The organism is Bradyrhizobium sp. JR4.1 (assembly GCF_040548605.1).
GTDB classification, from domain to species: Bacteria; Pseudomonadota; Alphaproteobacteria; order Rhizobiales; family Xanthobacteraceae; genus Bradyrhizobium; species Bradyrhizobium canariense.
The window spans coordinates 170586-227476 of sequence record NZ_JBEPRY010000012.1; the positions used below are offsets into that span (position 1 = coordinate 170586).

The following is a 56891-nucleotide window of genomic DNA, read 5'->3' on the forward strand; positions in this document are numbered from 1 at the left end:
CTCAGGACCAACAGGATCGGAATCAAGCGGCCATCGCCGTACGACAATGCCACCGGATAAGCGAGCAGCGAGAGCAAGAGTGCCAGCAAGCAGCCGCGAGCCAGGCTCAACGTCCACGCGGCGTGGAATTGATCCTCACTAGGATCCTTGTGGTGAATGAGCGCCGATGCCAGGGACAGTTCCGTCATCGACGTCAGAACAGCAATGATGGCCGTCGCGACGGCAACCAGGCCGAAATCTTCCGGCGTGAGCATTCTCGCCAATATGAGCGTGTTCAGCAAGCCGAGACTGGCAACCACCAGCCGGCTCACGCCGATCCAGGCGGCTCCGATGGCGATTGAATTTTTCGACAAAGGGAGCGCCGTACGCGCACCAATAGCGACCATTTTCAATGCTCGTTCATTGACAGATGGTTTCCAGTGCGCGCTCGAAGATGTCAGGCGCAACCTCGAAATCGAATGGACTGGGCCCAAACGCTCCCCGCGGGCGTGTTCCCTTGCTGTCTCCCACGATGTAAGAATAGTGCGCGCCGGCCGACGTAGCGATCGTGTAGTAATAGGGATGCACGTGGTCTGAGGGGATCAGCTCCAGGACTTTCGTTCCAGGCGAGCAGAATACGAGATTGGTCAGCCCCGCACCGTGTGGGCCAACGACAATCGCGCATTCCGAGAAAAACGCCGCTTCATCCTCAACGTCATCAAAATCGTAGATCTGGAAGCCGAACTTTCTCAGTGCAGGCATCAGCTCTTGTTCGTTGGCAACCTTCCTTTGTCCTTTGCGCGGAACGTATACGCGCCTGTCGTGACGAAGCGGCGACTTGGCGACCGGCAAGCGGAAGAACTCCGTAAGCCATGGTGCATAATTCCGTCGCAAGCCTGGAAACGAAGTGCCGATCACGAGATCGGCCTGGATGTCCTCCTGGCCTGCCCACACGCACTTGTGCACTGGAATTCCAAGCCGGCGAACGAGTTTGGCTGCCGTTTCGGACGCAGGCTTGGGCAAATAGACATAGTCGACATCCTCGAGCGACAGGCCACTTTTCTGGAATAGCGCCAAGCGTCCCAGGCAATCGAGCAGGAAGTGCCCATAGTTCCCTCCGGCGAAATCACTCGCTAGCGAGAGACAGGTGCCGCTTAGCGGCAGCGGCGTCCCATAGGCAACTGATCGCGGATGGCGCGAGAACGACGATCCGTACCAAGTGCTCTCGTAGAGCAGCGATCCATCCTCCGTCACGAGCCAGCCGTCGGGACCGAGGATGCGGGCCTTGTCCAGGCGGAGAACGCCCAGCTCGGGCATTCTGTTGTCAACGCTTTCACCGAAACCTGCGTCGCGGCTGCCGAATCGAACCGGTGCCTTCCGGGTCAGGACCTGTTCCTCGACGGCAGTGACCCACGTATGCGGATGTTCACTTCGCCACGTGCGATGATCACAAAGCCGGCTCGGGCTGCCGCGCAATGTACCACGGAGGATTTGCCTGACGGCGCGAACTTTTGAGTTCATGGACAACTACCAATGCAAGAGACACTGACCGTGACAGGCAAGCCCGCATGACGGCTCACCTGCCACAGCCAAGCAAAATTCAGACCGACCTTCGGATAGCGTGCCGAGCGCAATCAGCGGTACTCGGCTTGATTCAGATCACACGGAGCTGTGCTCACGCTGCATGTGCACCCCTCCGATCAGCGGTGCACATGCAGCGACAGTAGACGGCAAGATCTGGCTTTTTTTGGTTGGATCACCGTGGTGTCGCAAGCAACTGGGACTTCTTTGGGGCCGACCTCGCCCGCGACTTCGGCCGTCAGTTTGCTGCCCAGCAGATAGTTCCCTTCACGCGGCACGGCCGGCAGCGCAAACTCGATCACGCTGACGCCATTTTCCCCTTCCTTGCGAGAGTCCTGTTGCAGCGGCTTCTTTGCCGATGCGACCATAGCGCCGGTTATTTCGTCGAAGACGTACGCGTGAAGCGTTCGATTTGTCGGATAGTCGTCCGGAATCTTGATCGGAATTTCGATCTTGAGCGGATCGGTCGTGCCCAGCGACAATACCCCCGCGTTCGGCTTCTTATCCGCTACTACGTTCGTAACGTTGAGGAATGTCGGCTTGGGCATGTCGTTGAGCGCTACCCTATATCCAAAATCATTCGGATCCGGTGTCACGTCGCTCGGACCGCATTTTCGGCTTCCCCGTTCGGAGGGCGTGAACTGGCAGACGCGAACGTAGTCGATCTTGAACGCCTGCGGGAAAGCCGCATCATCGATCCCGTGCCGGCCGGCCCAGGCTGCTCCGCCGACAGCAAAATTGAGATCGATGTGCGCCGGTGGTCCCAGTTGGCCATCCTTCCTGAGCCACTGGTACATGCGCGTGTAGACGAGACGGCCATCCCAGAAGAACGAAATGCGGTCAGGAGCCCAAACGAAGCCGGCAATATGCCAGTCCTTGTTCAGATCCTCCTTGCTGACCATGTCCTGAAACCTGAGCACGAAGGAGCTGTCCACATACGTGTAGGACTGCGGCGTCCACTTATCTTTAGTCATGGCATTCGAGTGCAGCATGTTCGGCTTGTCTTCCACACCATTGATGACGTACTCGAAAATGTCGATCTCCGGCGGATGCCAGAACTTTCCATCGATATCGTAATCGGCTTCGAGCCAGAATGCCGGCCACGATCCCCGCGCATTCGGAAGAAAGACCCGCGCTTCATAGTAGCCGTAGTAGAATGTCTGATGGCTCCGGATCATCCCGGAATCGAACGTGTCCGCCCCCTCATTCTTTTTTGCAGTCAGATTCAGCGTACCTTCGGACACCACGTGGTTGTCGCGGTAGCGCTGCTTTTCATCGTTGAAATGATCCATCGTTTCGTTGTTGTAGATGTATCGGGTCGCCCATTTGGTTCGATCAAGCTTGTCGCCGTTGAACTCATCCGAAAACACCAGCTCCCAGCCAGCGCACCAGGCCGGCGTTGCGGATCCGAATGCAACGACTATCGAGGCGACACAAAGGACTTGCCTGCGCACGGCTGCGAACATCAACGAGATCCTTTCGGTACGGCTGTTAGCCGGCTGAGAAACGCTGTGCCGGCTCAATGCGCAAAGACTTTGGCAATGGTGACGCTGCCACGTCGCGAGCCGGCACACGCAAGCGCACGGCCCTGCGGCTTTTTCGCAAGTAGACGTGCAACTTGCGATCGTTTTGGGGCGGTGACTTGTCGAACAATCAAGAACATTTGACTGTTCCCCGATCAGGTTCCCTCCTTGAGTGCCGTCGAGTGCTTGATTGATCGGCCGGACTGCCGGTTCGCGGCGCGGTCAAGCCGGCTTCGAATCTGTCCCGTCATCTTCACTTCAAGCAGGCGATGGCTGATCGTTGCAACGACAAGCGACGGCGGAAGCGAGGCCAGGAGAAAAAACAGTTGCGATCCGCTCCCCAATGCATCGACCATGCCCGTTCGATACATGATCAGCTTGACCCCGGCCATGACGATCGGCGGCCAGAGATAGAAACTGAAGCTGATCGTTCCAAGCCACTGCATCATTTGCCAACGCAGCATTCTTCCGAACAGGCCGTTCCCTCGGGACATGCCAAGCAGGAAAATAGTCCCGAAGACGCCACCAAGAACAACAAATGGAAAAGCAGAGATCCAGTCATGGAATGGCAAATATGCCGGCGTGACAAAGCCAACGTAGTCTGTTGCACTGGCAAGCTCGAGGCCTCTCCAGACAGTCAGGAACAGCACGAAGAAGATCGCCGGGTACTTCGCCAGCGATTGCAACGACGTCGACGATAGGTACTTCTCCGCAATGAGCACGCCACCAATCATCAGGAGCGCGCGGGGATAGTACACGAGCAAGACCAGCGAACTGACGGCTAACGTCAGCGCCAGCGGCCGACTGACGCCGCTGACTAGGAAAACGACGGCACATACTCCATAGAACAGGAATTCGTATCCGAGCGACCACGCCGCGGGATTGATCTGGATGATGTCAATAAATGGCGGCGGCGCCAACAGATTTGCACCAACCAACAGCAGACTTGGACCCTTTCCTGAAAGCCAGCCAGAAATCGCGATGGCGATCACGGTCGTCCAGAGCACAGGAAGAATCCTCGCATAGCGATCAAGAATAAAGGTCACGACCGAGGATGCTCGATAAAGGCTTGGCAGAATCACGATTCCACTGATGCCGAAGAAGAACTCGACACCGAATTTTCCGGACTGCAGCGCTTCACCCAACAGCCCTCTGGCAAACAGATCGAACGTGGGTAATCCGGAATGAACGACGTGATAGACGAATACCATGAGGCAAAACAAACCTCTGGCACCATGAACGTAAGGGTTAATTCTTGCGCTCGCGTTGTGTTCCATGTGGGAAGTCGCTACAGGCTCTAGTATAGAGGGTGAACAGCCTCACGAGAGAGACCAAGGTGGATCGCGATCGTTACCCTGTGCCCAGACGCACCCACCAACCGAGGCGCCACGAAACAGTAATCGACGAGTCCCAACATGGTGAGCCTCGACACATTCCCAGCCAGAACCTCGTCTAACAAGCGCGCTGCAGCAGCGTCAAGCGACGAGACCAATAGCGTCATTTTCGCGCACATCGCCTTCATTCTGTGCATTTGCATGCAGCGCTTCGGACTCCTCATTGGAACCGGACAGATCTTCTTTTCGCTGTTCGGATTCTTCGCGCTCGTCGCGTGGGGATGGTGGGTTGGTCTGGTGAGCATTCGCGGGCCGCAGACTCTCGCATTCGGACTCGTCGTCGTCTGGTTTCTCTTCAGCGCGGTCGCCGCAGCCGAATCTCCCGATCGCGGTGTGGAGATCAGCTCGGCATCGCTTGCGATGGTTCTTGTCACGAATTCGATCTTCCTGTTCGGACCCTCGACGAGATTCTCCAACGAGGCGGTCCTTCCCGTCTTCCTGTTCTATGTTCGCCTGTGCGCCGTTCTGGCAATCGTCCAGATCGTTCTTCAATTCGGCGGAATACGGATCTTCTCGTTCAAGGATACAATCCCGGCGCTCGATCCCGTCCTCGTCGAGTCCGCCTACAATCAAAATGCGGTGGAATTTTATGGCTCGCTGAATCGGCGCGCGAACGGGTTTTTCCCGATGGAGCCGGGAGCGCTGTCCCAATTGCTCGCTATAGGAGTTGTCGTCGATGTGTTCATTTTGCGGCGACTTGCCTATCTTCCGTTATACGCCATCTCGTACGTGCTCACCCGGTCCGGATCAGGCCTCCTGGTGCTCGTCGTGTCCCTGAGTGTCTATCCCCTGATTGCTCCGCTCAAATCACTACGGGTTATCGCCATCGGGGCGGCCGTTGCCTTGATGATCGGTACAACGTACCTCATTGCACCGGAGCCTTTTGATCCCATCGTTAGTAGGCTTGATGAATTCAGTTCAACCAAGTCGAGCGGCTATGCCCGCTACGTCGCACAACTGCAGACCTGGGACTATCTCTTTCAGACCGACAGAGTGCTTATCGGCTCCGGGCCCGGCGGATTGGAACGGTCGCCCGCCTACTTCGGCGGCAGCGGAAATCCCGTTCTCAAGCTCGTTGCGGACTACGGAATTGTCGGGCTACTGATTTTCCTGTTCTATCTCGTCCTCTCCATATTCAGAAAAGACAACTCGATGCTCGCATTGACAATGCTGGCCTGCTATCAGCTCGGCGGCGGCAACCTCGCCATGGCTCCATTCCTGATCTTGATGGCAATGCTGTGCGTATGGTCGCAATCGCCAGGCGCTGCCCTGAGGTCGATCCGTCCTCAGGCTCTCTGACCGAAGTGTCCCAGCCAGCCCCATCATCGAATGATGCGGAATCGACCGAGCAACGCACGCAACCATTTCGGCCGCTGGGCGGGCACGTACCGCAAACTCACCAGGGCACGACGAAAGTACCGCGGACTGATGAGGATGCAGAAGATCCACGCCAGCAGCGATATACGCTGCGACCTTGAGAAGCCTTGTGGCGACGCAGCCGCTCCAAGGGCATCGACAGCGATGCTCAATGAACTATCCGCCGCGATTGGATGAAGGTCCGGCCGCAGCTTGAACGACGCTATCCGCAAGCAAAGAAATATCAAATTACTCTTAAGCGCATCGGGCGCAACCGGCAGCTTCTCCGTGCGTGCGATCTCGGAAAAGAATCCGTACCGCCTCTGCGTGAGGTCGATCTCTCTGGCAAAGCGGGTATCGTCTAGTTGAAGGAACGCCCCGTGATTGAGGCCGTGCACCCGATAATATGCTAATGGTTTGGTGATCGTCACGATCTCGCCACAGGCGGGAGCGGCCGCCAACAGATAACTGTCGGGAGCCCGATCAACGAAGTCGGACTCAAAATCGAAAATACGCTCGACAAACCATTTCGGGTAGGCATTTCCAGACCCGGGCGGGGTCGGATAAGCGCCGGTGGTTGCCATCCACTTGCGGACGTCCTCCGAGGTTGGACAGGAGAAGTACTGCGGCAGGAGGTTTCCGGTCGGCTGCCCCTCGGCATCGATCACGCGCATCTGAAACTGATATTTGCTCGCGGCTTTGGACCAAACGGATACGATCTCCGTCATCACATCAGGGTGCAAGGCATCGTCCGAATCGAGAAATATGACGATATCGCCGGACGACCTGCGAAAGCCATTCACGCAGGACATCATTTGCCCGGCGTTCGCCTGGCTGATGATTGTGACTTCGTCTGCAAATTCGTTGATCTCGTGGAGTGAATGGTCCGTCGACCCGTCATCGACGACGATCACCTCGACGTTTGGCCATCGTATATCCAGCGCGCTGCGGATCGCGGATCCCACGTAAGCTGCGTAATTGTGGTTCGGAATGACGACCGAGAGGCGCGGCAGGATCGCCAGCTCGACTTCCGACAACACAGCGTGTCCTGGTCTCTTCAACATTCGCCGCCTAGAATACTCGCGTTGTAAGTACGTCGCATGACGGCCGAGAGAACATCACACTCAACGGACGTCAGACACCAATCCAGGAAGGTGCAGCCTTTAGCACGTGTTTTCAAGCGCAAGGAAGAGGCAAGTTCCTCGCCCGCAATTCCACGGAACTATTTTACCCGTCATTCTGTTGCCGCAACTGCAATTCTATCCTGCCGCCGATAACCGCGGCTTCCAACCATCATGGATGTGCAGAGCAGTGAAGATGCATGATAACCTATCTAGGCACTTAGACGGTTATTTGGCGATCTCTGTGGTGATCGCTTCATCGCTCGTCGCAACGACAGCCGATGCTCAAATTTCAGGCTTCGGTCGCACGTCTCCTCCGATGTATGGCGGCTCCGGCATTTCCACTCGGCCTTCGAGTTCGGTTCGGCCGATGGAAGGTACGTTCGCTCCAAATCACACGACAGTAGACGGAAAGCTTTGCATATCAGTCAATCCGTTGACGCACCCCCAAGCCAACAACCCCAAGATCATCGAGCAGATTGTGCTGGTTCAAAACATTTGCGGTCAATCGATCCGGGTTCGGGTTTGCTACGCGGGAAGTTCCGATTGCATGGACGTGCCACTCGCAGGATACCAGAAGCTGCAAAGGCTGTTGGGGATCGCGGCCGGATCAACGAATTTTCAATTTGAGTATCGCGAGCTCTATTGAGCTGCTGAACCAAACGAGCAACCCGGTTGAACGCGAAATGATACCTTCACAAGACATCTACGATCATACCCGTGGCGAACACATCCTCCCATCTACTCGCGTTGCCGATCGAACCAGTGCCACCGCATTCAGGATCACCTAAATGGAACCGATGACGCTGAGCATGTCACACCCGCTAACGATGTTGTTCTCGCCGCATGAGCCACGCATGCTTGATCTGCAGAAGCAACAACGCTCGCCGGCGGGGGCACCACACGTCAAGCGATCTCGGTTTTGGCGGGCACAATTTTTGCACCGGCGGGCCGTGCAGCTCTCTGATGCGCGCGCTCGATTACCGGGGAGCCTTGACCGAAGTTCATCGCAGTTAACTCGGCACCTTCACTCACATTGACCCTCGCGCACATGTCCAATCTCACCCAGGCTATTGTATTTGGAGGCGCAGGCTTCATCGGTACACATCTGATGACGCGGATGCTCGCTTCCGGGCGCTACAACCGGATCGTTTCGGTGGATATCGGGAAGCCTAGGGCGCACGTCGAAGGCGTCGAATATGTCCATCATGATGTCCGTGAGCCAATCGACCCGAAGCTGGGTGGCGGGGTGCCTGCCGACATCTTCAACCTGGCTGCGATCCATGTCACCCCGGGTCATCCGGACGGAGACTATTATTATACAAACGTGCTGGGGGCGGTGCACGTCTGCCGATTTGCGAAAGACACTGGCAGCCGGAACATCATTTTTACCAGTTCGATATCGGTCTACGGTCCGACGGAAACCCCACTTACCGAAGATGCGACGCCAGTCCCTGTCAGTGCCTATGGACGCTCCAAACTCTCGGCCGAAGCGATCCATCGTCTATGGCAGTCCGAACACCCGGACAGGCGGCTGACCATCGTACGTCCCGCCGTCATCTATGGCCGCTACGAGCGAGGCAATTTCACGCGATTGTCGAGGCTTCTCGAAAGGCGGGCCTTCATCTATCCCGGCCGAACCGACACTATCAAGTCGTGCGGCTACGTGAAGGACCTCGTCTCGTCGATGCTCTTCATGGCGTCTCGCAACGACAGTCTGTCGATCTACAATTTCTGCTATGAGCACCGTTACACCATCAGCCAGATTTGCTCCGCCTTCTCTCAAGCTGCCGAATACCCCAAGCCGACGATAACGATTCCGGTATGGCTGATGGATCTCGCCGTGCTTCCATTCGAGGTGCTGCAGGCCGTCGGCATCAAGACCGGCATCAATCGTGACCGGATCAAGAAGTTGTGGTTTTCTACGAACATTCTGCCGAAGCATCTGATCGCAAGCGGGTTCAAATTCGACTACGACCTGGCAAGCTCGCTTGTCGATTGGCATCGGGAATCCTCGACCAAGGATTTTGATTGAGGTCTCGTTGGCTTAATTTTTAAGTGCCCGGCCGATCAGAGATTCACCGGTGGAACTCCAAAGCCGACCCTCGCCACTACAGCGGATGCTCCGAAGCCCCCCGGCTCGTTCGCACTCCGGCATCTCGTGCTCGGACGTAACTCCGGACCGGATCCCTTGCCTCTGGGAGTTGCTCGATCCTCATGCTTGTCCGTCACACTGAGGCCGATATTGCATTGCAGAATTCGATGCTGGTCGCGCGTAATCCACCGCGGCGCCAGGCGGGTCGAGCTGTCTGCCCAGATCATGGGCAACCCTTGATCTTCTCAGGCGGCGTAAATCGTTAGTTTTGAAGGTCCCTTTTTTTGGCAGAGTTGGCGGAGAGGCATTGTGACGATTTTGCGGCGATCGGCACCGACGTTGGCCCGGCAGCGTTGCCGAAACCTGTCTGACCAAACAGCGTGTCGGACGATCCAAGTAGGTGTTTCGCCGGAGCCTCGATGGCATTGGTCGACCCTCGAGCGCCGCGATCTCGATCACCACATCCGGCGTGTCGAGTTCTGCCAAGGCATGACTTCTAAGCGGCACTTTACCATTCAAGAATCAGCGCGGCGGCAAGGCAGCCTGTTGCCGCATTCACAGAGATTTAGGTAGGCGGGCGGGATGCTTCAGAAGATCACATCTCGAGAGATCGAAACCACCGCGCCGGAGGCTCCATCGCTGGAGCAGACCATCTCCTCCGTGCTTGCGCTGGTGAGCCGGCAGTATCCTGTGATGATTTTCACGCTGCTCCTGTGCATCGGTCTTGCCGGCATCTACGTGTTCACGGCACCGAAGCGATATACCGGAACGGCGATCCTGATGATCGACAGCCGTAAGATGCAGGGCCTGCAGACACAAGCGCCCGCGAGCGGCGGAGATAACCCGATCGACTCGGCGATGGTCGACAGTCAGGTCGAACTTCTCAAGTCCGAAGCGATCGCCACCAAAGTCATCAAGGACTTAAAACTTGTGGGGTCGGCAGACTTCATGAGCGATGGTGGCGGATTGCTCAGCAGCATCAGTGGCGCGATTACCGGAATATTCTCCGAATCGACCCCGCCCACGGAAGAGCAAATACTGCGCGCAGCACTCTCTCGCTTTGCGAGCGGCCTCAGCATCAAGCGCGTCGGCGTGACTTATGTTATCGAGATCTCCTTTCAGGCATTATCGCAGGAGCTGGCAGCGCGGATCGCCAACGCAGTTGCCGACGGCTATATCTTGGACTCGTTAGAATCGAAATATCAGTCATCGAGACGGGCGGCGGTCTGGCTGCAGGACCGATTGAAGGAATTGCGGTCGCAGGCATCTTCTGCCGAACGCACTGTTGCGGATTTCAAGGCCAAGAACAACATCATCGACGCCGGCGGGCGACTGCTCACCGAGCAGCAACTCGCTGAAATCAATACTTCGCTGACGGCTGCGCGTAGCCAGCGTGCGGAGGCACAAGCTAAGCTCGAACGCATCACCGCGATATTGAATGCGGACAGCGACGATTCTAAGGTCATTCTGAATGACCTCGCGACTGTGAGCGAGACGATGGCCAACCCGGTCATCACCAAATTGCGCCAGACCTATCTCGAGTACGCGGCCAAGCAGGCCGATTGGTCGAACCGATATGGACCAACACATCTGGCGGTCGTCAATTTGCGCAACCAGATGCGGGAACTCCGACGCTCGATCATTGACGAATTGCGGCGCACCGCCGAGGTCTACAAGAGTGACCTTGAAATTGCCAAGGCGCGCGAAGAGTCCAGCCAGAAGAGCTTGAACGATACGATAGCGATCTCGAATAATACAGGTCAGGCCCAAATCGTCCTCAGAGATCTGGAAAGCAACGCTCAGAGCGCTCGCGCATTGTCTGACAACTTCCTGCAACTCTACATGGTCTCGGTTCAGCAGCAGTCGTTTCCCATTACCGAAGCGAGGGTGATCAGCCAGGCCGCGTCGACTCTGCCCAACAAGACGTCGCCAAGAACGACACTCATCCTACTTGCGGCGATCGTGGCTGGGTCGATTCTCGCAGCTCTCGTTGCAATCCTGCTTGACATGATGGATCGCGTCTTCCGTACCGTTTCGCAGGTCGAGCAATTCGTGGATACCCGCTGTCTCGCTTCGATTCCGGTGATAGAGCGGGGCGCCGTCAAAGCGAATTCCGCTCAATCCGGCAAAGCGGCCTGGCGATTCGGCAAACGCGACAAGCCCAATCTGCAGCAGGCACCCACGAACTACGGAAGATCCGGCACGACGTTGCCACTCCACGGATCCGCGCCCGGGTTCAGCCACCAGCAGTCCCACCGCGACCGTCTGCTTTCGACCGAAGAGAGCGTCGGGCGGCACGTGATCAATGCCCCGTTTTCACGCTTCGCAGAGGGATTTCGGTCGATTAAGCTAGCCAGCGATTTTGCGAATTTCGGTGCAGGCTCCAGCAAGGTCCTGGGGATTACCTCCGCTCTTCCGAACGAGGGAAAGTCAACCATCAGCGAAGCGCTGGCCCAAACCTTGGCGCAAAGCGGCTGCCGTACACTGCTGATGGACGGCGACATTCGCAACCCAAGCCTCACGGCGAGGCTTACTCCGGCTGCGCAGGGCGGCTTGATCCATGTCGTCCTGGGCCAAGCCGACTGGAGGGATGTCGTCTGGATAGACCCGCAGACGAATCTACAATTTCTGCCTTGTGCCATCACATCGCGCTTCTCGAATTCGAGCGACCTGCTGGCCTCGAAACAGATGGAAGACCTGTTCCAGGAACTACGGCAGCACTTTGATCGTATCGTTCTTGATCTTAGCCCGTTGGCGCCCGTCGTCGACGTCCGGGCGACCAGGGGGCTGGCTGATTCCTATATCCTTGTCATCGAATGGGCGAAGTCCAAAGTGGATATCGTCGAGCGCGTGCTAAGCGAAACGCCGGTTGTACGCGAGCGTATGCTCGGTGCGGTTCTCAACAAGGTGAACGTGTCAGTGATGAGCCGCTACGATACGTACGGCGCGACCTACTATCGCAATCGATACTACAAGAGGTACGGTTACGTCGATTAACATCCGATGCTTGATCCGGAGCTGCGGGCAGCGCTTGCCCGATATTTGACAGGGCCGTTGGGTACAACATGAATGATTTGGCGCTAGCGCATTCGGGACTTCTGATGGTGCGCTCAATTCTGCTCTGTGTTGGTCTCTTGATGACGACAACTCCCGGCCGAGCCGAGCCGGTGAGTCCGGGCATTGTGAACTGCGGGTCTGGGATCACCGCCGAGCAGCGTCGACGTTGCGACGAAGAGGCGTTCAAGCAGATCCAGTCCGGCAGCCAATCGACACAGCTTGAGAGCGGATGGCGACTGGTGAAGAGCAAAAATCCGGACGGTGGCGCCGATGCCATTTCAGTGATGCATGTCGTCGATAGTGCCAAGTCGGATACGGGCCTTGCTGGCCTGAGCCTGCAATGTGGAAAAGGTGGTATCGAAATTGTACTCATTGTACTCGAGCCACTGTCCCGCTCGGCGCAACCGAACGTAGCCCTCATAGCAGGAGAGAAGCGCGCAGAGTTCCAGGCATCTGTGATCCAGAGCGGCGTGGCGCTCCTACTACCCGCCGACGCCTCGAAGCTTGCTGCCAGCGACTGGCAAAACGCAAACGAGCTTGCGGTTGAAATTGGGACCGCGCCGAGTGCGATCCACGGAGCGGTGCCGATGGCTGGACTGGCGACGGCTCTCCGTTACTTGTCGCAGTACTGCTACGTTCGATAATTTGGCCCGGAACTGTCATGCCGCGCGAATGCCGCAAATCAACCGCATGCTGGGGCCAGTTGGGAGGGCGCGTAATGATGATGGGTCATAGTGGCAATCACCGAGACGAGGGTGGCGTCGCCTTCTTGGCCATGCGGCGCATATCAATGTCCCACTCGTGTAATGCTGCACTCTATTCCCGCTTCCTCGTCTCACGGTTCTCCGATTGTTCGTGGCGTCCCGGCTTTTGATCGCATTGCTGGCCGCGACTCCGATATTGGCCATCACAGACGGCTCCTCCGCACAGCATGTGATTTCACTTGCTACTGCGGTGATGGTGGCCGTGATAACAAGAGGTCCGGAGACGCAAATCGCGTCTGCCGCGCAATTGCTGAAGCAATTTCTCCTCATATTCTTGCTTCCGGTCGTCTGGATGACGTTGCAAATCTTTCCAATGTCATCGCTTGCGAACCCGATCTGGTCGGCGACTTCGATCGCGTTGAATCAACCATCGTTGCCGGGCCGCATCAGCGTTGATCCGGGCGCAACGTTGCAAAGCCTGTTCCTCTATCTGGTCAATGTGTCGCTCCTGGTGTCGACTGTCGTCATCACCAGGGATCGCCGCACGGCCGAAACGATCCTGTACGTATTGAGCGCAGTGACGACCCTCATATCAGTCGAGTTCCTACTCAGCCAGCTCGATTCATTCGCTGGATTCATTCCCCAGACAGGCGCGGCGACGAATCTGTTTCCGGCAGCAGCCGCTCTTGCAATGTTGATAAATGGCGCACTCGTCGCCCGGGCCGTCGAACGCCACCTGCACCAGCAGGACATCCGCAATCTGGCCTCGCCCCAACTGTGGGTCGGCGTTTTCTGGGGCTTGTTGGGAATTACCGTAGCGCTCGCCGCACTTATGGCCCTCGAACAACACACATTGGTGGCGGTTACTGGCTGCGGATTGATGGTCCTTGTTTTCATAGCCGCTGTGCGACGCTTGGGATTTCGGTTTTGGCCTTCGGCGCTGTTGTTCTCGGGCCTTGCAGCAATCGCCAGCGCGATGGTTGTGCCGCACTCTCTATCCGGCGGCTTGGGCCTCCTTGGATTCGTCAGCCTTCCCCCGGAAGCAATTACGCCGGCAAAGCACCTGCTCTCTGATGCACCGACGTGGGGGAATGGTCTCGGAACCTTTAGGCTGACTTCGATAGCCTATCGGGAGTTCGGCGCTGCTCTGGCAGATCCTCCTTCCACCGCAGTCTTGATGGCTGTCGAGGCAGGAAGATTGGCGAGCGCCATCCTGGCAGCCTTCGCCGCCCAGTTCTTCCTCGTTAGCTTTCGCGGCGCCGTTCGGCGAGGACGCGATTCCTTTTTCGCCGCCGCCGCGGCGGCCGTCGTCGTCGTCGCGCTCTGCGAGAGCTTTCTTGATTCAAGCCTCTCAAACCCCACGATTCAGGCGATCGTGGCGGTGATGGTCGGAGTTGGACTTGCACAATCGGTAGGACGGACCAGTGGCGCCGACCGCTCGGCGGAATGACGCGCGCGCCGTAACATTGGCTTTGTATGAACAATGCATCGAAAATGAATTCATCGAGCACATTTCGCATTCTTTTGATGGCGTTGACCTTGACGGTCGGATCCTATGCGATTGTGTCGGCCGTAACGGAGGTGACGGCGCTGGGTCGGACGACATTTCCTACAGATGCGGCCGAGATTGGGGCGCGGTGGACTGGAGACGCGCCCTCATTGCTGGAAACGCGCCCGCCGTTTGGATCGGAGCTGGAGAGCAATCATGCCTTGATCGCCGCGCTGCAGACAATTGAGTCCGGTCGGCAAAGGGCCACGATCCTGCGATCCATAGCGCATACCGACGCTCTCAGCCGGGTCCGGCGAACGCTGTCGATGTCTCCTTACAATCCTGAACTATGGCTGGCGCTGGCGCTGCTTCAGGTCCAGCGCGACCCGCACGATCCGGTCGTGGTCGAGGCCCTGAAGATGGCATATTTCGTCGCACCAAACGACGCGCGATTGATGCCGGCGCGGATCGACATGGCGACCCGCTTCGACGCACTCGCCCTTCCGGACGTCAAGGACCTCGTACGCAGTGACGTTCGGCTCATCCTAATTCGCCGACCCGGGTCGAGATCAGCACTCGTGTCCGCTTATCGGCGGGCATCAAAACTGGGCAAGACTTTCCTGGAAGATGCCGTTGGATCGATCGATTCGTCCTTCCTAGCGACACTGCGCGGTTGACCTCGTGGCGTTTAGTGGGCGCGCTTCGCTGCAGTCGCCCGAACCTAGTTGACCAGGTCTTCTCAACCTCACCAGATCCGATCTGGGGTGATGCCCGAGTTTACCGCTTCGTCACAGCTTCAGGTCGTCCATCGTTCAGGCAAACCGTTGTGCGTGGCGCGTCGCTGCGCGTTTGCCTTTCATAATCAGTTCTCCTGCGCTATACGTACGATTTCCACCGTAGCCCGACATATTGTCATGCCCATCCAGACGGGGTTCATGGCAGTGCGGGAGCCGAGCGCCGTTGCGCAAGACACTCCGAGAGCTGCCGCTCGATCATCTTTCCGACTCATCTGCTGCGCCTCGAATGTCGAGCGGTTCTACGCGAGCTTCGTTGTGGCATAGCGCTCGCGCGATCCATGGCTCCAGCGCCGACCGTAGTTCGTACGGAGTCCACAAACGCCCCTCACTGTCGTAGCCGATTTTGCACGGATTGATGAAGGCAGCCGTGAGGTGATTGAGATAGAGTATCTTGGGACGTCATTGGCCGGAACGAGCCGATCTACGCTCCAGGCGCGCTATGCGCCTTTCCGTTCCGAGGTTTCTAAGGTTAATTTAGCCCCATATTTGAGCTTGCATTTCGGTGGGATTGGATGACGGTACTTGCCATAGTAAGCATCTGGCTGCTGCTCAACGTTTTATTCGTGCTCATCGTGGTTCCTCCCCGCGGGTCGCGATCGCGCCTCAACAGATCAGGAACAATCTTGGCGCCGGTCCCGATCGAAAAGCATCAAGACCAGCTCGATCACAACGAACAATTCTCCCTTCGCCACGCTCTCGGATCACTTGCAACGGGAGTTTTCTTCGTCCTGATGCCCCGGCTGCTCGCACTGAGAAAGGCCATCGTGGGGCTGTGGAACAAGATGCGCGGGAGGCATAAAACCTGAAGGTCGGTGATTGGCGCGAGCTCCAAAAGGAGCATTGCGATGGCGCGCGAGAGTCTGACCGAGGCGGAGTGGCGGCTGATAGATCACGCAATTGGCCGCTCTCGTGGAGGACTGGTGTAAAAATCCACGCTGTTGTGGATCAAGATGGCTGGTCCATGAGATTGCCGCTCTCGCGCTCACAGGCCTCGGATCCAAGCGCAGTACCTCAACCTCTCGCCGGCCCGCCTACGCACACGAGGGTCGTCGCCGGCGAGGACAGCAATGCCGTGGTCGATCCGATCGGGAGCAATGTTGCTCAGCCCAACATCCAATCTGCGGGTCTGCGATGTGCCGTCAGGGCAACCTAAACCGAACGCTTCTTCTGCAAGCGTAAACAGTTCCGACGACCAGACCGCTTCGACAAGCTCACACGCAACTTCTCCGCTGAGCCTGCTTGCCTCAATCCACAGCTAGCTCAGCGCTAATGAGTCCACGGCCCCAGCCGCCAAAGCCGCTGCGCTGACCTAGTAGGCCTCTTGGGAAATGACGGTAGCCGCCGTGCGCGCCATGATTTTCAGGTCGAGCCAAATGCTCCAATTCCTTACATACCAAACGTCATATTCTACCCGCTTTTCCATCAGGTCGATGGTCGGCGTTTCGCCCCGAAAGCCGTTAACCTGGGCCCAGCCTGTCAGGCCTGGCTTCATGTGATGGCGGTATACATAATTGCTGATGATCTCGTCATAATAGTTGTCGTGGGCAAGCGCATGTGGGCGTGGTCCGACCAACGACATGTCGCCTCGCAGCACGTTCCAGAGCTGGGGCAACTCGTCAATGCTGGTCATGCGAAGGAAGCGCCCCATCCTCGTGACGCGGGCGTCCCGCTTGGTCGCCTGAGTAATCGAGTGACCATCCTCGCACACGTTCATGCTGCGAAATTTCCAAATGTCGAACGGCTTGCCGTTGAAGCCGCGGCGCGACTGTCGAAAGATCACGCTCCCGGGCGAATCCAGCTTGATTAGAATGGAAACCGTGATCAGCACCGGCGCCAAGGCCACGAGCGAAAACAAGGCCAGACCGATGTCGAGGCAGCGCTTCTGGAGACGTTCAAACACGCTGAGTGGTGGCCGTTGAATCTCAATTGCCACCGTGCCGCTGACCGGCAAAAACGGGCGCGATACCAGATCGGCGATCGAATTATCCGGCAATAGCCGGATCGGCTGTGGCACGGCGCGCAAGTGCAGTTCGAGTTGCTGCAACAACGGTAGCTCGTTCCAGTCAACCGCCAGCAGGTACTCCTGCACATCTGCTGCACGGGCTTGGTGGATGACATCGCGGATTTGCCTCTCCCAACCGTTCCCATCGTTATTAGCGGGAAGCACGAAATGGCGCACCACGTCGAACCCATTCTTGCGCAGGTCCTTGAAACGGCTCGAGGTGAAATCAAGCGGCTTCAGACTGAGTAGGGCAACCTTGCGGTCGACCAATCGGCCCTTGGCAAAGCTCGTCTGAAGCGCCCACTGCCACGCAAAGCGCAGGCTGAGCAGCCCAACACCGCCAACGCCGGTAAAGATGAGGAACGTGCCGCGGGACAGATTGTCCGACGATTTCAATAGAAACGCCGCGACCGCAAGGATTGTCAGTGACACCAGCCAGATGATCACCGCTTTGCGCAATTGCCAGACCAGATTTAGCAGACGGTGCGTTGCATACACACCCTGCGAATAGGCGATCACAACAAACACTGTGCTGACGATCAATCCGGCGCCGATGGGCGCTCCGTCTCTGGATGACGGCGTGGCGAGGTTATAAAGCTCCGACGCTAGCGCGTAGCAGAGCAAAATCTGCAAAAGGTCGGCCGCGATAACGAAAAGCTGAAAAGGCCTCTGAAGAGCCGTGCCCCGTGCGGAGGACACCGCATAAGCGCTTTCAGAGCTATAAGCTGCAACAACCATTCGATCCTCGAAGTGTGGAGGGTGCCTGGCGGTCATTGTGATGCTGAAGATTTGCCGCTTCCCAAGCAGAGGGTGTTAAGTGATCGCAGCGATTGTGTGGCGCCGCACGCAAATTTACGATGCCCGGATATGCGTCGCGTCGAAAATGCGCATCGAATTTGTGGCGCTCAAAGCTCTCGTCACAGTGCTGACATATCGGTGACGCGTTGCCCTGTTCTGAACCAAGTTCCACATTCCAACACGATGCTTCAATGGTCGCGCGAGCGGTGTCCGCTCATCTTTGCGACGTTTCCATCGTGTTGCGAGACTGCTACTGGAGTCATTTGCGCGAACTCCGGCGGATATCTATCTACGGATGTACCCCGGATTTGCATTAGGCATGCATCTTTGCCGCGCGGTGCACTTCAGTAATGCAGTTTCCACGGCCCTGTTGTCCGGCGGACCACACAAAAGAATTCCGCCCTTCTTTTGGCGTGATCACCGGAGAATGAGGACGTCACTCTATCCACCGCACACTGTTCGCGTCAGATGGAGAGTTCTCAGGTGCGGCGACTTGGGGAGATTTTGTCGACCACCTGATCGATTGTGCGCCATGATATCTCTCGCCCGACGACGTCGGCCAATCCAAAAGCCGCACTTGCCCGAGGGGGTTCGCATCTATGCGATCTCGGATATCCACGGCTGTGCGCATCTGCTGCAGCCCATGTTGCGGGTCATCGACGCCGACATGGCTCGCAGCCGCCCGCACTATGCGATCGAGGTCTTCATGGGCGATTACATCGATCGTGGTCCGGACACGCGCGCCACCCTCGACATCCTAGTCGAGCGGAGTCGCCGAGGAAATGCGGTCTTCCTCAAGGGTAATCACGAGGCATTTCTGGTGGAGGTGCTCGAAGACCCTTCACTGTTCGAGGATTGGATTGCCGTCGGCGGAACCCAGACATTGATGTCCTATGGACTCGCTCCGGCAGATCTGAAGCGCGATGAGCCAACATCGATCTTGCGCGATTTGATTCGCGCAATGCCGACTGAACATCTGGAATTTCTGGACAATCTGCGGCTGAGCTTTACGTGCGGGGATTTCTTCTTCGTGCATGCGGGCGTCCGACCGGGCGTGGGGTTGTCCGAACAGCAGGAAAACGATCTTTTGTGGATTCGCGCGGAGTTCCTGGAGAGCGAGAAGCATTTCGGGAAATATATCGTGCACGGTCACACGCCGGTGCGGAGCGCCGACGTGCGAAACAATCGCGCCAACATCGACACAGGCGCCTATGCGACGGGCAATCTCACGCTGATGAGCATCCAGGGAAGCCGAATGCTCGCGGTGTGAACGATCCGCATTCGCCTGCTGTCGATCGGCCGGGGCGAGCTCTACGAGGAGGGGCGAATATGCCTCCAACCGACACCTAATTGAGCATGCACAGCGAATGCGAGCGTGCTCGGCTTTCCGCCATCCAAACGCTCCAGGCCCGCTCGTGCTTGAGGTAAAGTTCCAACCAGCGCTCATCGCTGTTGTTCTGACCAAGGCGAAGGTGCTCCTGGAGCAAAGAAGGGCCTCCCAGAGACCCTTCCGGACTATCCAGCCTCTCGAACTCGACGGTTTCCGAACTCGTCAGCCCGACCAGGACACGCTGTCCGGCTCCATCTACGATGTAGCGCCTCGGAGCATCCTTCCTCGCCTTGGTCATGCCCTTGTACCTTCTTTTGACGTCTTATCCGAACGAGATCCCGTCACGCGAACCCATGAGACCGAAACGCTTGTCGGAATGCCGGAAGGTTGAGGTCCGGGGACGACGCCAACAATCCAGAAGCCATGGAAACCGTCCTGGATGGTGCGATGCCCATCAAGAGCACGCAGTGTGTCGACATCATGGTTCGCGATGATTGAGGACGCCGAAAGATTGTTCAGGCCTGCTCTGTCGGGAAGCAGCGGTGCTCCGGCATTCTTTCTGCCCGTCGAGGCGCAAGCTTTCGCAAGTGGCGCGGACGGCCTCCAAGGCGGCGTTGCTCAAGCCGGTTCGGTTGCGAACTATCCCCCTCGGGAATGAGCCGACGCTCAGGAAGACACTTGCAACCATTCCGAAGCCGTCGCATTATTTTCACGCCGCATTTTGAGAGGGATTCAATCCAATGAACTTTCGCGCTCCCGGTACATTCATTGCTCTTTCTGCCCTTGGCCTCGCTTTGACCACGACTGCCGCCCCTGCCGCGGAGCTCACACTCGTTCCGCCACATCATCACGCCGCCTATATCCGAACCGGGGTCGTGTTGTGGGATGACGTCTATCCGCCCGCGATCTATGGCCCGCAGCTACGCTCCGTCGAGGACGTCGCGGCCATGAAGGCGGAAGCGCGGCCCGTGTCCCAGCGTTGGTGGGGATATTGGTACGTCCGCTAGATATGTGCGCGCTTGGCAAGAGCCGAGCTGCGCTCCGATAATGAACCGCCGCACGACTGGGCAACCAGCGGCGGCGGTTTTCGTTTGGATCCCATTGAGAATGCGCTCGCGCACGAATGCGCGTCTTGGCCTTGAGCCTTGTATTTGACCCTGGCCTTGAGTGTTGGCTTTGAATGATGGCCTTGAGCTGGTCATGCAGCTCGCGCTGCAGGGTCGGGCACAAGCCGAACACCGCCAGCGGGCCAGGCAAATAAGACTTCGCTCCGTCAGGAAGGACCGCCGATTGCCGCGAGGGCCGCTACTTCGGCGACGCGCCCCGCTCCCAGGGCCGCTTGCCGTCCGTCCCTCTGTCCCAAGGGCGCGCTGTTGGGGCGTCCTTCTCCTGCGTGGCGGCCTGCGCACGATCGGCCTGAACCCGTTCGCGATCGGTCAATGGGGCCTTCGGAGCTGGCGGTTCGGTCTGCGCCAATGCCGGCGTCGTAATGAGCAGCGTCGCCAAAATGAATTTTTTCATCCCCGCCTTTAACACACCGGTCGCAGACTGTCCGATCTATTCGGAGCGCTTCAAACGGAGTGGTGCGCGCGCCGGGCGACCATCGATCATCTTAGGCGAACGCCCGAACGGGAATTAGCAGGGCAAATGAAGCAAATTCGGCGCTGATCCCAACTAACCAAGTCAAAATAAAAAGTGTCATCAAGCCTTTAGATGCGCGATTGTCGCGCCTGGGCGTGTGGCGTCTTCGTGGCTTTCTGCTGCAAGACCTCTCACTCCGAGGCGCTGATGCCGAAGTGGAGTTGAGATGATGGAAGCTGATGAGAGCGGTGGCACCGACCGCCGCAAACTTGCGAAGCAGCACGAGGAACGTCCGTACGAGGTCGGCTACGGCAAGCCGCCTAAAGCAACGCACTTTGGAGTCCGGCCACAGCCTCAGCGGCGCGGCCGGCCGAAGAGCGCCCACTTCCCGCGGCCGTCGAAGCTTACGAGATTTTTGGAGCAGCCGATTGAGGTTAAGCTTGACAGGCGAACGACCAAGCTACACCCGCACGAGGCGACGCTTCACGGACTGTTCGCCCGAAGCGTCAAAGGACATGCAAGCCGTCCGTGGCAAGCTGAAGGCCAAGCGTGGCCGCCCGGGACGGAGCGTCTATTATGAGCTCTGTCTGTCGACGGCCATTGCAGATGAGACTCGTCTCAACCATGCCAAGCAGAGACAGAAGGCCGCAAGCGGGCCTCGCACAGCAAAAGCGCCAAAGCAAAAGGGCGACTACACGAGCCTACGCATGAGCGATCGGCCGAACAAGTGATCCGAGTTTGCGTCGAGACGCCATCGCTTTCCTACCCGATCTCGCTCCTTCCAAGACATTTCCCTTGGGCGGGCTAACACTTCAAGTCTGCCGCTCAAGAATCTCGCTGCCGCCATTCGGCGGGCCATAGAGTTGGAGGTGCCCATCAATGCAGGAGCGTCTTGCCTACCTACTTTCAAGGCTCCTCACCAGTCGCGGTTCGGAGTGCGCGCCGCATGCGCGCGAAAGAGGCCCACAAAACTTGCGGGCGTTAGTCTCAGGGAATCGCTATTTTTGGTCTTCGTTGCTGGTGCCCGTACCGGGACTACCGATCGGCAACCCGTTGGCGGCATGACCTACGCCGCTATTTCGCTCCGCCTGTGCAGCGGTCGGCGATGTTCCGTTTGGCGTCGGCGGCTGGACGTTCGGATTGTTCTGCGATGCATTGCTGTGGCTGGCGCCAATCGTGGTGTCCTGCGTTCCCATGCCTGAGGGAGCTGAGGCTCCGGAATTAGTGCTGCTCGTTGAGGTGCCGGTGCCAGCGCCGGAACTCGCCGCCGCCCCCGCGCTGCCACCGCCAGCGGCTCCTCCTGCTCCGCCACCTCCTTGCGCGAAGGCCGGTGAGGACAGAGCAATGCATGCAAGTGCCACGAGTGCAGATTTTCTGATCATGGATGATCTCCCTTTGTTTGAACAGCAAATCCACCACAGACGCAGGAAGTTCCTTCCGGTGCCGCGATTAACCTCAGCCGCGAGCGACCGGCCGGGCCGCTCCGATCGCGCCTGAGTGCGCAAGCCCAGTCACCGTAACGGCCGCCATCGTCGTGATTTGGGTCAACTGCACTGGCCGCCGCCTACAGAATTTCGCCAAAGAGCGCGGTGCTGCTGAAGTTCTTTTCGAGGTGGTTCGCGCACGTCGCCGCGGTGCAGCTTGACTAATGTAAACTCAAAGGTTGTCCTTCTATTGCATGTTGTTCCCGCTTTTTTGATCAACGTATATTTCTAGGGGCGTGCGACGAGTAAACGTGCTGTGGCGTATAATTCCGCAATTTTGCTGAGACAGCATTGCGATGCGCCCGTTCGGAGCTTGCCGAACTTCAGAGCCTTAGACTCCGCGTGTTGAGGGCTGAAGAGACTACGGTCCGCACAGGCTATTTCACAGACGAAAATCGATGTGGCGCGGGCGGGCGACACGACAGAAGCCTTAATCGGTCATTCGCTTCATCCCCGCGAAAACGCAGCACGGGTCGGGATGTCGTGAGCGGCGGCGAACTGTTGCCCGGAGAACTGGCGCCGAGCAGCCACACGCCTCGATCGCGCACCTCGATTGTGAGCCCGCGGAGCCCTATCACGCTTGCGGCTTTACCCGGGACAATTGATGCCGAACACTATCGAAGGCCTTTGGATGCTGCGGTTTTCAGCGTGTGATACGAAGCTACTCGCCGCAGGATCCTCATGTTCGTCGAAGAGCAGGTGGAGAACGAGAAGGCCAAAAAACTTGCGGCGGACGCCCGCAAAACATAATCCCGCTGCAACCCAAATACCAACATCTGCAGAAAAGTGGCGAGGCGACCCGTCGGATTAAAGATGGCGGAAGTACTTAGAATGACAGTTTCAACTCTCCGCTTCACAGCCACTTTGCTGGTCGCTGCCGGCGCAAGGCGCCGCGCTGTTCGAGCAATTCACGAACTCTTTTGGCATTGTCAGATTGTGTCTCCTGCCACTCGATGCGTTCTTCTGCAGTCCATAAGTAAGACTCGCGATTGAACCGAGCTTTCTCGGCCTTATCAAACTCTGCGTATAATTCGATGTCGCGCTCAACCTGTTCAAGGTGTTCCTGCAGAGTTGTTGGCATCGACCGTTCGGCTTTGGCTCTAGCGTAACCGGTGCGGCGATCAATGGGCGTTCTTTCGCCATGATTCATTGCCGTGTCCCTTCATGCATTTGGCTTTGATTTGTCGCTTTTGGGCGAGAGCCGGTGCCGGGCCGCCCGCTCGCTCGCTTGAAGTTCCCGGTTATCGATTGCACCACAAATTTGGCCGCAAGATGAGCAACAACATTGCTGCAGAAAGGACTGGCATTCCTCTGCACTTGTAGCGTTACTCATTCGACCGGGCGCACAGGTCGAGCCGGTGTCTCGCCCCGCAGCTGCGGGGTTCGCGGCAGTGCAGCCAAGAGCTGTATTCGCAACACGACAACCGGAGATCCCGGTGGCTTCGTCCAGGCAAATGGCGCCGATGCGCCAACTCATATCGTTAGGTTCGATCCGACGACCGCCGCCATTTCATCGGCGGTTCGGATGCACGCACCATCATGGGAGACGATCAGGACTCCCTGGTCCGGCTCTCGCGCGAGTGCGAAAGCGAACAGACCCGATGGCCCAATTTGACTAGTCTCAGGGGTGGTCCCAATCGCGGGCCATCTCTCCTGGGACGTGCAATGGACGCTCGTGCGCGACTGGATGGTTGTCATTTCGCTCTGCGCCAACATGCGGTCCGAATTCCCTGCGAACAGGGAATTTTACAGGGAAAGCGCGCCTGCGGTGAGGCCGCTATCCCATGGAAATGCGAACATTTGCCTTGAAATTCAGCGCATCCGGGGCGCGATCCGCCGAATCCGAACAGGGAATTTATCGGTAGTGAACAGGGAATTTGCGTGCAAACGGCTGGACGAAACAGGCGATGTGCGGGCTACGGATCCGTGCCGCATGCCGCGGCGGGAATAGCGCAAGCATCGCCTGTGGATCACCGCCAGTGCAGGGGCGGCGTCTGCGCACGGCGAGGAATCGCGAACAGTCGCCGAATTTAACTGGCAGCAGGACCCTCCTAGGCTGTGTACTCATTAAGCAGCTGGCCGCCTTATGTCCGCTCACCCCCTACCAGCGGCGGGAAAGCGGACGTCTGCCGAGGTCGCTGAAGGGCCAAAAACGGAAGTCACCACCTCATTGGATCGTGTTGTTGGCACAGGAGATCAACCCAGGCGGCATTTCGACACCGAGCGCTTTTGCAGTTCTAAGATTGATGATCAATTCAAATTAAGTCGGCTGCTCAACGGGCACATCAACCACTTTGGCGCCTCGCAAAAGCTTCGCGACCTGATGGGCGCAGTGACAAAAAATGACGCTGAGACGCGACAGTCTCCGAACCGAAGGGAAAGTCTGAAATTGGCCACTTCCGGACACCGGCATCACAACAAGACAGCCTATGCGGTCCTCACCGGCGCGGTGAGCGCCAGCGCCGCCACGGCATCCGCTATTCCCGCAGCATCTGCATAGGTAACCATGTGACCGGCATCCTCGACCAGATATAGCGCCGAGCTGGGCAACACCTCGTGCAGGCGGCGCGACTGGTCGGCCTCGATGAGCCGGTCACCCTTTCCATGCAGGATCCTAACGGGAAACCGGATGTCCTGATACTGAAGCTGCAACTGCGCGGCAGCTGGAATAAGGAACGCGCTCTCCTCGGCGGCCGCCCTCAACTGCTTGGGCCGGAGAGCCAACGAGATCGGAAATTCATTCTTGAATTTCGGCGGAATGGCACGCGGCGCGAACAGCGTGCGCATCAGCTTCGGCGCAATAGCCCACGATATGATCGGCGAGATAGTGTAGCGCATCAGATCCCCGAGCAGCGGCAGTGCCGGACCTGACATGAGCCAAAAATCCATCCGAAAGGTTGGAAAATAGTAGCCGGACACAAGCACGAGCCCACCCACGGCATAACCGCTTCGCAGCGCCAGCGCGATTGCCACCAGCGTTCCCCAGGAGTGGCCGAGCACCACGGGATTGCGCACTCCAAGCTGATCAAGAGCCTTCGCGAACAAGGAAGCTTGCGTTGTGGCCGTCCAGATGCGCGTGCGCGGACGGTCGCTGTAGCCAAATCCTGGCCGGTCGAAGCAAACGACGCGATACTCTTGGGCCAGGCGGTCGACCAAACCGCTTAGGACGAGATCCTGAATCATGGTGCCGTTCCCGTGAAACAGGACCACGCAAGGGGCGGCGGTATCGCCCCGTTCAATATAGTGAAGGCGCACTCCGTCGCACTCGGTAAAGACGCCGATCGGGGGATTCTTTCGCTCCGCTGCCACCTGAAACGCGATGTTGCCGAGGATCAAAACGACAAGTCCTGCCAAAACGATCATCAGCACGGCTTCTGTTGTGGACATGGTGTCAACCTATATGCGCGATGGCGGGTACCTCGGATTGGCGGCACCGAGGCCGCTTAGGGCCGATGCTGATTCGGCTCCCTCGGTGTGAGCCGCGCTCCCAGCCGAAAGCAAGCAACCGCGCGTGCGTGATCCGCGTTCGCTTCCATCCTTGCCGCAGCGGATACGGCTTGCAGTTATCGTCCCGACAGAGCGGTGAGCTCTTGGGGCGGATTGATGCGCCAGAACGGATAAGCCGCCAGTTCTTTCGAATGCTGCCCGACCATATCGACCCGTCTGGTTGTAAACTCCGTAATAACGCCAAAAAATTCAGTCGGTGACTTGATCGTCGCAAGTCTGAGGCCGAATTCAAAAGCAAATTGCGCGTTGGCCGCGGCTATCTCAAGAAGCTTCGCTTGATACGCCTGCATGTTTGCCGTCGCTAAAGCAACGCCTTTCGTTGGATCGCTATCCGTGATTCTCGGACTGAGGTCATCCGGTAAGGCATCCACCCGAGGCTCAATGAGAGGAACCTCGTGTTTAGAGTCATCATAAAGCCCAAGGGGCGGTTCAATCGAGACTGCCGCAACAGAGCGAAGTAAATCCTGTTTCGGGCTTCGAACAATGGCCTGCTTGTTCTGTTGGGCCCGCGCGGCCATTTTCGGATTGCGGGCGCGCTTCGGCGCTGTCGCCGGCTTGCGTTTGCTCATCTGACACTCCAAGAAAATGGGGGGGCGACCACAACGGTCATTTCTGAAAGGACAACAGGCTTTGTGACGTGGCGTTCCAAGCCCTTGCATTGTTGGAGTCCCGCATGAACTGAGATCAATCGGACGTTCTGCGCTGTCGAGGATGATTTTAGGTAGCAACTCCAACCAACAAACGTCTAGCTGGCGATCTTCCAGACCTATGCTCAACGGCGTCAATCTGAGAACGATCAGGCCTCCGCGCGTTGCGCTCTCCAAAGGACCGCTTTCTCGCCGACGTTCTCATCACGGTCGTCAAGCCGCCCGGAAACATCGACGGATGGCACATACCGAACGTTGCCGAGAGGATTATCCCAAAGTCCCGGTGATCTATGCGACCTGTTTCTCGCCCGTTGCGCCCAGCGCTGGCGGATAGAGGCCGGCTTCGGCGACGCCAAGCGGTCGGACGCTCGGGGACGTGCTCGAGGACAACCTGAGCGCCCTGTGAAGCCAGACTACCCACCGAGCGAATGCTCGAGGAAGAAGCGCAGCATTTCCCTCGTCGCATCCGGCCCTTGCGGATCAGTGTAGGACCCGGCGGGACTACCTCCTGACCACGCGTGTCCGGCGCCATCGATGTTCCAGTGTTCGGAAATCGTCCGACCGGCCCCGTCGATCAGGACGGTGCGAGTATAGGCATGGCCGTGGGGTACGCGTCCGCGAAGTACCGTCGTCGTCGGCCTCGTTGCCCTGGCGGACTGCTCGATAATCTGGTCGCCATTCTTTGGATGCACCGTAGTGTCGCGATCGCCATGGAAAACGATGGTCGGCACGGAAATTTTGCTATCCGCAATTGCCTTGAAGCCGCCTCCCTGCCGCATGGCTACGAACGCGGAGGGAAGATCGCTCGCGGCGCCGCACGCGAGGCCTGAATGAATTCCGACGGCCGCGTACAGGTCGCTATACGTTGCGCCCATGATGGCGGCGGCGGCCCCGCCGGCCGACAGACCCGCGACGTATACGCGCTTCGGATCGATTGCATGGTCGCGCATGATCTGGCGGGTAATGCCGGCGATCATCGAGGGCTCGCCCCCGCCGCGGCGTTGATCGCCCGTGCGAAACCAGTTCCAGCACTTCGAATGGTTGGCTCCGCTCGGCTGCTCAGGATAGACCACGAAGCAATTCTGCTCTTCCGCCAGGAAGTTCATCCGGGTGCCGGCCGCGAAATCGTCCGGCGATTGGGTGCAGCCGTGAAGCATGACGATCAGGGGAACCTGTTGTCCCTGACATCGGCTTGGGATGAATAGCTTGTAGGTCCGGCTTCCCGCGGCGTTACTGAAGGTACCGGCGATAAATCGTGTGTTCTCGGGCACGATGTCCGATGGGGACAGAGGAACGCGCGTGATCGGACTTCGCAGGCCGAGCCCGGAAAAATCCCGCATGCCGTCGACCGGTAAGGAGCGTCTGCGTCCCTGAGCAGAGCGGGTCGGCGCAATCTGCGGAGCTTCCCGCTCCTCGACAACTTCGGCCGTGGCGTCGATGGTGAGCGGATCGAGCCGCGGGAGCCGAGCCTGAGAGGCGCCGCGAGAGTCCGGTCTTGGAGCGCTATCGCCCTGGAGCATGCGCTGCAGCAGCGCGGTGGCCTCGACCAATTGGCCGGCACGCGTGAGGCGGGTTGCTTCGCGGACTATGTCTTGATTCAGCATCGTTCACCTCGTTCTGTCGGCGAGAGCGGCCTTGACCGCGGGAGTGGCGTGAAGGGCACCCAGCACCGAGACCGACGCGATTGTGGCGCGAGCCAACTCAGGAGTGACGTCCTGGGCGATGGTGGCTAAGCCCAAAACATTGATCTGCAGCATCTCGCCGGTGCGCCGCGCCGCTTCGAGATCTTCGCGAGTGTAGTTGCGCAGCCCAAGGTCCAGGTTCTTCCGGGCCGTGGATTGTCTGACGACTTCTACGTGGCGCTCGAGCTGGTTCCGGATTGCTGTCCGGATGAAATCGGTCCGGTTCGAATAGAACCCTTCCTGCACCATAAGATCGACATGACCGAGGTCGACGTAGCCAAGGTTGATCGTGATCTTCTCAGTGTCGGGGGCTTTGGGTCGCAACTCGCGCACATTGTCGGCCATAGCGCTAAACACCTCAATCACCATCCGACTGGATGGCGTGCGGATGATATTTAGATGCCCCTAGGGGACTTTCAAGGGATGAGCGGATATACCCGCGCCCAAGAGCGCGACATCTGAGAATGGGAGCGTCACCCGTTTGGACTTTGGCGTCCATCCGGCGAGCACGCCGCTTGCGCTCCCCGGCCACTGGGAATGCATCCAATGACCGTCGAACAGTTCGCAGGCGCGCCGTCACGTCGAGAGCGGTCGCCGCATCGTCGCGCGCCAGGCAAATTCCTGGCGAAACTCATCACCGCAAGCCCAAGGGCCAGCTCGTTCAAGGGCTTCAAGCGGAAACAGGTTCGGCGTGCTCCCACGCCGGGCGCACACCAAAATCGAGAACACCGTCCGGTACCTGGCAATTGAAGTCGACGATGCACTCGCAATAGCAGGGCAGGTCGACGTCTGAATTGGCTGCGCAGAGCGGACCTGCTCTGCCCCTCATTACCAGCGACAGCGGACATCACGGCTGAACCGCTCTTCGGCTTAGGGCCAGACTCGGTCCTGCAGGGCTGTCCTTGCTGCAGCCCGGTCTTCACTCAGCAGCTGTTGTTCGGTGATAGAGCCATGTTTTCTGACAATGGCTGAACTTCGATCACCTTCACCTCGAGGCGATTAAGTCCAGCTTTGAAACCGTCCTCGTAAAACTTGGTATTATCGAGCTCAATTCCATTCTGAGTAACACGCAGGTAGTTCTTCGTATAAGTGATGTAATCCCAGCAGCATCTAGTTTGTCGAAGTGCTGCTCGTATGCTGAAGCTATCTTCCCAATCTCCTCCTTGAGATTTTGATCTGCTGCAGTCGCAGGAACTGCCGACAGTAATAGTGAGAAACATACAGCTCCAAATGCGCGCATGATGTTAGCTCCCTGCTGTTGATGCCTCCCTAGAATAGAGGATGGAGACGAGGCTTACCTCCGCCCTCCTACGCAACATCGCGCGGTCGCCCGGTTTCGAGGAACAGGTCCTGTCAGTATTACGGTTGGTACCAAGCCGAATTGCGCTGTTCGGCTCGCCTTTCGAAAGCTGACCCCCTCAGTTTTCTGAGCGAAGGGCAGCCACGGGCCAACAGCGGAAGTCGCGATGTTAGCAAGCATACGCACCACGCCCTTCGGCGTAGCTGCGCGTCACGCTGGAGAACTCCCCTCCGAAGGTTGCGGCCGTCGACCAGCCGTTGATCCATTTCATTTCGGCGGACCGGTCAGCAACCGTCTGCCGTGCGCCGTTGACCACAAAGGGCCCAATACCAGAAATCATTCCGAACGGTGTTTGCTGATCCAATCCGGGTTACCGCCCGGGCGCGTTTGGGCGCTACGTCTCCAATCGTCTGAAAGCCGACGCAGGTTCGGAAGGTTATCGGCTTGAGAATGGCCAACCTCATTAGCGAGGAAGTCATCATGATCGATGTCCAAGAATCAATGAGAACGTCTCGAAGCACGTCCGTGGAACAAAGAAAAGATCGGCGGCGTAAATCCCCCGCTTCGCCCAAAGTTGCGTGTCCTCTCCTTTCGTTCAAGCCGAGATGGGGCTGACTTACTTCGTGATCAATCCGGAAGCCATCGCATTGCAACGTTAACGCCGCCCGAGCGGTAGGTTCTTTGACCTTGTCATTTGCGGTAAAAATCGACAAGGAGATCGCCGGCTTTAGGCGCAACAGAGCGCACGATGACGTGCACACCGCCACTACCACAGCACTGACCTCTTCGCGAAACACCTTGCGGCGCACCTACGGAACAGCATTACATCGGAGACATTCGCGGAACGAAACGGCTCATCAGTCTTTCTCTGACCTTCGGGAGGTGCCCATGACTTCTCAAGCCATAGAAGGCGCATGTGCGTTCGCCTGGCGGAACTACTTGCTGCTCCATAGTGGTATTAGTGAGAACGATAACAGGCGTTCCGCCCTCTTTCGCTACGTTACCAATCTTCGCGATGCTGGCGAATATGATTTCGATCTCTTGCAAATAGCAGCGGTCGCTTACCTGAAAAAGCTGGACGAACTGCATGACGACCGACATGCGAGACTCGCCGCAGATCAGGCTTTAGCCGAGGGGTTAGCATCACGCAGTGCACAACCTGGCAGGTCGCTTTGGGCTTAATCACCCGAGCAGAAGGAGCAAGCAGCCATGGCAGACAACATCTCTAACTCAGGCCGTTTCGCGCGCGACGCCCAAAAGCGCACAACCGCAGCGACAGAAATCGGTATGATTGCCTTGAAGCCAATTATGCATTTTCAGGTCTCAATTCTGAGGATGTGGGCCGACAGCATCGAAAGGTTTGCGGGCAATTACGAAAAGGGATTCGAAGAAACCGTGACGGCAGTCGAGGAACAGTCCGACAAGGATCGCGTCGCGTAAATCAACGCAATCGTTCGGCGGAGTCGGAGTTGGGTCATTCGCGTCGATTTTGCCCGCGTCTTCTCGATGTCCGCTCTGGCCCCGACTGCCGACGTGCCGGACACGATGGCGATATTCGCCTTCGGGCCATGAGCCGACATCGCTCCAAGCAGCGATATTTGTCAGGCTCCTTAGCGGCCGTAGGGGAAGCAGCGGTGGCGATCGAGTGTGAGACCGAAATGCGCTCCTAGCGCAGCGATGGCCGCATCCTGCTCAGGATAAGGATCGGCATTGCATGCGGCAACGATGATGATCCGGAACCCGCCGCGATCCTTGCCACCCGGTGGCAGCATCGCTGTAGCCAGGGGATTACCCTCCCTGTCACGCAACGTGAGGAAAAGCGGCATCTCTCGCTGTACATGGGCCTCGAGGCCGATGTCGCGCTCGATCGCGTTGGGCTGCTCCGGACGCCAGGATTGGACTGCCTTCTCTCGCTCGCGGCAGAAATATTTCTCGACTGTGTGGCGCATCAGGCGCGACTCTTGCACCGCTTCACCTTCCGTCTCGATACGGAACCAGGTCTTACCCTTCGGCGCGTCGCAAACATACTGCATTTCGCCCATCCTGATCGCCGCAATTCTAGGGCAGCGGGCCCGCAAAGCCAGAATGTCATTCTCGTCGCGTTTCGATCTTTTGCGTTTTTACACAGCCAGGGTCAATCGCGTCACTTTGGCCGCGTGCCGTTCTCTACCGGTCTACCCCTGTGTTCGGATATCGTCAGACCGCCTCGGCATGTCTCAATGGGCAAACAGGCGACATGGTACCACCACAGCAAAAAATCCCGGCACTTGGCCGGGATCGATACTTCACGCCTTTTTTGTAAACCAAATCGTTGGAGCTTTCGCCACTCCCGCATTCTGCATGGCATTCTTCAATTCAGCACTCTCCGCGAAGGCTTGCGCAGCTTCAATCGTGGCAAACTCGTGAGTTACTGTGATGTCATTGGGATTTTCGACTGCTCGGTAGACAGCCTCGGCTGTTACGCCCTTCGCCTTCTGAACCGGAGCAAAATCGTCGTAAACTTTCCGCCAGGTCTTGTAGTCGGAAACCGTGTGTCTAATAAACATGGTCGTCATCAGATGTTCCTCCCAGACTGGTCGTAGCAATCTTTCCACGAACGCTTGAAACAGCACTTCCAGTAGCACCAGTATAATACCGGCCACCGCTTGGAGCTATTTCATTTCCGGGTTGCACTGATGCCATCGGACGCTTGCCCTTTGTCCGATAAAACTGAGGCGTGCTGCCACTTCGCTGATGGGCTAACCCCGGGCGGTCTTGCGGGAGCAGCATCATCGCCTCCGCACTCGACGCCAATAGGTCGTGGCCGCACACTTACTGCGACCCGCCACAGGACCAGTCAGTGATACTGACTTGCGTATTCAGTTGGTCGCAGTGTGAAGTTGCTGACGCCCGGTCCGAACTTCGGGCCTAAGCAAACTGAGGCATTATGCCTCTTGGACGAAACACCCATTTCTAGGGCGCGTCCGTTCTCGTAGAATGTGGTTGCCCTTGAAGCGGGATGTGCCGAAGTCACCGTTCGGGACGAACGAGCAGTACTAGCGCTGTCGGCAGGTACGCTACCCTAAGAGACCGCCCCCTTTTCGGTTTCACACCACGATTTCACATTCCACACGCGCGCAGCTTTTGCGGCGGCTTGTTGCAGTAACCCAGGGAGAAAAGCGATGAGCAAGATCGATCGAAGGTCTGCATTGACATTCGGGTTGGCAGCGGCTTCGGCGGCCATGATAAAGCCCGCCGCCGCTCAAACTACGGGCTACAAGGACACAACTCCGTGGCCAGGTGTGGTGGTGCGTGAGTATGATAGCGAGACACCATCGCTGATCCCGGGTTTTAAGACCGTCTCAATGCGCGACATCATCATGCAGCCGGGATCGAAGACCATGGGGCCCCCGATGATGAATGCCATGGTCTGCCATATCACCGAAGGAGAGCTTCGGCTTGAGCAGGACGAAAAGACCTTTACCGGCAAGAAGAATTTTGTCTGGACCTGCAACAAGGACACAAAGGAGCAGGCGTTCAATGATGGGAACGTGGTGGCGATTATGCGGATCACGGACCTAAAGGCTTAAGGCTCGTTTCTTCGCCAAAAGTCGATTGTAGGAGCGAATGGCGCACGCGACCGCGCGCCGATCGCGTCGGTTTGCCCTCTGACGTGACTTCCTTGTTGCGCCGAATTCTAGATATGTCGCTGCGCCAACCGACCCGACGGGCCATGGGCGAGACAAGCGTCTAAGGGCTAGTTGGCCGAAGATATGAAATCGACGAGCGCCCCGACAATTTGGTCGGGGCGTCTCAATTCAAGACTACTGCAACATGAAGAGAGAGAGAGAGAGAGAGGTCGATGTCTGAATTGGGTCAAAGCAGCCGTGGACGCCAATTTGGATCGGCGTTCGGTTTACCCCTGACAGCCGACATGACAAGCGTTCAATCGACCTTCGGCTAAGGGCCAAGACCGGAAGTAACGACACGAAGTTGCGGCGTAAGCAGAGGCAGCGTTCAATCCGACAGACGAGGAATGCGACGTATGGATGCGAGCGCGATGGGATGTGAGGCAAAGGCGTTACAGCCTTGCTCGCCGAGCGGGCGCGATGCCCCATGACTTAAGGCAGCGCCGTCAATGCATTTCTGAATTACACCGGCCGTTTTAGCCACCAGACCGTAGCAAATACGGATCCAAGGACCCAGCTAATCGGTCCGCCACCTGTATGGCGGCCGGCGTGGACTGCTTTTCGCGAAGCGAGCCGACGAAATTCACGACCAGCCCACTACCAGCAACAACAGCTATCGCTATCGCAGCGAGATATTTGGTCCTCATGACGATGATCCCCTTTTATCGCCCCATGAACTAACCGGGTACTCTCAGAAATGGTTCCCGAACGCTGCGGCCCAATGTTTTCGGCCGCATCGGAAGTTGCTTCCATGGCGCCAGCGACTAGCCGCTGGGCAGGTTCCTCCTTCGGAAGGAAATCAAGGAACGAAAAGGTCCGCCAAGCCTTAGAAACACTGAGGCCGTCGCTCGCCGGTAGTAACACGGCGCATGTCGCGGATAGCCAAAGGTCGTGACGAACGACCCGCTGTTCTCAATACAAGCGCTCGCGCAGATAGCCAAAAGCGACGGTCTCCGGTTCTATTCAAAATCGCCAGCAGTGCCCCGATCGGTTGCGGGAGGAGTGCACGGCGTGCTGGCCGAACCGAAGGCTCGGTCATGCGCAACGGAATTGACATTGACCACATACACAGTCGGGCCATCGTTCGAGAGATCGGCGAGAGACTACGTGCGTCGCTGAAACCAGAGCCGGAAGTACCGGCGGGCCTGAGAGCGCAAATCGATCGGCTCCGCGAATTCGAAGCGGCCGAGCACCGGAACAAGTCGCGCGGTTGAGCCGCAATCGGCTCGGCCGAACATGGATGTACGATGCCGCCGGTGAAGCTTTGTGCATCGTCGATCTAGAATGACTACGGTAAGCGCAATCCGAATTGATCGGCAAAACCGTCGTTGGCGCGGCCGCGCAGCGTCGCAGGGATATCGATGCCGAGCGCCTTGACCTTCGAGAACATCGGGATGCTACCGGTCTTCAACCCGGAGGTCTGCAATGGGTGGTCCTTAGCTGAGCGCTTAGCGTACGTCCGCTTTAATCAACTCGTCAGCCCTCGCGACCAAATGCTGAGGAACAGATAGGCCCATATCTTTGGCAGCTTTGAGGTTGATCGCAAGATGGAATTCGCTCGGCCCTTCGACGGGCAAATCACTTGGCTTTGCCCCGTTGAGGATCTTCTCGACGAAATAAGCGCCCCGGCGCCATATTCCATCAATTGTCGGACCATAGGCAAGCAGTCCGCCAATCTGCACCCATTCTCGATATTCATGGGCGTTCGGAATTTTGTTTTCTATTCCGAAGTCGACAATCCTCTTGCGATCAAAGACGAACATCGGATCGGTGACAGTAGTCATCGCATCAATCATCGTATCCTGCCTTTTGCGCAGGATTGAAGCAAACGCGACCTCAAATTCCGGCGGTGAACGAACTTCAAACGGCTGCGCTTCTATTCCCAATTTTTCAAATGCGGAAGAAATACTGTTGAGATGATTGCTGGCGTGAGAGGGAAGCGGATTGTAAAGAACTGCCAACCGCGAGAGTTTTGGAACAATTTCTTTCAAGAACTCGACTCGTTTGACATCGCGATCAGGCGAGAGATTGTCGATACCCGTAAGGTTCCCGCCAGGATGTGAAAGAGACGAGTATAATTTGGCTTCAACGCCGCCGCGGCTCGAGAGCACGACAATGGGAATTTTCGCAGTAATCTTCTGCACCAAAAGTCCGGGGTAATTTCCCACAGCCACGATCACGTCCACATTCTGCCGGACGAGATCGGCAGCCATCTCGGGCAGAAGTTCCGAATGTCCTTTTGCCTCCCGCCATTCGAGGGTGAGATTGTTGCCCTCCGAATAGCCGCGATCACTTAATTCGCGGACGAAGCCGTTTACCCAAGGATAGCTGCTCAAATTAGCCGTCAGATATCCAATTCGGTAAATCTTTTTAGATTGCTGCGCTTGAGCCGCCAGCGGCCACACCGCAGCGCCGCCGAGTGCCGTGATGAACTCGCGCCGCTTCATGTCTGATGCCTCCGCAAAGCCTAGAGACAGCCTATGACTCGCCTCAAACTAACACATTGGAACCGACTGGCTATGACCTCTGCTACAGAATCTCGAATAGGCATGTCAGCCACGCGATGTCCGGTCCGGGTCAAAAGCGTCGGTCCAGCGCTCCACAGCGAACTTCCGGTCTACCCCTCTGAACCGACATATAGCGGCACCGCGTCAACGGTAGCGAAGGGCCAACAGCGGACCAACGTTGGGATGCCCGACCTCAGGCGAATACTCTGCGGCGGTGGCGAATGCTGGAGGGCGAGCGCCCATAGAGTTCGCGAAAGACGGCGTTGAACCGGCGCACGCTGCCAAAGCCAGCTCGGTAGGCGATCTGGGCCAGTGGTTCAGTCGTCTCGTCAAGTAGGCGCTTCGCCCGCTGTACACGCCTGGTCTTCGCGACCTGTTGGGGGCTGGCCCCGACGTACCGTTCGAACAGACGCGCAAGGTGGCGCGAGCTTACCCCGAGCCGATCGGCCAGTGCGGCAACCGAAGCGTCATCCAAGGCGCCACCATCGATCAATTTCAAGGCCCGCGCGACTGTCGAACGCGTGCCATTCCAGGCAGCACAGAAGGGCGCGGTCTCCGGACGGCAACGCAGGCAAGGTCGGTACCCCGCAGCCTCGGCGGCCGCTGCAGTTTGATAGTAGGCCACGTTACGGGTCAACGGCTGCTTCACCGGGCAAACTGGGCGGCAGTAGATTCCCGTGGTCTTCACTGCCGTGTAGAAACGGCCGTCATAGCGGGGATCGCGCTGCAAGCGCGCGGTGTTGCATACCTCAAAACTGAGCATGACTCATTTTACCGCAGGCCGCAGCCAGAAGAATAGCCCTGAGATGATCAGGTCCGATTCCGGCCAGCGATATCGGTGCGCCCTTCTTATAGAGAAGGTCCAAATTCGCTGAGCACTTGGAGAAGCAAAAATGAACAGCACGAATCCTAAAGAGATCGTGATCAATGCCTGGAAGACTTTTAAAACCCGTGATGCCCAGTTGATCGCGGAGCTGTTTACTCCCGATGCCGAATGGATCGCACCGGCTGGAAATGCCACGGCGGTCGCTCTCAAACACACAGATCACATGATTGGACCGGACCAAATCGCACACTTTATTGCCTCGGAAATGCATCATCTGTTCTCGAACGTCGACATCTCGTTTCGGGGCATTCATGCCGATGGCGATACTGTGATCGTCGAGGAGCGAATGCGAGCCACTCTTCCTAGAGGCAAGCCCTACGAGAATGACTATTGCTTCGCTTTTGTCCTTTCCGGCGAGCGGATCAAGCTGGTTCGCGAATACATGGACACCCGAAAGGGCTGGCAGATGATTTTCGAGCCGCTTTAAAGGCTGCTTTGGGTCACAAGCGGTCCTCGACCGGCTGCGCAGGGCAGGTCAGCTCTGGGCCACGAACAGACTCCTTGCTCTTGCCGTGTCCAAGAAAAGCCGCCTCGCGGCGGCCAGATGTCGGAAATACATTTCGATCACTACGCTAGTGCGGACTGCCGCAGAGCCTAGGCTACAATCGGCCGGTGATCCGGTAGACTCGCGCCTCGCCTTCGACGCCGCGCAGCGGCGCCTCGAACTCCTCGACATGGTGGCCCGCCAGCAGCTGGCGAACAGCGGGCGCGGTGTAGAGTGCTTCAGTGAGACAGATTTCGCCGGCGTCGGCGAATGATTGCACCCGCGCGGCAATATTCACGGTCTGGCCGAAATAGTCGAGATTCTCATTGAGGGTCACGGCGATGGAAGGTCCGCAATGTGCCCCCATTTTGAGAATGACGGCCGGCTGGCCGTGCTTGGAGTTGAACTCTCCGATGTCCCGCAGAATGTGCAGCGCTGCCTCCACGGCATCCACCGGCCGGAAAAACGCGGCCATGACGGCGTCGCCGATGGTCTTCACGATGGCACCGGCATGCCGATGGGCAATTGCGTCGAGGAGAGCGAAATGTTCGCGGACGAGAGCATAGGCATTAAGATCCCCGAGGCGCTCGTAGAGCGCGGTCGAACCCTTCAGGTCCGTGAACAGGAACGTCACCTGCCGAACGCCGAGGCCCTCCTCCTCATCCACGCGCTCTGAGCGGAAGAGCTTGCGGAACGTCTGACGCGTCAGCAGCATCCCGCCCGAGACGTAGGGATCGAATTCGAGGGTCGGCTTCTCGGGCATTTCCAAGATTTCAGGTGGCCAGTTGATCAGGAGCAGCGAACCGCGCTTAGGGCCGGTGTTGCTGATCTCGAAGACCACAGGCCCCGACGGCACGGCCGAAACGGCGGGCGTGAACCGCTGCCCGTCATAGGTGGTACGAATGATCGTCGGAGTATTCGGCATCTGCACGGCAGTGGGATCGAGCGCGACCAGGAGCGTAAAGCCCGCCTGGGTCTGGACGTTGACGCCTGAGACCGCGCCCGGCCCAATATCGGTCTGCAGCGTCGTTGTCAGACCGGACGGCAGATAAGTCATTCCGCGAACGAAACCGCGCAAGACATCGACAAATCGAGTCTGTCCGCCGGGCAGCCGTCCGCTGTTGGCGAACTTGAGCTTCCAGTGCAGATCTTCGATCGAGAGATTGTCGACGTCATACAAGGCGAGGCGCCGAATTTGCGGCGAGACGGAGAAGGACACTTCGATGAAGTCGTCGAGTTCGGTCTGACCCTCGATATCGCAAAGCCCGCAGACGAAATGGCTCCGGAGCGCATGGAGCCTCCCGAAGCTTTCCAGCACCAGACCCGAGTGGGGGCAGAGAATGTCCCAATGCATGTCGACCAGCCCGGCGCGAGCGGCATGGAGAAACAGATCGATCGACTCCGGCTCAGCCACACTGCGATCACGGGCGAACGCCAGCGGATTGGCACGGTACAGGCTGACCTCGTCACCACTGCGGATCAGCGTTTCGAACTTGGAGATTACGCGCGGGCTCCAAGTGCGGGCCTGCTCGATCTGCGTCATCTTGCTTTCGAGAAGACGCTCGTCAATGGATGTCATCGATCAGCTCCTGACGATGGCAATCTATCAGCTTCGCCCGGTCCTCGCGAGCCATCCGATGCCGCACGGCCTATTGTACTGCAAGGATTTTCAATCCGCCCATGTCGCTTATGGGTCAAAGGCAGCCGGCAGCTTGCATGATCGGGTCGGCTCATCTCCCGGAAGCGGCCCTCGCGGCGCTCTAACTGAGGTCGGTCACAGGCCATGTGTGGAAGTCGTTCGTACACTGGCTACTCGCAAGCCGAGCGAGACGGATCGCTCGGCTACAATTTTAATTATGGCAGCCCAGGAAGTCGTTCCTGATCAGATCAATCTCACGCTGCTTTCACCAGCACGTCAGTCAACCAATCCGGCTCGGCGATCATAACGGAGTGGCCAGACGTCGCGTTTTCGAGGACGGTCCAAGAATTATCGGACTTGCACTCCCCTGCCGCTTTGTCCAAGGCCGCTAACTGGAATTTGGGTAAGCGGATGTAGGTTTTCTTCGCGACCTTTTCGCGTGCGCCGGAGAGCTTCACAGGTTGCAGCCATGTGCCAATCGGTTGAGGAGTTACCTTCGATAGAACCCAAGCAACGTCTTTGGGGTCGCTAAAGGCCGTCGGGGGGAGCGCTTTGGGAGCCGGACGGCTGATTGCACCCTCCTCTATCGGGAAGGAGACCAAGTCTCGGAATGACTCCCCGTCGGCAGGCTTTATTGCATCAACCCAGACGATAGATGACACACGGTTTCCGACGCGCTCAAGCGCGCCCGATGCGGGACATCCGGCATACGAATGGGCAACGAGGCAAATGTCTGTGAGGTCTTCCCATTCGACGAGATTTGCGATGTCCGTGATGTGCGTGTCGAGATTTATGTCTCTGCTGAGGAGATGCGAGCGTTCTGCCAATCCCGTAAGCGTAAGCGCATAGACTTTGTGGCCCTGCTTTTCGAGCCTCTCGGTGACGCGATGCCAACACCAAGCTCCGTAAAAGGCTCCGCCAATAAGAACAAACGTCTTTTGCGCGGATTGAGCACGTGCGCTGCTGATGCTTGATGAAGTTACCGAGACCGCGCTTACTCCGGCCGCGACACTGCCGATCAATCTGCGGCGGGTGACGTCTGACAAGGTCATGAAATCTCTCCGTGCAAAAAAAATTGGGTACCATACGAGTGCAACAGTGTAATCGCCAAAACGGAACAAATGGAAGATGACTTCAGCGGCCTTCGAAGGAATATTTTTTTGACCGGTCACTGACTTCCGCCATGGGTCACAAGCGGCGGTCGGCGACAGCGCCAGCCGTGTCCGGTCCACCTCAAACGGCCGACCTTGCGCAGCCTCGGGTGTAGTCTTCAGCTCCGGCCGATGTTGTAGGCAATCAGGTTGAGGAGGAAGTCGGCGGTGACGCGAGTTGGGCCTCGATGTTGGGTCTTTGCTCGCCTCGTGTTAGACATCGCCTGACCGACCAGGGAGAACGGCCATGACCGCCGAGTTCGATGAAGACCGCTTCAATATGGCTATCCGTAAATTTCTGAAGCATGTCGGAGTTACATCGCAGCGTGAAATTGAGAACCTAGTGCGCAGCGGGGCGGTGAAAGATGGCAAGCTCAAACTGCGAATGACCCTGTCGGCTGAGGGGACGGCGCTGAAACATGTAGTCGAGGAAACAATCGCACTCTGACGATGTCCCGGTTGCCCCGGCATTGCGGCCCGGTTGGTGGAGCATTCAATCCTGTTGATTTCCAGCAACGACTGCTTTGGGTCATTTTCGACAGTTTTGGCACAGAGTGCGGGATGGTTGATGTCCGTTCCTGTCCAAAAGCGCCGTACCTGTGTCTGCCCATGAGCGTTGCGTTTGGCCGGATTGCCGTGATTCAAACTCACGAACTGGAGCTCGAATCATGCGCTACGAACTCGCTGACTATGAATGGACCGCCATCAAGCCGATGCTGCCGAACAAGCCGCGTGGCGTCCCCCGGGTGAATGACAGACGGGTCCTGAATGGCATCTTCTGGATCCTTCGATCAGGAGCACCCTGGCGTGATCTGCCGGCGGCGTTTGGGCCATACACCACTTGCTACAACCGGCTCGTCAGGTGGCGGCGGGCTGGCGTCTGGGGCCGCATCATAGAAGCGCTTGGCACTGCCCATGATGCCGCTACCCAGATGATCGACACCTCCATTGTCCGCGTACATCAGCATGGAGCCTGCATCGCAAGGAACCAGCGCCAATCGATGGGAAGGTCCCGCGGCGGTTTGACGAGCAAAATCCATGCGGTGGTCGACAGCAATGGTCTGCCGGTACGGTTGGCGCTGAGCCCCGGTGAGGCCAATGACGTTCGACTTGCCGGAAAACTGCTGTCTCGTCTGACATCCGGGTCAATGTTGCTTGCGGACCGTGGCTATGACGCGGACTGGATCAGGGAGCTTGCCATGAAGAAGGGCGCGCGTGGGCCAACATCCCGCCGAAGAGCAATCGCAGCGATCCGATCTGCTTCAGCCCATATCTCTACCGCGCTCGCAACCGGGTTGAGCGGTTCTTCAACCGGATCAAACAATGTCGTCGGGTGGCGACGCGGTACGACAGGCTGGCCCCCAACTACCTTGCCTTCGTTCAGCTCGCGTCGATCAGGCTATGGCTGCGTCTTTATGAGTCCGCGTCTTAGTTCTTGCCAAGGCGGTCCGATGCAACATCGCGATGTGCGGTTTCGTTCTTCCCCTTGTCGTCGATGCCGCGCGACGGGTTGGTGTCCGGCTGGGCGCTGGTACCTCGCCGAGACCGAGCTGCTGGGCGGCTGCGATGCCGATCGTCACCTTGCACGATCTGAGCGAGGTGCAGCTCCGGATGCTGCGACTTGCGCTCAAATGCTTGAGCGAGGACGCCGCCTGGGACGTGGCCGGCCCCGCGGGTCGAGCTGACCGAGCTGATGAACCGCGCGACGTCTGGATCCATGCGCAATGGGATGAGGCGAAGGTGCCTTAGCGGCCGTTGGTGGAGGCTATGCTCAAAATCGTTCAGGGCGCGGACGGAAAAGGAAGACAAGCCGACCGCCCAGCCTCTTTCCGCATCAGCCGCGCTTCTTCTGAGCGGATGGCTTAAATTCTACGACCTCGTGCTGCTCGCTGGAATCGGAGTGCCCTTGTTGTTTTACGATGACCTCAAGCTCAAGAGCTTCGAAGGCGAGTTCATCCGCCAAGCGTTGAAAGAGCGCGCGCTTTTCGGCATCCGTCGCCGACTGACTCATAAGAGCAAAGTCTCTGGCGTCCGCACGGAGCTTCTCCAATCGTCGCCTGAGGTCCTTCATCGTCTTGGCTCAGGTTCTAAACTCATCCTCGACGCAAACAGTAACGTTGCTTTCCGGGATGACAGATGATTCAACCAGGAAACAATATATTGGTTCTCCTAACTGTTAGTTAGCCGCATATTCACCGTGCGGTGCATAGCCACGGTCGCCCGTGGGGCCAACTTTGGATGGACGGGCTGGTGGTCACGGCGCGAGGCCTCGGCATTCCGACCTCGCCGTAGGTCCACCCAGCCAGGGTGCCATCAAAGGTACATCAAGGCCTGAAACCGCACAGACGCGAGTTTTGCACCGGACTAGGCTTCGACTGATTCATTGTGTCCCTAGATGCGCTGGGATCCGACGGTGTTGGCGTCCCAATGAGGTGGATGTCGGGGCCGTTTTCGCCCAGCTGCGCAAAGGTGGCTCCCTCGCGACGGGCTCCGGTTTATGCTCGCTTCCTTGTGCGTACTATCCTGCTCATTCGGGTATGGCTGCTGATCAACATTCTCTTTGTGATGGCTGTCGTGCCCGCGCGGAGGCGCTCCCCTCCGAGATGGTCGGAGGGGCCCTCCGTCTCCGGGACCGATCAATAAGACGGTCGGTCGATTGGAAGACGGTTGCGCCACCCTCATTCCAGCGCATTATTGCTTCGGTTGCGGGGAGAATTGCGCTCGCCCTCGTGCTTCCGTTTGTCCAAGCGATTAAGCGGCGCTTCGGACGGAACCATGATAGGGCCGACGTGAGTTGGAGAGGCGACGCGCAAGCCGACCAGGAACAAGGTGTCGTGTGGTTCGGCCGTTGTTCGCATTCGCCGGCATCCGACCACGATCAACGGACCACGACGTCAAAGCCCTCGGCGCATCAGGTCTACGGCACCAAGCCGCTTGTGCGTCGACCATTGGGCGGGCGCGCGCCGCGGCAGGACCGGTTCAATCGCGGGTCAAATCAGGTCACCGTGACTTGAGTTAAATGGCGCGATATTAATGATTCAATTATCCGGCTTCTGGCAGGCGAGTTGCGGCGCCAGCCATCGGGACCTGCCACGCCCCACCGGATCTCGGTTACAAGTCTGCTCGCCGCTTCGCTCGCAGCTACAAACCCCGCTTTGTGATGCCGGGAACGCGTTTGGGCGAAACGGTTGTTCGTCGCTCGACCTGCGCTTTGGCGTCCAGCACTTTATCGCCAGCTCGCGCGGCGCGCGGCCGGCTCACCTGGTCCGAAAGACTGGGGCCCTTTCCAAACGTTCCGACTGGAAGACCATTTGTCGCGTGACCACCATTGATGTTTCCTTTGGCCTGTGCTGCCGGGGCTGATGCGTTTCGGGCGGGTAAGGGGCCGATGATCATCTGGTCCTCGTTGCTTGTACCCGTTCCAACGGCCCCGATCGGCAGGCCATTTTGCGCGTGGCCAACCCCGGCATTTCTTGCGGCCTGTGCGGCCGTCCGCGACTTTGTCGGGGTGGCGGGTTCAACGTTCGGATTGTTCAATTGATTGTTGGTGCTCGGATTTGCGCCGGTGGCGGTGTCTTTCGTCCCCATTCCGGCAGGCGCTGAGGGACCAGCGCCGGCGCTACCCGCATTCGTCCCCATTCCGGCAGGCGCCGAGGGACCAGCGTTGGCGCTGCTCGCGCTTGTCCCCGTGCCCGCACCCGCCGACCCAGAATTTGCGGGCCTCCTGGCGCGAGGACCAGAAGAGCTGAGTTGGCGACGATGGCGGCGAGCACCAAAGGGGCGGCATGGGGCATTGGACGATCTCCTTTGCCAAACCGTTAACCATGATCCCCGAGCCCGGTTCCTCTGCGCCATGGCTGGTTCTGCCGCATAGTGCTGGACCGCACGCGAGCCCTCGATTGGTCGCACGCAAAACGCAAAACCGCGCGAGCTACTATTGCCGATTCAAGGTGCCATTGGCAGATTAGTCAGCAGGTCTGACGGAGGTGGCCGCTTTAATGTAACACTCGGGTTGCTTCTGCTAGCCGGACCTTCTCTCTCAGCTCCTCAAGATCCTCGAGCGCGTCGAGTAGTTGCATCAGATTGCGGGTAACATGTGCCAGATTGGGCTTTGGGCCTTTGAAGATTCGAATTTTTGGTCCCATTGCTAGACGTCTCCTCGCAACGAAAATCACTGGTCCGACTGATTGGCAAGGAGCGTGCCATCTGAGCGTCCGCGGAGAGCTCCGGTGATGGGAACGCCAGTCGCGCTCCCGCCCCAATCTAACAGGGAAGGAGAGCGCCAAAAGGCGCCGGTCGCCATCCCCCACATTGGGACGATTATCTCCCTCCCGGTTGCGAGTGAACTATGGGCAGCAAGCCGCGCGATGGCGACAGCTGCGGAGCAAGCAACAGCGCCCTCTGCCCTCCGCATCGAGGTCTCGCAGCGATCAGACGCGTTGGAAAACAGTTAATCCCTAGTCCTGCACGGCCTGGTCGGTCTGCAGCGGCGCGTGTGGCCGCCCCCTGTCTTGCGCCCGCCGAACGGTTGGCACAGGTTTGCGGATCGTGGCGGCAACTGGCCTGGGCAACGGCACCGGCGTCTTGGGGCGTAGGATCTGCTCGGAAGCGTTAGTGGTGATGCCGGCCAATCGTTCTTGGACCATTCTGAGCTGTTCGCCGGCATCCGCTCTGTCTCGCACCATTTGTGCCTGGACCGCCGTAAGCTGGTCGGAGAGCTGGCCAAGGTCGCGGACGATTTGATCTTGGTTGGCCTTGAGCTGCTCGATCGCTTGCTGCGGGTTCGTAAGGTCGCCCGACAATCCCTGGAGCGTCGGCGCCAGCTCCGGCGAACTGGGGCCAGCGGCTGCCTGGATCGCATCGTGCGGTGTAGTCAGCGGCCCCGGTTGCTGAAGTGCCACATAGGTTGCACTCGTCTGAGTGGTAGGCAGAGCCGAGGAGATCTCGGCTCTTTCTTGCGGCAACGACGAAGGTGAAACGGCATGCGCGGACCACCGATACATCATTGCTCTGACCGCATCGCCGTAAGATGACTGCGCAGCAAGAGCAGCTAAACAGATGCCGCTTGCCAACAGCAGGCCGATCAGGCCGCGCAGTGCCGGCCTTCCGCGCGCTGAGCTGGCCCCGCGGTCAGGTGGTCGAAACCATTTCGCGGAATTCTTCGGCTGAGAAGGATGGCGCGTGCCATCCTGATCTAGCTTGGCAAGCTGTTCATTGACACGCGCCAGCTGTTCATCTGCACGTGCGATCTGATCATAGGCGTGGACGAGCCGTTCATCCGCGCGCGCAACAAGCTCGACGTCTTCCGGTGAGAGCGCGGGACTATGAATTTGTGAGCCGGGATATATCGGTCTAATCGGCGAATGCATCGGCGTTCCCCATCGCACCCGATGTCATCCGGACCGAGGCCGGGCATTAAATCGGGCAAGTCCACACTCCCCAACGCCGGTTTGACCAAAGCAAGGCCACAAGATGAAAACCGGAGGGCGGATTTTCGGCGACAGCGCACAGGCCTCTAATCCGTCGAGGATCTTCGGGAAAGACGGACGGCGGCGCATCGCCCGGCCATCCGACGGAGCTGGCCCTCGCGGTTCGCGGGCCCATTCAAAACGGTCGTAGTCCCCCCGACTGCACGCTTCTCCCCCAAGCCCGCCACCAAGGCATCTCGACCACTCTCGACGACCTGACTTTAGTGGTTACAACCCTGGCGCTGCACGCCACGAACTCCGCCGCGCGCATCGAGCAGATGCCTGCCAGCGGACTCATCTTCGTTGCGGCGAGTTCTTTTCCTTGTCGCGATCGTAAACCGCTTTGAGGCCGCGGCTTCGGCCTGTCTGACCCGCTTTCGTAACTCGATGAGCTGACGGTACTCGGCTTCCAGCGGGCGCGATAGGAGAACTGCGCGGCTGGTGCACGATAGTTCGAACTTCCATACGACGAATATCGAATCATGGAAATCGAACCCGTTTTCAGGCAACCCCCGCTAACTGATGGTTCGGGAACAAAAATGCCCGATCGACGCGACGATATTCCGTCTCGGCAAGTTGGCAACGAATGTCACTCGTTAAGCTTGATGCTACCGAGGAGGCTGGATTGCGCTCGCGCTCATGAACCGCCTACGCGGAAGCTGCCGAGCTTGCACCAAGTTCGTTCCCAATCTGGAACGTTGCTGAAGAAATCCCGGACGTTGCAGATTTACAACCCGCGCAGCCATTCGCGATACTAAGCTGTGGAGACGACCAGACATGCTTACTTCAACATGATCGCGGGGGCGAAATGTATGATGTCTATCGCAATGACAGGCGCTTCTTGCTCGTTCTAAGTTCAGGCTCTCCCGTGCCCGTGCTTTACTCTGCACATAAGTGGCGGAAGAGCAGGAAACGAGTTCTCAAGGTCAGCGACGAAATCAAGTCAGCCGTTCAGGCACAAGGCTATTACGTCCGCAGCCTGCGGATCACCAAGGAGCGAATGATCGACGTCGAGTAGGTGGCGAGCGGGTGTTCTCGTTTGCGCGTTTGATCACCAGCAACCAAGCCGCCATTATCGCGCTGTTCCGCGTCGTCAACCGCTATGTCGGCAACTTCGCACCGATGCCGGGGTGTTTCCGAACCATTCGGATCGGGCTTTTCGAAGGTGCAGGGTGCGAGATAGTCACGATTGCGGGTGGGCATGCCGCCTAGCACGGGGGGCCGCCCTTACGTCTCAAACGGAACTCCATGAACGGGCCGAGATTTTGGCTTTTTCCATTGAACCTTTAATCGAACTGTCGGACGAACCTTCAATCGGAAACCGGAGGTTTCCCATGAAGCGTCTGATCTCATCTGCAATCGTGGCCGTTGCCTTCCTCATTGTTGCAACCACTATGCTGTGGTCTTACACACCTTCGGCTGAGCGCCATGTCACCCGTACAGCCATAGGTCATTGCAAGAATTTCCACAGCCTGGCCGGGACAAAAGCGTCCGAACTATTGCCTTACTAAGCACCAGTAAAACGCGTCGAGACGATGTTGACCTGTAGCAGATGGCTGGATGCCACGCCGACATGGGAGTAGGCGAAGGCGCTGCAATGACCCGTTGCCGGATGATGTGCTCAAGATCGTTATGCGCGGGACCGAGAAAGAAGCTAATCGGGCGGCTTGAACCGCGAACTGCTTTGGCAGCTTAGCTCGCCGCCGCGCCATCCAACCGCGCCAGCCCAGCCTCGATCACGGCGATATCCTCCTCGATCTGCTGGACGGTCGTCCGGAAATCAAAACCTGTACGTGCCTTTAGGTCCACGGCCAGTTTCCGGCGCTGCGTGCGGAGATCATCCAGAGCCCTCCGATTGTTCAAGCGAACGTAACCGTCCACAATCAGCTCGATTGCGTTTGGCATCCCACCCCCTGTCGTGATCGACCGGCGCCGAACCGCTTACCCAGCAACACGCTTCAAAACTTCAAAACGGCATCTCTTCGCAAATTGTGTGCAGCAGCCGTCAAATGAGACCCTATGATCAGACCCAAGTCGACCTAACGCCAGGAGAGCAAGGGGGCTGCACATTCAATGGAAGACCGGCTCCCAATATCGCAATTGCGCGTTGTTCATCCCTTTGGAGATCGGCACATGAGATGCCGTCCATGACGGGTCTCCGTCGCAAAAGAACTATTTAAAATCCAAACGCGCGACCGATCTGCCGCAGCATAGCCATGGCCGCGTCGGTGTACCGACCGTGGGTTAGGTATTGATCCACTTGCGCTGTACTGATCAGCGCAACAACGAAGACCGTGAAGCCCTTAAGCATTGGGGCGTCTCCTGAAAGAGACCGCCAACCGGGCGTGTCGAAGTAATAGACTGCTCTCAGAATGCGCTGCCGCATAATGCGACTGTATGTAAATGGTGACAGTGACCGGTAACCAATCCCTTAACCGGCGTTAGGTGCGCCGCCCCATGGACGAGGCGAAGGCGCTGCAAGAGCCGTTGCTCATGTGCTCAAGGTCGTGATGCGAGAGGTAGGAAAGGAAGATAAAGCCGCTGCACAGAGGCGCGCGGTTCCTCGATAGCGCAAACAAAACCGTCGCCCAGAAGAAGCGGCGAGTGTTAGTCCCCACATAAGGGAAGTCACTTCTTCATGGCGTCTGCTGCATCCCGCGCGGCATCCTTAACGTCACCGGCGGCGTTGTGCACGGCGCCCTTGGCCTTGTCGGCCCTACCTTGTCTTTGGAGGTCCTTGTCGCCACTCAGCTTGCCAGCACCTTCCTTAATCGTGCCCTTGGCCTTATCGGCGACGCCTTTCACGTGCTCGCGATCCATAACGCGCTCCTTCAATCTTTAGGTCTTTCGATGACGCACAACGCGCGAGCAAGTTCAGCGTTCCGAGTAGCCCTGTTCACCTTGGAATTTCGCATCAGGCACCCGTGTGCGCTCCAAATCTAAATTCGACCTGGTGCTGACCTGTGTTTGCACCAGAACTCGTGGAACCTCGAAATCTCGGGTGAGTTACAGAACCGGAGAAGCGGTAATCTAACCATGCGCCCAGTAGCACGGTGGATTTCTGTTTATCCGTTCGTCCTCTATTGGGCAGTACTTCAACAGAGAGGTGACAATGAAAGCATCCCTTCTTGCTGGCGCGCTCATCGTCGGATGGGCTGCTCCAGCACTTGCTGACGAGTTCTACGTCGTGCAAGGACCTAGCCACAACTGTACGATTACCACCACGCGCCCGGCGGACAAGGAAGTCGTGACGCAGATCGGTCCGATGGCCTTTAAGAGCCGCGTCGAAGCTGAAGACCGCATCAAGCAGACCAAAGTCTGCGACGAAGGCACCGTTGGTAGCAGCACCAGCAGCACGACCGTTATCAAAGAGAAGCAATGAATTCCTGATCGAATTCTGGCGAACTTCGAGAAAGATCGCGCCCGGTGGGCGCGACCTTTTTGTTTGCAGATGCCGCGCTATTTCAGATCGTGTATTCGCCTCCCGCAGAGGGCTCGACAAATTGGTTGGCGGTTGCCTCTACATCACATCCATGCGGCATTTGGATGACTAACCGGCCCGCTGTGCGAAGACACGTCCGCTAGTGCGGCTTACTCGACCCTGCTGCTTATGGAAGCGTTGCAATCGACTGTAAACCGCAAGGCGAGTGCGGCCTAGCCACTGGCCGATCCCGCGTGCAGTCATGCCACTGTCGAATAGCGCAAGAAGTTGCGCTTCTTCCTCGGGGGACCACGAACGGATTTTCCGGTCTATTGTTTGACATCGCCCATCCATGCCAGCGAAACAACCGCGAATTCCATTGTAGGGCAGAGCTAACTGACTCTTCTCCGCCTAAAGATCATCCTCGAACGAGACCCCGATAAGATTTCCACTCGACCAGACTAGGCGGCAACTTCGGATGATGCGATCTGTCTCGAGCATTAGTTTGAATGTGGAGGCCACGTGCCGCTTCGACGGAAGCTCAACTGATGCCCCTTCTTCCGACATGTTGACCACGCGGCAGCGTAAGCTGGCGCCGTCGCCTGAAATGTAGGCGACCTCGTCCACATCGATGCGCTCCAGCTTTCGACGTTCTATCATTTCATTATAGCCGCAACGAGATCATCTGCGCCCGATGTGCACCTTGTCTCTAGCAGCTTAAATTGTCGCGCGATCTGTGTTGCTAGGTCTGATCGTTCCTTACCGAGAGCTTTTCTTTGCTCAAGCATGTCGTGTCCGTCACGCTCGAGCACCTGGATCAAGATGGTTTGACTTTCGATATAAAGCTGCTTGGTTGCGATTGCTCGAGCGATAGCCGCTAGTTCATCATTGCAATCCGAAGTCATTAGCAATCTCGTGGCTGGCCTGTCGGCGAGTAAAGCTCCATCCTACCTGGCCTTACCTGCGAAAACGTTACACTTGATCCGGTGGAGTCCCAGCAGCCCGACGCCTCCTTTGCCAACGGATTAGTCTGAAGGCGCACACGCGACACATTCTACCGTTTGTGCGGCGCCAAAGGGATTTGCCGCCTTACGTTGTCCGTACTCTTACGGACGTTGCGCATCCGAAAGCTTTGACGTCTACTTCTGATTGTTTTTATGACGATCTTGTTTCCCGACGAGAGGGCCCATGAGCGTTAAAGCCATGATGGCGATGATCCTCCAGAACCAACTGGCCTTGCGAGGCGTGCATTCGCTGACGGCGTCTGACTACGACCAGATCGTAGAACTTCTGATTGAGCAGCTCAGAGAGCTGGAGCTGAGCTTGGCTGTGCGAGAGATTGCCGACAAGCCCCGGGAATAGCAGCAGCACCCGATTTTTTAAGGGAGGACGAAGACGAATGCGGAGATTATTGTTCAGACACCGGTGCCCAAAGCCGACAACCGCTACTGGCTGATCCGATAGAGAAGTGGCGGATACCCGGCCAATCGGGTCCAGAGCCACGCGTTGGTGCGGCCTTCAGTCAGATTTCGTCCGTGCAGCAATCTCTTTGACCTTTGTCAACGTTCGTTCGAATTCGGATTTGAGATATTGCTCGTGCGCCAGGTCTGTTGGCTTCAGCAGAAATGCGACTTTCACGAAAAAGCGGTTCAACAGCGAAGTAATTAAAAGATTGTCCGAGTGTTTCGACCGGAGCGCCGTAAGTCGACGACGCATCTCGATGAGATCAAGCGTTTCGTGGTCCGGCTGCTCTCTCAAGTGAAGCTCGCGCGACTGTCCAGCGTCGAAGTCGCTGCACCGAATATAATGGCGCGGCGACTTCGCTGGGGTGGAGCGGACAAGGACAATGTCCCTGTGCGCAAACCTAGTCCTCTAGCGCGCGGCAGCAATCACGGTCTGGAATTAAGCTTGATGTTCGTGTTGCAAGTTAATTCTGGAACTGAGCGTAGGGCGAACAATAGGAGGTATTGAATTTCGGATGCACTGCCCGGGCTGTTCCATGTTGAGCGCAACGTGGACACTCCCCATCTGCTGCTTTGCCGAGCTGTCTTGCGAATTCTTGTCTGAGGTCTTGCGTCTCCCAATGTGCACCATCGCTCCTGACGATCTTCTTGGCGCGCTCGAAGGCGTGGCTTTCGGCTGCATCGTCGCCGACGCGGACATCCTAAAGACGTTGGCCGTCTTCCGGCTCGGCCCCGGGGCGATCATCGGCGGCTCGTACGTGACGCCTTCGTCTCTCGTCAGAGAGGCAAGCCGGTCCAATTGATTAGCTAATCCGGTGAGGGTCCTTGCGACGCTCTTCAACCAAATTGCTCGTTCGGTGGAAATAGCGGATGATTTAGCAAGGGCCTTGTATTCAATCGCGAGTTCTTGACGTCGGGCGGCAACATACAACCAACGGCCGGTCTGTCCGGTAGCGGACACACCCACCTGACCTGAGGCCGGCTCGCGGCCTTTAAATAATAAAAGGAACTTAATTTGTTTAATTGCTTTAAATTTCGTTCGGCTTAATATCCGCACGCCACCAACCGGAGCTCAGCATGCCAAGCGCCACAGAAGACGAGGATCGCCGCGAGTTCTTAAAGACCTGCGGTAGGTTTGCCGTCGTGACGCCTCCAGCGATGACGCTCCTGCTATCAACATCGCTGACGTCTAACGCCATTGCGCGGTCTGGCGGGGGCAGCTCGCATGAGCATCACCACCATCACCACCATCATGACGATTAAGGCAGTGGCATTTCGATAGGCGGTGCCTTGGGCAACGCCGTAGGCGATCATGCCGGCCTTACGCCGTCGCCGGCATGGAGTGGGCGGCCCTGGGGCGCTCCTGAAGCCCCCCCTGCGCTCCAGGGCGCTTTCCCCTCACAGGCACATGACCCTAGCCGGGCGAACATCACCGGCGCGCCTCGCTCCGCGACCAGCAGCAGCACTTTCATTCTGGCCGATCGCCGACCAGCAGCCCACCTCGCTTGTTGGGCGCGAATCTGCGAACTGTATAGGCAGGCATAGGCGTGCAACAGGCTGGGGGCCGCTGGCGCGATGGAACAGTCACGCTACCCACTGGTGAGAAGGTGGACGCCGGAAGATCATCAGCGGCTGATCGCTCTGGCCGCCGCAGGAAATCGACCCGACGATATCGCTCGCGCGCTGGGATAGGAGAACTGCGCGGCTGGTGCACGATAGTTCGAATTTCCATAAGACGAACATCGAATCATGGAAATCGAACCCGTTTTCAGGCAACTCCCGCTAACTGGTGGTTCGGGAACAAAAATGCCCGATCGACGCGACGATATTCCGTCTCGGCAAGTTGGCAACGAATGTCACTCGTTACGCTTGATGCTACCGAGATGCGTTAAACCTGAAACTGCTGACCAGAAATGGATCTGCACGTGAGGCCGGCTAGCTATACGAACACGCGAGATCGAAAAGCTCCGAATACTGACGATGCCAAACCACGAACATAATACCGCAAATGTTCGTTGCGAGTTGCGGCCTTCTGTTCGAGCTGTGGAGAATAGTGAAAACCAGAAGAATTAAGAGCGCAGCTCGCATTTAATCCGACGCAGTGAGTCGGAGTCCCTGAAGTGCCGGACATTTGGTTTCCACTTCTCGCGACCGCCATCGTCGGCACACTCCTTTTCCTGGCGTTCCGACGATAGCCCGCCGTGTGGCAATGAATCCTCAGCGGCCGCTGAAATTGCGGTTCCCTACGTGATGCCTTTGACTGTGCATAAACAGGAAGGTTCACTTCCAAGACAGGAGGTGGACGTGAGTACCTGGTTGCTCATTTTTCTAGTTATTTTGAGCGTGGGCATTTTAATCGCCCACGCTATCGACGCGATGCGCTCCTGAATCGCCGGACGTCACTTGCCATTTAATTGGATTTTCGTGAAGAAGACCAAAATCGCGCACTTGTCTATTCCTAAGCGCTGCTCCGGCTCGAAATAGAGCGGCTGAGGGCTGAGTCTTCCCGCATCGCTCGTCAGGGCGAGGCAGACTGGTGGGTCGAGCAGCAAGACAAAGGAATGCATGTTGTTTTTGCACTAACGAGGCGAAGGCTGCCTTCCCGCAGCTATGCAAGTCGCAAAGCGTTCATTGTTCAGACGCCTAGCGGCCAAGTTTGCTCTCTCAAGAGAGAAGAAACCCCGTGGATCACCAGCCGGAGAGCGAGACCGACATCCGGCTCGCGCCTTACGCAATCGAAGTACTGCTACCAGAAAGAGGGAGAACCACCGCATGAAAGCCGCGCAGATCGGCCGGTATTCGCAATGCTCAGCAGATGCCCTGAAACTAACCTCCTGCGAAACGATCAACCGCCCGATGGCAAAGAGCCGCGCGAGCCGATATCCCGCGCCGGAGACAGCCCCGTGTTGAGATCCACGCTCCTCCGCTTCCCCGCGCCAGCGTTTCGCGGCGCTCGCTTCCAGCTGTCGAACCGCGGGACCTTTCGAGATTAGGTAGCCAAGGCCAAGCAGAGATATCGTCGTCATCGGCCGAAACGCGCGATCTGCCGATTTTCCTTGGCGCGGGATACTACATCCGGCTGATCCAAGCTAACGCGCGCAGATCGCGGCGGTGCCGGGGCCGTAGACGGGCTGGCGGTGTTTTGTGCGATCGCGAGATCCAAGGCCCGGCCTTGTCTGCGGCGGCAGTCGCCTGGAAGTCGTCCATTTTGCGAATTCGAAAACCGTGAGGCCCGAGCGGCAGGCCAGCAGCAATATCTTGCTTGCCCCTCGCAGCAACTCGACGCGCGGCGATCCGCGGAGGGAAAGCATACAGCGAATGTGCGAAAGCGAACAGACCTGATGGGTCAATTTGACTAGTCTCGCGGTGGTCCCAATTGCGGGCCACGTCTTCTGGGGCAGTACCATAGAGGGGCGTGCAATGGACGCTCGTGCGCGACTGGATGGTTGTCATTTCGCTCTGCACCAACATTGTGAGGCACTCGCGTCTCAAGTATCCGAACTTGAGACCCTTAGAGACCGAGTAGCCAAGGCCGAGCGCAGAATCGTCGGTGCGACACGCGAAACTAGAGCTGGGAAGGCGGTTTATGAGGGCAGCGCGGTCGGCCCGGCCAGCAACGCGATCATCTGATCAGCGTAAGGGTCCGGGCTTTCAAGACTGACTTCGCTGCTACCCGCCCCAGCCGGGGGCCGGACTGTGGACATTCGTGATTACCAACCGCAATTTGAGCAGATGTCCCTCGATGAGTTGTGGGCTCTCTACACGGATGTCGATCAGATTCTCGCCGCGAGGATCGTTGCCAAAAAACAAGAACTCGACAGGCGACTCCAACAACTCCACCAAACTAATGGACCGGGCGGTTCATCAGAGCTCAATGTCCGCGCATCATCGTCGGGTCGCGACCGCCTCTGACAAGGGCGTCGCGCTTGCCGCAAACCCTGCGCGCGAGCGAGGCGCCCCGCCTACGGTGATCGGGCCATCGATCAATGTCTGCTGGCGGTCGCTTCAGCTTGTGGCTGCACCTGTCGTCCTGGCAACAGACCAAGAGACCGCGGCCCCGAACCAGCTGATGTCCATAACCGGGAGCAATGAAAATGCAACACCACAGCATCGCCGACGTCAGCTGCGTCATTCTTCAATGCCTGGATGCATATCAAGCCGCTGACGTTGAACCACTCGTGTTGAAGTGTTTCCCGGATCTCGACCGGCATACGCTTTGGCAAGCATACAACTTAGCCTTGGTGGCATACACGTCAGGCACAGGCCTTCACCACCAACGACAGCAAGCGGCAGCCGAGCAATGACCGAATTTGGAAAAACGCTCGTGCCTGCGACGTGCTAAGCACCGCAGGACCGAGCCGCATCACAGATCAACAGGTGGCGTACCAGCGATCCGGAAACGGTAGTAGAGGCCAGGTGCCTGCGTTATCATTCGCGACCGCAGGCATGACGTCGATGGTTGTCCGCCCACTCGAGGCACGCACCAGGCGCACGGCCGCGACGATGGGAGCATTGACCGGAAGGCGTCCGGCTCAGATCACGCCCACAATGATCAAAACTCCGACCTCGACCAATAGGAGCGTACCCGTTGCCGCGGAGATGAAAAACAAATCACCCAATGACAGGAACTGCATGATTCCCCTCCCAATTTGCCAAAGAAGCGGCCCCTACATCCTTTGGACGGCGTGAGCAGGGGCAAGATGATGGGGCCGCTTCCAAGGAGGTCCTTGACGCGTGCGTCCGGCGCCAAGCATTCGCATCTTAATCCAAATTTAAATCTCGTCCATTATTTAATTTGTTTAATTTCATTTTATTAGTTAATATTTAATCGGCGCGGCGAGCGATCTCTCTGCTCGGGCGCGCTAGTCGAGCGGCGGGCTCGGGCCTGACCTATATCGGGCGGCCTGCCGCATGGGGTTGGAGGGGTTGGTATCGAAGCACCGGGACCGCCGGTGCGGTCGGCAGAAGCACTGGCAGGTAAGAACATACAACATCCCCGATGTGCAGGAGAGCTTTGAGCCTTCGATGATCAGCGCTGTCGCCGAGCCCACGCGCTGGCTGGTTCGCACGCCTGGCGGTCTACGGGTCGATTGCAGACCTTCCGCATTACGGACGTGTGTTCGCGCTAGGGGCGGGTTGGTCGTAGGTCCTGGCGATTAAACTCGCCGCCGCCCCTCCTGAAAGGGTGTGAAGACTAACCCGCTGCACTTGGGCTTCGCCGATGCAATCAAATCGCAGGTGTGCTGGTCGCCATCTCGATCCGTTCACGCTCATCTTCATGGCGGGCCGACTGCACGCGTCGGTGTCGCGCCGCCCGCGAGTCGGTCGAACTTGTCCCTGAGCCTGTTGTTTGCCGTCGACGGCAAAAACCTGGAGCTGGGAGCGGTCCAGAAATGCGCCACCCCGTGTAGGTTCGCTGCGGCCGCCGCGGCCGCGAAGGCCCGCAACGTTTGGCTTGGCTCGCATAGGTCGTGCGCGGATAAGCATACACGAAGCCCAGCAAGCGTCCGCAACGCTTGCATCCCACTTTCTCCTCGGTCTTTGGACACAACTCAGGATGGCACCCGTAAATTTCCCAATGTCGCCCGCCTCGGACCGGCCCGAAGATCACGCCATGAAAATCTCGAAGCCAAAGGAATGGAGCGACCTCGAACGCAAGAAGCTTTCGGCGATGATCCGCCGGCGGTACGGCGCGGCGGAAATTGCCGCAGCTCTTCGCCGGCATGTCGGCTCAGTAAAGCACATGGCGCGAGAGATGGGGTTGCTCCTGAAAAAGTGACGTGCGGGAATTCGTCGTGCACCACCGTGTTTGTCCGGCCTTGCCTAAGCACGATTCTCGCGGAATCTTGTATTCTGAACCTGAGAGCTTTCACCTGATGCAGGGCGGGGGTAATGCGGAGGCGCGCTGATCCAAGATGGGGTTGGTCCGGGCTGGTCCGACTAAACGGTTACGGAAAAATGCACGGGCCGGGCAGCGCCTCCGACGGTTTTCTGCACAGCGACGACTTATTTGGCACTTTGATGCGGATATTCCCTGGCCGTGTCCACGACGGCCATGAGGCCGATATTCGCAAGGAGCTCGATTGGCTTCGAGAACTCGTCCTGAAGGATGACAGGCGGTGGCGAGCTAAGCAACCAAGCCAAGCCCAAATTAACGCCGCGCTGGATGATACCGCTCGCTCCGTCCGCCAGTTTCTCACCTGCGCGCAGCACGTTGAATTCGATTGGCTCGCTGGGAATCCGCCGACCGAACCCGCAGGTCGCCTGAGCGTGGCCTACTCTTTTCCAAGTCGACTACGAGCGCTTGTCGGCAGCGCCAGGCGGGCCGGCAACGCTGAGCTCCTCATGGTTGCCGATGCAGCCGATCGTCTCGCCGAAGATCTTACGATGCTGAACGAGCCTTCACAGAGCAGGATCTTTCGGTACCTGCCCAACACGTGGGACTATGAGGTGCGACAGTTCGCTGATACCGTGCGGATCGCGCAACGACTCGAGCTTGCGACCCGTACAGCGCTCGAAACCGGCAAAAAGTCCGGTGGCCCGCTCCCGCGGCCCATGCTGCTGCACGTCGTAATTTCACTCGGCGAGCTGGTCGAGCGCTACGGCGGCACCTTCGCCCACAATCCCTACCGGGGTTTGGAGTATAAGGGCGAGGTCAATACGCCCGCCGGACATTTCGTCTTGCAATTCCTGCAGAGCTGTCTTCACATCACCGAACAAACTGTCTGCAGCCTGATGGCTGCTGCCATCAAGCGGCGAAATCGCACCCCCGATCGC

52 protein-coding genes and 1 pseudogene (2 of these 53 cut by a window edge) are annotated in these 56891 nt (G+C 57.9%); 24 read left to right on the top strand and 29 right to left on the bottom strand.

Translation table 11 applies throughout. From position 1 onward, the window contains the following. From ABIB90_RS23300 to ABIB90_RS23315, 4 genes are all read right to left on the bottom strand, one after another. Positions 1–386, bottom strand: the 5' end (the start) of a protein-coding gene (locus ABIB90_RS23300) for a lipopolysaccharide biosynthesis protein (protein WP_246649361.1). The gene continues 1162 nt to the left of window position 1, outside the view; 386 of the gene's 1548 nt are visible here — the first part of the coding sequence; its start codon is at positions 384–386; the stop codon falls past the left edge of the window. A gap of 13 nt (positions 387–399) precedes the next feature. Further along, on the bottom strand, positions 400–1500 hold the full coding sequence (locus ABIB90_RS23305) for a glycosyltransferase family 61 protein (RefSeq protein ID WP_007595320.1): 1101 nt from the start codon (positions 1498–1500) through the stop codon (positions 400–402). Between the two features lie 179 nt (positions 1501–1679). Further along, a complete protein-coding gene (locus tag ABIB90_RS23310; protein ID WP_354201439.1) occupies positions 1680–3026 on the bottom strand; it encodes a glycoside hydrolase family 16 protein in 1347 nt (448 codons plus the stop codon). A gap of 212 nt (positions 3027–3238) precedes the next feature. Continuing rightward, positions 3239–4360, bottom strand: coding sequence for an acyltransferase family protein (locus tag ABIB90_RS23315; protein ID WP_219684432.1), 1122 nt, complete (start codon positions 4358–4360; stop codon positions 3239–3241). A gap of 138 nt (positions 4361–4498) precedes the next feature. On the opposite strand from ABIB90_RS23315, the gene ABIB90_RS23320 reads away from it, so the two are divergent. Further along, the gene (locus tag ABIB90_RS23320; RefSeq protein ID WP_007595325.1) at positions 4499–5776 is read left to right on the top strand and encodes an O-antigen ligase family protein; all 1278 of its coding nucleotides are present in this window, start codon (positions 4499–4501) and stop codon (positions 5774–5776) included. A gap of 23 nt (positions 5777–5799) precedes the next feature. Here the strand turns inward: ABIB90_RS23320 and ABIB90_RS23325 are convergent, their stop codons facing one another. Beyond that, on the bottom strand, positions 5800–6870 hold the full coding sequence (locus ABIB90_RS23325; protein ID WP_007595327.1) for a glycosyltransferase family 2 protein: 1071 nt from the start codon (positions 6868–6870) through the stop codon (positions 5800–5802). A gap of 316 nt (positions 6871–7186) precedes the next feature. On the opposite strand from ABIB90_RS23325, the gene ABIB90_RS23330 reads away from it, so the two are divergent. The 7 genes from ABIB90_RS23330 to ABIB90_RS23360 all read left to right on the top strand — a co-directional run bounded on the left by ABIB90_RS23330 (position 7187) and on the right by ABIB90_RS23360 (position 15902). After that, entirely contained in the window at positions 7187–7603 is a 417-nt protein-coding gene (locus tag ABIB90_RS23330; RefSeq protein ID WP_354201440.1) for a hypothetical protein, read from the top strand. A gap of 402 nt (positions 7604–8005) precedes the next feature. Further along, positions 8006–8989, top strand: coding sequence for an NAD-dependent epimerase/dehydratase family protein (locus tag ABIB90_RS23335; protein WP_007595332.1), 984 nt, complete (start codon positions 8006–8008; stop codon positions 8987–8989). A gap of 642 nt (positions 8990–9631) precedes the next feature. Then, on the top strand, positions 9632–12046 hold the full coding sequence (locus ABIB90_RS23340; protein WP_007595333.1) for a polysaccharide biosynthesis tyrosine autokinase: 2415 nt from the start codon (positions 9632–9634) through the stop codon (positions 12044–12046). Positions 12047–12114: 68 nt separating this feature from the next. After that, positions 12115–12750, top strand: a complete 636-nt coding sequence (locus ABIB90_RS23345) for a hypothetical protein (protein WP_219684431.1) — start codon at positions 12115–12117, stop codon at positions 12748–12750. Positions 12751–12976: 226 nt separating this feature from the next. Next, positions 12977–14260, top strand: a complete 1284-nt coding sequence (locus ABIB90_RS23350) for a hypothetical protein (protein ID WP_219684430.1) — start codon at positions 12977–12979, stop codon at positions 14258–14260. Between the two features lie 26 nt (positions 14261–14286). Next, a complete protein-coding gene (locus tag ABIB90_RS23355; protein WP_157158589.1) occupies positions 14287–14976 on the top strand; it encodes a hypothetical protein in 690 nt (229 codons plus the stop codon). A gap of 632 nt (positions 14977–15608) precedes the next feature. After that, positions 15609–15902 carry a hypothetical protein gene (locus tag ABIB90_RS23360; RefSeq protein WP_219684429.1) on the top strand — a complete coding sequence of 98 codons (294 nt, stop codon included), beginning with the start codon at positions 15609–15611 and terminating at the stop codon, positions 15900–15902. Between the two features lie 503 nt (positions 15903–16405). Here the strand turns inward: ABIB90_RS23360 and ABIB90_RS23365 are convergent. Then, a complete protein-coding gene (locus ABIB90_RS23365; RefSeq protein ID WP_219684428.1) occupies positions 16406–17836 on the bottom strand; it encodes an undecaprenyl-phosphate glucose phosphotransferase in 1431 nt (476 codons plus the stop codon). 592 nt (positions 17837–18428) lie between these two features. Here ABIB90_RS23365 and ABIB90_RS23370 point away from each other — a divergent pair. Continuing rightward, a complete protein-coding gene (locus tag ABIB90_RS23370; protein WP_007595343.1) occupies positions 18429–19166 on the top strand; it encodes a metallophosphoesterase in 738 nt (245 codons plus the stop codon). Between the two features lie 800 nt (positions 19167–19966). Continuing rightward, the gene (locus tag ABIB90_RS23375) at positions 19967–20233 is read left to right on the top strand and encodes a hypothetical protein (protein ID WP_007595347.1); all 267 of its coding nucleotides are present in this window, start codon (positions 19967–19969) and stop codon (positions 20231–20233) included. Positions 20234–20531: 298 nt separating this feature from the next. Here the strand turns inward: ABIB90_RS23375 and ABIB90_RS23380 are convergent, their stop codons facing one another. From ABIB90_RS23380 to ABIB90_RS23410, 7 genes are all read right to left on the bottom strand, one after another. Continuing rightward, positions 20532–20747 (bottom strand): hypothetical protein, encoded by a 216-nt coding sequence (locus ABIB90_RS23380; RefSeq protein ID WP_007595348.1) that lies wholly within the window; start codon positions 20745–20747, stop codon positions 20532–20534. A gap of 2397 nt (positions 20748–23144) precedes the next feature. Further along, positions 23145–23441, bottom strand: coding sequence for a hypothetical protein (locus ABIB90_RS23385; RefSeq protein WP_246649357.1), 297 nt, complete (start codon positions 23439–23441; stop codon positions 23145–23147). A 1277-nt stretch (positions 23442–24718) separates the two neighbouring features. Then, positions 24719–25678 (bottom strand): alpha/beta fold hydrolase, encoded by a 960-nt coding sequence (locus ABIB90_RS23390; RefSeq protein ID WP_354172235.1) that lies wholly within the window; start codon positions 25676–25678, stop codon positions 24719–24721. A 176-nt stretch (positions 25679–25854) separates the two neighbouring features. After that, entirely contained in the window at positions 25855–26367 is a 513-nt protein-coding gene (locus ABIB90_RS23395) for a phasin family protein (RefSeq protein ID WP_354172233.1), read from the bottom strand. A 491-nt stretch (positions 26368–26858) separates the two neighbouring features. Beyond that, positions 26859–28049 carry an extracellular catalytic domain type 1 short-chain-length polyhydroxyalkanoate depolymerase gene (locus ABIB90_RS23400; RefSeq protein WP_354201441.1) on the bottom strand — a complete coding sequence of 397 codons (1191 nt, stop codon included), beginning with the start codon at positions 28047–28049 and terminating at the stop codon, positions 26859–26861. 3 nt (positions 28050–28052) lie between these two features. After that, positions 28053–28472, bottom strand: a complete 420-nt coding sequence (locus ABIB90_RS23405) for a ribbon-helix-helix domain-containing protein (protein ID WP_035992306.1) — start codon at positions 28470–28472, stop codon at positions 28053–28055. Between the two features lie 1124 nt (positions 28473–29596). Next, positions 29597–29791 (bottom strand): hypothetical protein, encoded by a 195-nt coding sequence (locus ABIB90_RS23410; protein ID WP_354172227.1) that lies wholly within the window; start codon positions 29789–29791, stop codon positions 29597–29599. Between the two features lie 524 nt (positions 29792–30315). On the opposite strand from ABIB90_RS23410, the gene ABIB90_RS23415 reads away from it, so the two are divergent. Together ABIB90_RS23415 and ABIB90_RS23420 are read left to right on the top strand one after the other, a co-directional pair. Then, positions 30316–30609: a hypothetical protein gene (locus ABIB90_RS23415; RefSeq protein WP_083869852.1), complete on the top strand. Its 294-nt coding sequence runs from the start codon at positions 30316–30318 to the stop codon at positions 30607–30609. A gap of 27 nt (positions 30610–30636) precedes the next feature. Continuing rightward, complete coding sequence (locus tag ABIB90_RS23420) at positions 30637–30867, top strand: hypothetical protein (protein ID WP_007595383.1); 231 nt, start codon at positions 30637–30639, stop codon at positions 30865–30867. 170 nt (positions 30868–31037) lie between these two features. On the opposite strand, the gene ABIB90_RS23425 is transcribed toward ABIB90_RS23420, so the two are convergent. After that, positions 31038–31469 carry a hypothetical protein gene (locus ABIB90_RS23425; protein ID WP_245285917.1) on the bottom strand — a complete coding sequence of 144 codons (432 nt, stop codon included), beginning with the start codon at positions 31467–31469 and terminating at the stop codon, positions 31038–31040. A gap of 243 nt (positions 31470–31712) precedes the next feature. Further along, complete coding sequence (locus ABIB90_RS23430; protein ID WP_354172224.1) at positions 31713–31982, bottom strand: antibiotic biosynthesis monooxygenase; 270 nt, start codon at positions 31980–31982, stop codon at positions 31713–31715. 606 nt (positions 31983–32588) lie between these two features. Here ABIB90_RS23430 and ABIB90_RS23435 point away from each other — a divergent pair. Next, positions 32589–32996 (top strand): hypothetical protein, encoded by a 408-nt coding sequence (locus ABIB90_RS23435; protein WP_085357631.1) that lies wholly within the window; start codon positions 32589–32591, stop codon positions 32994–32996. Positions 32997–34383: 1387 nt separating this feature from the next. Here the strand turns inward: ABIB90_RS23435 and ABIB90_RS23440 are convergent. From ABIB90_RS23440 to ABIB90_RS23450, 3 genes are all read right to left on the bottom strand, one after another. Beyond that, on the bottom strand, positions 34384–34521 hold the full coding sequence (locus ABIB90_RS23440; RefSeq protein ID WP_354172221.1) for a hypothetical protein: 138 nt from the start codon (positions 34519–34521) through the stop codon (positions 34384–34386). Between the two features lie 22 nt (positions 34522–34543). Then, entirely contained in the window at positions 34544–35542 is a 999-nt protein-coding gene (locus ABIB90_RS23445) for an ABC transporter substrate-binding protein (protein WP_354201443.1), read from the bottom strand. A gap of 253 nt (positions 35543–35795) precedes the next feature. After that, positions 35796–36365, bottom strand: coding sequence for a bifunctional transcriptional activator/DNA repair enzyme AdaA (locus tag ABIB90_RS23450; RefSeq protein ID WP_247532489.1), 570 nt, complete (start codon positions 36363–36365; stop codon positions 35796–35798). A gap of 130 nt (positions 36366–36495) precedes the next feature. On the opposite strand from ABIB90_RS23450, the gene ABIB90_RS23455 reads away from it, so the two are divergent. Then, on the top strand, positions 36496–36915 hold the full coding sequence (locus tag ABIB90_RS23455) for a nuclear transport factor 2 family protein (protein WP_354172217.1): 420 nt from the start codon (positions 36496–36498) through the stop codon (positions 36913–36915). A 172-nt stretch (positions 36916–37087) separates the two neighbouring features. Here ABIB90_RS23455 and ABIB90_RS23460 read toward each other — a convergent pair whose 3' ends face one another. Continuing rightward, positions 37088–38551, bottom strand: a complete 1464-nt coding sequence (locus ABIB90_RS23460; RefSeq protein WP_354172215.1) for an adenylate/guanylate cyclase domain-containing protein — start codon at positions 38549–38551, stop codon at positions 37088–37090. Between the two features lie 314 nt (positions 38552–38865). Beyond that, a complete protein-coding gene (locus ABIB90_RS23465) occupies positions 38866–39783 on the bottom strand; it encodes an alpha/beta fold hydrolase (RefSeq protein ID WP_354172213.1) in 918 nt (305 codons plus the stop codon). Positions 39784–40009: 226 nt separating this feature from the next. Here ABIB90_RS23465 and ABIB90_RS23470 point away from each other — a divergent pair, with 226 nt between their 5' ends. The 3 genes from ABIB90_RS23470 to ABIB90_RS23480 all read left to right on the top strand — a co-directional run bounded on the left by ABIB90_RS23470 (position 40010) and on the right by ABIB90_RS23480 (position 41511). Continuing rightward, positions 40010–40210 carry a DUF6494 family protein gene (locus tag ABIB90_RS23470; protein ID WP_354172211.1) on the top strand — a complete coding sequence of 67 codons (201 nt, stop codon included), beginning with the start codon at positions 40010–40012 and terminating at the stop codon, positions 40208–40210. A gap of 220 nt (positions 40211–40430) precedes the next feature. Further along, positions 40431–41194 (top strand): IS5 family transposase gene (locus ABIB90_RS23475; RefSeq protein WP_354172209.1). Its coding sequence is split into 2 segments (ribosomal slippage): positions 40431–40973 and positions 40976–41194, totalling 762 coding nucleotides; the frame shifts between segments, so codons are not numbered across the junction. A 134-nt stretch (positions 41195–41328) separates the two neighbouring features. Further along, a complete protein-coding gene (locus ABIB90_RS23480; RefSeq protein WP_198288338.1) occupies positions 41329–41511 on the top strand; it encodes a hypothetical protein in 183 nt (60 codons plus the stop codon). Positions 41512–41596: 85 nt separating this feature from the next. On the opposite strand, the gene ABIB90_RS23485 is transcribed toward ABIB90_RS23480, so the two are convergent. The 3 genes from ABIB90_RS23485 to ABIB90_RS23495 all read right to left on the bottom strand — a co-directional run bounded on the left by ABIB90_RS23485 (position 41597) and on the right by ABIB90_RS23495 (position 45131). Continuing rightward, positions 41597–41833, bottom strand: coding sequence for a hypothetical protein (locus tag ABIB90_RS23485; RefSeq protein ID WP_219684622.1), 237 nt, complete (start codon positions 41831–41833; stop codon positions 41597–41599). A 1070-nt stretch (positions 41834–42903) separates the two neighbouring features. After that, on the bottom strand, positions 42904–43350 hold the full coding sequence (locus ABIB90_RS23490; protein ID WP_354172206.1) for a hypothetical protein: 447 nt from the start codon (positions 43348–43350) through the stop codon (positions 42904–42906). 869 nt (positions 43351–44219) lie between these two features. Beyond that, positions 44220–45131, bottom strand: coding sequence for a hypothetical protein (locus ABIB90_RS23495; protein ID WP_354201444.1), 912 nt, complete (start codon positions 45129–45131; stop codon positions 44220–44222). Positions 45132–46038: 907 nt separating this feature from the next. Here ABIB90_RS23495 and ABIB90_RS23500 point away from each other — a divergent pair. From ABIB90_RS23500 to ABIB90_RS23510, 3 genes and pseudogenes are all read left to right on the top strand, one after another. Then, positions 46039–46248 (top strand): hypothetical protein, encoded by a 210-nt coding sequence (locus tag ABIB90_RS23500; protein WP_007595423.1) that lies wholly within the window; start codon positions 46039–46041, stop codon positions 46246–46248. A 29-nt stretch (positions 46249–46277) separates the two neighbouring features. Further along, positions 46278–46367, top strand: a pseudogene (locus ABIB90_RS23505) (SOS response-associated peptidase); the annotation flags it as partial. A 197-nt stretch (positions 46368–46564) separates the two neighbouring features. After that, the gene (locus ABIB90_RS23510) at positions 46565–46741 is read left to right on the top strand and encodes a hypothetical protein (protein ID WP_007595429.1); all 177 of its coding nucleotides are present in this window, start codon (positions 46565–46567) and stop codon (positions 46739–46741) included. A gap of 181 nt (positions 46742–46922) precedes the next feature. Here ABIB90_RS23510 and ABIB90_RS23515 read toward each other — a convergent pair whose 3' ends face one another. The 3 genes from ABIB90_RS23515 to ABIB90_RS23525 all read right to left on the bottom strand — a co-directional run bounded on the left by ABIB90_RS23515 (position 46923) and on the right by ABIB90_RS23525 (position 48050). Beyond that, positions 46923–47135, bottom strand: a complete 213-nt coding sequence (locus ABIB90_RS23515; RefSeq protein ID WP_007595430.1) for a hypothetical protein — start codon at positions 47133–47135, stop codon at positions 46923–46925. A gap of 271 nt (positions 47136–47406) precedes the next feature. Beyond that, complete coding sequence (locus tag ABIB90_RS23520) at positions 47407–47541, bottom strand: hypothetical protein (protein ID WP_007595432.1); 135 nt, start codon at positions 47539–47541, stop codon at positions 47407–47409. Between the two features lie 317 nt (positions 47542–47858). After that, positions 47859–48050 carry a CsbD family protein gene (locus ABIB90_RS23525; RefSeq protein ID WP_007595434.1) on the bottom strand — a complete coding sequence of 64 codons (192 nt, stop codon included), beginning with the start codon at positions 48048–48050 and terminating at the stop codon, positions 47859–47861. A 292-nt stretch (positions 48051–48342) separates the two neighbouring features. Between ABIB90_RS23525 and ABIB90_RS23530 the strand changes: the two genes are divergently transcribed. Next, a complete protein-coding gene (locus ABIB90_RS23530; RefSeq protein WP_007595436.1) occupies positions 48343–48612 on the top strand; it encodes a hypothetical protein in 270 nt (89 codons plus the stop codon). 450 nt (positions 48613–49062) lie between these two features. Here ABIB90_RS23530 and ABIB90_RS23535 read toward each other — a convergent pair whose 3' ends face one another. Then, positions 49063–49311, bottom strand: a complete 249-nt coding sequence (locus ABIB90_RS23535) for a PilZ domain-containing protein (RefSeq protein WP_007595438.1) — start codon at positions 49309–49311, stop codon at positions 49063–49065. Between the two features lie 528 nt (positions 49312–49839). Here ABIB90_RS23535 and ABIB90_RS23540 point away from each other — a divergent pair. Then, positions 49840–50013: a hypothetical protein gene (locus ABIB90_RS23540; protein WP_219684619.1), complete on the top strand. Its 174-nt coding sequence runs from the start codon at positions 49840–49842 to the stop codon at positions 50011–50013. A gap of 156 nt (positions 50014–50169) precedes the next feature. Here the strand turns inward: ABIB90_RS23540 and ABIB90_RS23545 are convergent, their stop codons facing one another. Together ABIB90_RS23545 and ABIB90_RS23555 are read right to left on the bottom strand one after the other, a co-directional pair. Beyond that, a complete protein-coding gene (locus tag ABIB90_RS23545; RefSeq protein WP_035993372.1) occupies positions 50170–50409 on the bottom strand; it encodes a hypothetical protein in 240 nt (79 codons plus the stop codon). Between the two features lie 2104 nt (positions 50410–52513). After that, positions 52514–52681 (bottom strand): hypothetical protein, encoded by a 168-nt coding sequence (locus ABIB90_RS23555; protein ID WP_354172201.1) that lies wholly within the window; start codon positions 52679–52681, stop codon positions 52514–52516. A 3047-nt stretch (positions 52682–55728) separates the two neighbouring features. On the opposite strand from ABIB90_RS23555, the gene ABIB90_RS23560 reads away from it, so the two are divergent. Beyond that, the gene (locus ABIB90_RS23560; protein ID WP_354172199.1) at positions 55729–55893 is read left to right on the top strand and encodes a hypothetical protein; all 165 of its coding nucleotides are present in this window, start codon (positions 55729–55731) and stop codon (positions 55891–55893) included. Between the two features lie 179 nt (positions 55894–56072). Next, on the top strand, positions 56073–56891 hold the 5' portion of the coding sequence (locus tag ABIB90_RS23565; RefSeq protein WP_354172197.1) for a hypothetical protein. It continues 30 nt past the right edge of the window; 819 of the gene's 849 nt are visible here — the first part of the coding sequence; the start codon lies at positions 56073–56075; the stop codon falls past the right edge of the window.

What these genes read in the sequence shown, in the direction of transcription:
- ABIB90_RS23390 (WP_354172235.1), bottom strand. Translation starts at nt 25,678, where the DNA reads ATGTCCACAACAGAAGCCGTGCTGATGATCGTTTTGGCAGGACTTGTC.
- ABIB90_RS23495 (WP_354201444.1), bottom strand. Translation starts at nt 45,131, where the DNA reads ATGCATTCGCCGATTAGACCGATATATCCCGGCTCACAAATTCATAGT.
- ABIB90_RS23365 (WP_219684428.1), bottom strand. Translation starts at nt 17,836, where the DNA reads ATGGTTGTTGCAGCTTATAGCTCTGAAAGCGCTTATGCGGTGTCCTCC.
- ABIB90_RS23305 (WP_007595320.1), bottom strand. Translation starts at nt 1,500, where the DNA reads ATGAACTCAAAAGTTCGCGCCGTCAGGCAAATCCTCCGTGGTACATTG.
- ABIB90_RS23385 (WP_246649357.1), bottom strand. Translation starts at nt 23,441, where the DNA reads ATGAATCATGGCGAAAGAACGCCCATTGATCGCCGCACCGGTTACGCT.
- ABIB90_RS23535 (WP_007595438.1), bottom strand. Translation starts at nt 49,311, where the DNA reads ATGATAGAACGTCGAAAGCTGGAGCGCATCGATGTGGACGAGGTCGCC.
- ABIB90_RS23420 (WP_007595383.1), top strand. Translation starts at nt 30,637, where the DNA reads ATGGCAGACAACATCTCTAACTCAGGCCGTTTCGCGCGCGACGCCCAA.
- ABIB90_RS23345 (WP_219684431.1), top strand. Translation starts at nt 12,115, where the DNA reads ATGAATGATTTGGCGCTAGCGCATTCGGGACTTCTGATGGTGCGCTCA.
- ABIB90_RS23525 (WP_007595434.1), bottom strand. Translation starts at nt 48,050, where the DNA reads ATGGATCGCGAGCACGTGAAAGGCGTCGCCGATAAGGCCAAGGGCACG.
- ABIB90_RS23510 (WP_007595429.1), top strand. Translation starts at nt 46,565, where the DNA reads ATGAAGCGTCTGATCTCATCTGCAATCGTGGCCGTTGCCTTCCTCATT.
- ABIB90_RS23520 (WP_007595432.1), bottom strand. Translation starts at nt 47,541, where the DNA reads ATGCTTAAGGGCTTCACGGTCTTCGTTGTTGCGCTGATCAGTACAGCG.
- ABIB90_RS23485 (WP_219684622.1), bottom strand. Translation starts at nt 41,833, where the DNA reads ATGAAGGACCTCAGGCGACGATTGGAGAAGCTCCGTGCGGACGCCAGA.
- ABIB90_RS23555 (WP_354172201.1), bottom strand. Translation starts at nt 52,681, where the DNA reads ATGCATTCCTTTGTCTTGCTGCTCGACCCACCAGTCTGCCTCGCCCTG.
- ABIB90_RS23450 (WP_247532489.1), bottom strand. Translation starts at nt 36,365, where the DNA reads ATGCTCAGTTTTGAGGTATGCAACACCGCGCGCTTGCAGCGCGATCCC.
- ABIB90_RS23470 (WP_354172211.1), top strand. Translation starts at nt 40,010, where the DNA reads ATGACCGCCGAGTTCGATGAAGACCGCTTCAATATGGCTATCCGTAAA.
- ABIB90_RS23340 (WP_007595333.1), top strand. Translation starts at nt 9,632, where the DNA reads ATGCTTCAGAAGATCACATCTCGAGAGATCGAAACCACCGCGCCGGAG.
- ABIB90_RS23530 (WP_007595436.1), top strand. Translation starts at nt 48,343, where the DNA reads ATGAAAGCATCCCTTCTTGCTGGCGCGCTCATCGTCGGATGGGCTGCT.
- ABIB90_RS23560 (WP_354172199.1), top strand. Translation starts at nt 55,729, where the DNA reads ATGAAAATCTCGAAGCCAAAGGAATGGAGCGACCTCGAACGCAAGAAG.
- ABIB90_RS23360 (WP_219684429.1), top strand. Translation starts at nt 15,609, where the DNA reads ATGACGGTACTTGCCATAGTAAGCATCTGGCTGCTGCTCAACGTTTTA.
- ABIB90_RS23460 (WP_354172215.1), bottom strand. Translation starts at nt 38,551, where the DNA reads ATGACATCCATTGACGAGCGTCTTCTCGAAAGCAAGATGACGCAGATC.
- ABIB90_RS23435 (WP_085357631.1), top strand. Translation starts at nt 32,589, where the DNA reads ATGAGCAAGATCGATCGAAGGTCTGCATTGACATTCGGGTTGGCAGCG.
- ABIB90_RS23380 (WP_007595348.1), bottom strand. Translation starts at nt 20,747, where the DNA reads ATGAAAAAATTCATTTTGGCGACGCTGCTCATTACGACGCCGGCATTG.
- ABIB90_RS23500 (WP_007595423.1), top strand. Translation starts at nt 46,039, where the DNA reads ATGTATGATGTCTATCGCAATGACAGGCGCTTCTTGCTCGTTCTAAGT.
- ABIB90_RS23335 (WP_007595332.1), top strand. Translation starts at nt 8,006, where the DNA reads ATGTCCAATCTCACCCAGGCTATTGTATTTGGAGGCGCAGGCTTCATC.
- ABIB90_RS23375 (WP_007595347.1), top strand. Translation starts at nt 19,967, where the DNA reads ATGAACTTTCGCGCTCCCGGTACATTCATTGCTCTTTCTGCCCTTGGC.
- ABIB90_RS23400 (WP_354201441.1), bottom strand. Translation starts at nt 28,049, where the DNA reads ATGCTGAATCAAGACATAGTCCGCGAAGCAACCCGCCTCACGCGTGCC.
- ABIB90_RS23415 (WP_083869852.1), top strand. Translation starts at nt 30,316, where the DNA reads ATGACTTCTCAAGCCATAGAAGGCGCATGTGCGTTCGCCTGGCGGAAC.
- ABIB90_RS23515 (WP_007595430.1), bottom strand. Translation starts at nt 47,135, where the DNA reads ATGCCAAACGCAATCGAGCTGATTGTGGACGGTTACGTTCGCTTGAAC.
- ABIB90_RS23315 (WP_219684432.1), bottom strand. Translation starts at nt 4,360, where the DNA reads ATGGAACACAACGCGAGCGCAAGAATTAACCCTTACGTTCATGGTGCC.
- ABIB90_RS23310 (WP_354201439.1), bottom strand. Translation starts at nt 3,026, where the DNA reads ATGTTCGCAGCCGTGCGCAGGCAAGTCCTTTGTGTCGCCTCGATAGTC.
- ABIB90_RS23425 (WP_245285917.1), bottom strand. Translation starts at nt 31,469, where the DNA reads ATGGGCGAAATGCAGTATGTTTGCGACGCGCCGAAGGGTAAGACCTGG.
- ABIB90_RS23395 (WP_354172233.1), bottom strand. Translation starts at nt 26,367, where the DNA reads ATGAGCAAACGCAAGCCGGCGACAGCGCCGAAGCGCGCCCGCAATCCG.
- ABIB90_RS23370 (WP_007595343.1), top strand. Translation starts at nt 18,429, where the DNA reads ATGATATCTCTCGCCCGACGACGTCGGCCAATCCAAAAGCCGCACTTG.
- ABIB90_RS23320 (WP_007595325.1), top strand. Translation starts at nt 4,499, where the DNA reads ATGGTGAGCCTCGACACATTCCCAGCCAGAACCTCGTCTAACAAGCGC.
- ABIB90_RS23355 (WP_157158589.1), top strand. Translation starts at nt 14,287, where the DNA reads ATGAACAATGCATCGAAAATGAATTCATCGAGCACATTTCGCATTCTT.
- ABIB90_RS23540 (WP_219684619.1), top strand. Translation starts at nt 49,840, where the DNA reads ATGAGCGTTAAAGCCATGATGGCGATGATCCTCCAGAACCAACTGGCC.
- ABIB90_RS23490 (WP_354172206.1), bottom strand. Translation starts at nt 43,350, where the DNA reads ATGGGGACGAAAGACACCGCCACCGGCGCAAATCCGAGCACCAACAAT.
- ABIB90_RS23430 (WP_354172224.1), bottom strand. Translation starts at nt 31,982, where the DNA reads ATGACGACCATGTTTATTAGACACACGGTTTCCGACTACAAGACCTGG.
- ABIB90_RS23480 (WP_198288338.1), top strand. Translation starts at nt 41,329, where the DNA reads ATGCCGATCGTCACCTTGCACGATCTGAGCGAGGTGCAGCTCCGGATG.
- ABIB90_RS23455 (WP_354172217.1), top strand. Translation starts at nt 36,496, where the DNA reads ATGAACAGCACGAATCCTAAAGAGATCGTGATCAATGCCTGGAAGACT.
- ABIB90_RS23445 (WP_354201443.1), bottom strand. Translation starts at nt 35,542, where the DNA reads ATGAAGCGGCGCGAGTTCATCACGGCACTCGGCGGCGCTGCGGTGTGG.
- ABIB90_RS23405 (WP_035992306.1), bottom strand. Translation starts at nt 28,472, where the DNA reads ATGGCCGACAATGTGCGCGAGTTGCGACCCAAAGCCCCCGACACTGAG.